Here is a 57,003-nt window from a genome sequence, read left to right as displayed (position 1 = left end):
GACCCGCGCCAGCCTGCAGCAGAGCAACCTGCGCCTGGCCGACCTGAGCCATGGCCGGCTCGTGGCCATTCAGGGCTGGGGCCTGTTTGCCCAGGGTGCGCAATTTGCCAATGCCGACCTCAGCGCGGCCTACCTGCAGTTCGCCAGGTTGTCAGGGGCGAAGATGCACCAGGCCAACCTGCGGGCGGCGGACCTGGAAATGGCCTGGCTGAGCAAGGCTGACCTGCAAGATGCCGACCTCGGCGATGCCAATCTGCAGGAGGCCAAGTTTGGCCAGAGCAACCTGGCCCGCGCCGACTTGCGCGGGGCGCGCCAGCATTATGGGAATTTTCAGGAGGCCTATATGGAAGGGTGCAAGGGGTGCCCCGAGACCTGGGACAATTGAGCAACGCGTGCTTGGGCACATTGTTCCCCTGTGGGAGCGGGTTCACCCGCGAACACCGGCAAAGCCGGTGCCATATACCGAGTCGCCTCATTCGCGGGTGAACCCGCTCCCACATAGTCCCTGCTAAATCCATCAGTCACATGATGGTCTTCGAAGAAAGAAACTTCACCCCGCCACCCGCACCACCCCCAGATCAATCCCCAGATGCACCAGCTCGGCATGTGAACTGACCTGCAACTTGCTCTTGAGCAAGGTCAGGTGGTTGGACACGGTCTTGGCGCTGATGCACAGCTGCTCGGCAATCCCCCGCACCGGTGTGCCCTTGGCCAGCATCACGAAAATCTCCAGCTCACGCTGGGTCATGCGTTGCAGGCGCGGGTCGCTGGCATTCTGCTGTGAGGTGCAGGCCAGCTGGGTGGCCAGGGGCTGTTCGATATAGGCATGCCCGGCCAACACGCGCTGCACCGCCTCGATCAGCACCTCGGGCGCAGAGTTCTTGGTCAGGTAGCCCGAGGCCCCGGCATCCAGCGCCTGGCGCACCAACGGCAGTTCGTCATGCATGCTGAAGAACAGCACCCGCAATTGCGGCAGGCGCTGGCGCAGGCGCCGGGTGGTTTCCAGGCCGCTGATACCTGGCAGGCCGAAGTCCATGATCACCAGGTTGGGCACTTGCTCCTGAACCCGGGCCAGCGCCTCTTCGCCACTGGCAGCCTCACGCACCTGTACTGTCGGCAGCACTGCCCGCAGCAGGCTGGCATAGCCCTGGCGGACCACGGCGTGGTCATCGACCAACACGATATTCATCACACCTCCATGGGAATATTCAAGTCCAGCGCCCAGCCGGCACCCGGGCGGCTGAGGATGCGCAGTTCACCGCCCAGGCTGCGGGCGCGCTCGGCCATCGAGTGCAGGCCTACCCCGGGCCGCTGGGGCTGGCTGGCACCGCAGCCGTTGTCACGAACCAGCAGGCGCAAGCCCTTGGCGCTGCGTTGCAGGCGTACCCGCACCTGGCTGGCTCCAGCGTGCCGGGCGACGTTGGTCAATGCCTCCTGCAGCAAGCGATACAAATGCGTCCGGCTTGCCCCGGGCAGCGCCGGCAGCTGCTCGCCGACCCGCAGGCGACAATCGATACCCTGACTGGCCTGCCATTGGCTCACCAGCAGGCCGAAGGCTTCAGCCAGCGGCATGTGCTGCAACGCTAGCGGGTACAGGTCATGTACCAGGGCGCGGAAACCTTGCTGCAGGCGTTCGCAATCGAGCTCCAGGGTGCGCGTCGTCTGCGCCACCACGTTTGGCTGGTCGGCGAACATGCGCAGCAGGCAGAGCTGGGCGCGAATTCCCGCCAGGTATTGCCCAAGGTCGTCGTGCAGGGTCTGCGCCAGCTGGGTGCGCTCTCGCTCCTGCACCGCCAGCAGGGCTTGGGTGAGTTGAGTATTGTCGGCCCGGGCCTGCTGCAGAGACGCGGTCATGCGGTTGAAGTGCTCGGCCAGCTGGCGCGCCTCCGGCAGGCCGGCCTCGCGCAGGCGCGCGGTCAATTGCCCCCCCGAGACCTGGCGCAAGGCCTGCAGCAAATCGTCCAGCAAGCCCATGCCCCGCCGCACCGCCCAGCGGATGGTCAACAAGCTCAGCAACAACGCCAGGCCGCACAAGACCAACAGCTGCTGCAGGGAGTCACGGACCTCGTCGATCTCATCGCGCGCATCCACGGCAATCATTACCCGGCGCCCGTCACCCAGCTCCAGCAGCCGACTGCTGCCGTGGCGCTGGCCAAGCAGTTGGCGGCCCAGCCAGGCATCCAGGCCGGTCTCTTGCGGCAGCTGCGCGGCTTCGCCCGCCGCCAGCCAGTGCACCCGCACATGGCGCAGGCTTTGCGTGAGCCGGGGTTGCAGGCTCTGTGGGGCACGTTCGGCGGTGTCGCCAAGGTAGGCCACCACGGCTTCTGCAGATTGCAACTCTCGCTCCACATCGGCTACTGCCTGGTGCAATAGCACGCCGGCACAGGCCAGCGTCACCATCGCAAAGCAGCACGTGACCCACAGGTTGATGCGCCACAGGGCCGACAGGTTGACAAGGCACATGGGCAGTTCTCCTCTGGGGGGCTGCGGCTCATCGTAAAACCCGGGCACAGGTGGTGAATTACTACCTTGGTACCGGGCGAGCGCTACTTTCTGCATATTTCCCCCTCTCGGCGGGCTTCCTATGCTGGCGCCATCTGCCGTGGAGTTGCCTTATGCGCCAGCCTGCCCACCTTGCCCTGACCTGCCTGCTGGCCCTGGCCGCGACGCTTTCTGCGAGCCCGTCATCCGCCGCGCAGGCCCAGGGCGCGGAACCGTTGCAGGTGCGCATCGGCTACCTCGGCTATCGCCCCGATCCCGGCCCGCTGCTGTCCAACATCATTCCCGAGCCCACCGATGCCGGGCTGCAGGGCGCCGAACTGGCGATTGTCGACAGCAACAGCAGCGGGCGCTTTCTCAAGCAGGAGTTCCACCTGGCCAACGCCAGCCTCGACAGCCCCGAAGCCCTGCTGCAAGCCGCCAAGGCCCAGCATGATCAGGGCCTGCGGCTGTTCGTGGTAAATGCCCCCGCCGGCAGCCTGCGCGCGCTGTCTGCCGCCCTGCCAGACAGCCTGCTGTTCAACGCCGGCAGCCCGGACGACAGCCTGCGCAGCAGCCAGTGCCTGGGTAATGTGCTGCACAGCCTGCCCAGCCGCGCCATGCTGGCCGATGCCCTGGCGCAGTTCCTGGTGCTGCGCAAATGGCAGCGGGCGCTGTTGATCGTCGGCCAGACCGACGACGACCGGGCCTATGCGGCGGCCCTGCGCCGCGCCATGAAGCGCTTCGGCGTGCAGCTGGTCGCGGAAAAAGCCTGGACATTCGACAACGACCAGCGCCGCAGCGCCCAGGCCGACATGCCGCTGTTCACCCAAACCGCCGAGTACGACGTGGTGCTGGTGGCCGACGAGCGCGGCGACTTCGGCGAGTACCTGCCCTACCAGACCTGGTACCCGCGCCCGGTGGCCGGTACCCAGGGCCTGACCCCCACCGGCTGGCACAAGACCGTGGAAACCTTCGGCGCGGCGCAGCTGCAAAAGCGCTTCGAAGCCCAGGCCGGGCGCTGGATGAACGACCGCGACTTCGCCGCCTGGATGGCCGTGCGCAGCGTTGCCAGCGCGGTGAGCAAACTTCGCCAGGCCGAGCCCCGCGCCCTGCAGCAACTGCTGCTCAGCGAGCAGTTGCCGCTGGACGGTTTCAAAGGCCGCAAGCTCAGCTACCGCCCATGGAACGGCGAGCTGCGCCAACCAATCCCGCTGGTGCAGCCGCGAGCCCTGGTCAGCACCTCGCCGCAAGAGGGCTTCCTGCACCCGTTCAACGAAATGGACAGCCTGGGCTTCGACAAGCCCGAAGTGACCTGCGGCTACCCCTGACCCGATAACCACAAAAAAAAGGATTTCGCCATGCGCCGTTCCCCTTTTCACCGGGCACTGCTCTACCCCAGCCTGCTGTCGGGCGCCCTGGCGCTTGCTTGCGGGCACGCCATGGCAGCCACCGCCTGGGTGTCGAACGAGAAGGACAACAGCCTCAGCCTGATCGACATGCAGACCCTGCAAGTCACCGAGACCCTGCCGGTGGGCCAGCGCCCGCGCGGCCTGCTGCTGTCCCACGACAACACGCTGCTGTACATCTGCGCCAGCGATTCGGACCGGGTGCAGGTGATGGACGTGGCCACCCGCAAGATCATCAAGGAGCTGCCCTCCGGCAAGGACCCCGAGCAGTTCGCCCTGCACCCCAACGACCGCTGGCTGTACGTGTCCAACGAGGACGACGCGCTGGTGACGGTGATCGATACCCAGACCGACAAGGTGCTCGGGCAGATCGACGTCGGCATCGAGCCTGAAGGCATGGCGGTAAGCCCGGATGGCAAGTGGGCGGTGAACACCAGCGAAACCACCAACATGCTGCACTGGATCGACACCAGCACCCAGACCTTGGCAGAGAGCACCCCGGTGGACCAGCGGCCGCGCTTCGTCGAGTTCAGCCAGGACGGTTCGCGGTTGTGGGCTTCGGCGGAAATCGGCGGCACGGTAACCATCCTCGACGTGGCCAGCCGCCAGGTACTGAAAACCCTGAACTTCCAGATCAAGGGCGTGCACCCGGACAAGGTCCAGCCGGTAGGCATCAAGCTCAGCGCCGATGGCAAGTACGCGTTCGTCGCCCTGGGCCCGGCCAACCATGTGGCGGTGGTCGATGCCAAGACTTATGAAGTACTCGACTACCTGCTGGTGGGCCGGCGCGTCTGGCAACTGGCGTTCACCCCGGACCAGAGCCAGTTGCTGGCCACCAATGGGGTCAGCGGCGACGTTTCGGTGATCGATGCAAAAGACCTCAAGGTGCTCAAGTCGGTGAAGGTCGGCCGCTACCCCTGGGGCGTGGTGGTGACGCCATGAATACCCTCGAAGTCAGTGACGTGAGCTTTTCCTATGGCCAGCGCGAGGCGCTCAGGCAGGTCGGTTTCAGCCTGGCGCCCGGGCGCTTCGCCGCCTTGCTGGGCCCCAACGGTGCCGGCAAGTCGACCTTGATCGCCCTGCTTACCCGGCTGTACGACCTGCAGCACGGCGACATCCGCGTGTGCGGTTGCTCGCTGCGCAACGCCACACACCCGGCCTTGCGCCAGCTGGGCGTGGTGTTCCAGCAAAGCACCCTGGACCTGGACCTGAGCGTGGAGCAGAACCTGCGCTACCACGCCTCGCTGCATGGCCTGTCGCGGCGCCAGGGCAGTATTCGGGTAGATGCCGAGTTGGCCCGCCAGGGCCTCGAAGAACGGCGCCGTGAACCCGTCCGCGCGCTGAACACCGGCCATCGGCGCCGAGTGGAGATTGCCCGCGCGCTGCTGCATGAACCGCGTTTGCTGTTGCTCGACGAAGCCAGCGTCGGCCTTGACCCGGCCAGCCGCCTGGCGCTCAACCAGCACCTGCGGCTGCTGTGCCGCGAGCAGCACCTGAGTGTGCTGTGGACCACCCATCTGCTGGACGAAGTGCAGCCCAGCGATGACCTGCTGATCCTGCATCAAGGGCGCCTGGTGGCCAGCGGCACGGCCGACGCCCTGAGCCTGGAGCACGGCGGTAACCTCGACCATGCCTTTGCCCGCCTGACCCGCGCCCCCACAGGAGCCAATGCCCGATGAACGCTTACTGGCAGTGCTTCAACGGCATTCTCCTGCGCGAATGCCTGCGTTTCGTCCTGCAACGCACCCGTTTTCTCAGCGCCCTGGTGCGCCCGCTGCTGTGGCTTCTGGTGTTCGCCGCCGGCTTTCGTGCGGCCCTGGGCATTGCGATCATCGAGCCCTACGACACCTACATCCCCTACGAGGTGTACATCATTCCCGGCCTTGCCTGCATGATCCTGCTGTTCAACGGCATGCAGGGCTCGCTGTCGATGGTCTATGACCGGGAGATGGGCAGCATGCGGGTGCTGTTGACCAGCCCATTGCCGCGGCCATTCCTGCTCGGCAGCAAGCTGCTGGCGACCTCGTTGATTTCCTTGCTGCAGGTATACGCCTTCCTTGCCATCGCCTGGCTGTATGGCGTGCAGCCGCCGGCTGCGGGCCTGTTGCTGGCGCTGCCGGCGTTGTTGCTGGTGGCGCTGATGCTCAGCGCCCTGGGGCTGTTGCTGTCGAATGCGATTCGCCAGCTGGAGAACTTTGCCGGGGTGATGAACTTCGTGATCTTCCCGCTGTTCTTCCTGTCCTCGGCGCTATACCCGTTGTGGAAGATGCGCGAGGCCAGCCAGTGGCTGTACTGGTTGTGCGCCATTAACCCGTTCACCCATGCCGTGGAGCTGGTGCGCTTTGCCTTGTATGAGCGCTTCAACCTTCTGGCGCTGGCGGTATGCCTGGGGCTGACCGTGCTGTTCACCCTGCTGGCGATCCTCACCTTCAACCCCCAGCATGCCGCGCTGCGCAAGCCGCGCTGACTGATGTGAACAAGGTCCGTGTGGGAGCGGGTTCACCCGCGAAGGAGGCGACGCGGTGCATGGCACCGGCTACGCCGGTGTTCGCGGGTGAACCCGCTCCCACAGGGATCGCGCACGCAGTCAGATGAGCAGAATCAGGCCAGAGGCGCCGTCCAGCCGTCTACTACTTTAGTACTGCCTTTGCTGTCTGATCGTCGCATTCACAATGCACCGCCACTGGCATGTAATGGGCCTATAACAAAAAGGACAAACCCCATGCCACGTGCCCTGCCCCGGCTGCCATGCCCATTGCTGGCAGCGCTTTCCCTGAGCCTGTCGCTGGGCATCGCCCAGGCCGACACCACGCCGCTGTTCTCCGCCGAGGGCTATCGCACCACCCTCTACCGCAGCCCGACCCCACAACAGGTCGCGGGCGGCCAGGTCATCGATACCGCCGAGCTGCAAGGCCTGCTGGGGCACACCCCCAAGCCGGTGCTGATCGACGTCTACCGCCGCCAGTGGCTGCAAGGCCGCTTCATCGAAGATGAACCCCACGCCAACATCCCCGGCAGCCGCTGGCTGGCCAACACCGGCGACGGCGAGCTGAGCCCGGCGTGGCACGATTACTTCGTGCGCAACCTGCAACAAGCCACCGCCGGGCGCATGGGGCAACCGCTGGTCTTTTACTGCCGCTCCGATTGCTGGTTAAGCTGGAACGCGGTAAAACGCGCCAAAGCCCTGGGCTATAAGAATCTGTATTGGTATCGCGATGGCCTGGACGCCTGGCAGCAGGCCAACCTGCCGCTGCAGCCGGCGCAGCCAGAACCCTTCCCCTGAATTCATCGCCTGCGAACGCGTGCCCGCTACATCCAATAAAAACGAGGTGAAAAGGCCATGTACAAAATTCTGATTGCCGACGATCACCCCCTGTTTCGCGAAGCCATCCACAACGTTATCAGCGATGGCTTCCAGGGCAGCGAAGTCATGGAAACTGCCGACCTGGACAGCGCCCTGGCGCTGACCCATGAGCATGACGACCTCGACCTGATCCTGCTCGACCTGAACATGCCTGGCATGCATGGCCTCAATGGCCTGATCACCCTGCGCAACGAGGCACCGACCACGCCAGTGGTGATCGTCTCGGCCGAGCAGGAAAAGCAGATCGTGCTGCAGGCCATCACTTATGGCGCGGTGGGCTTCATCACCAAGTCCTCGCCACGCTCGCAGATGATCGAAGCGATCGAGCAGATCCTCAACGGCAATGTCTACCTGCCGCCCGACATCATCCGTGCCCAGAAAAGCAGCACCAGCCGGCGCCTGAACGATGCCCCGAGCTTCCCGCCGGAAATGCTCCAGGCCCTGACCCGCAAGCAGCTGCTGGTACTCGAGCGCATGACCAAGGGCGAGTCGAACAAGCAGATCGCCTACACCCTGGATATCGCCGAAACCACGGTCAAGGCCCACGTTTCGGCGATCCTGCGCAAACTCAACGTGCACAACCGGGTGCAGGCCATCCTCAGTGCCGGTGATATCGATTTCGGTGATTACCTGCGGCGTTGACCTGTACCGGCCTCTTCGCGGGCTTGCCCGCTCCCACAGGTATTGCGCAACACTGAAACCTGCGGGAATCCTGTGGGAGCGGGCAAGCCCGCGAAGAGGCCGGCGGCTAGGCCACACTGCTGCCCAGCAAATGGCTCATCGCCGCCTTCAGCTTCATCGGCCGCACCGGCTTGTGCATCAGGGTGTGGCCCAGCTGGCGAATCTGTTGCTTGAGCTCGTTGCTGTAGTTGGCGGTGATCATCATCGCCGGCAAGGGCTGAGTGCGACGGGCATTGATCCGCGCCACGGCGTCAACGCCATTGCAGTCATTGTCCAGGTGGTAGTCGGCGATCAGCAGGTCAGCCTCGGCATGGTAGTTGTCCACCTGGCGCGCCAGATCCTCCTCCGACAGCGCGGTGACCACCCGGCAACCCCACCCCTCCAGCAGAGTGCGCATGCCGGCGCAAATCGCCGCATCGTTATCCAGCACCCACACCCGCGCCCCGCGCAGGCGCTCGAGCATCGGCTCGCTGATCGCCAGGCTCGGCTGGGCCTTGGGCGCGGTGGCGCTCAGCGGCACTTCGACCGCAAATACCGAGCCTTTGCCAAGCCATGAACGCACCCGGATCCGGTGGCCGAGGATGCCGGCTATCTTTTCCACGATCGCCAGGCCCAGGCCCAACCCGCGGTCCTGGTCCGGGCGTTGCACATCGCCGCGCCTGAACTCCTGGAACATTTCGTCCAGGTGCTCTTCGGCGATACCGATTCCGCTGTCCCATACTTCGATCCGCAGGCCGCCACGCTGGCGCCGGCAACCCAGCACCACGCGGCCGCTGCGAGTGTAGCGAATGGCATTGCTGAGCAGGTTGCGCAGGATCCGCGCCAACAGCTGGATGTCACTGCGCACCACGGCGGAACAGCCCACGAAATGCAATTCAAGCCCTTCGCTGCGCGCCACCTGGGCGTATTCGGCAGCGAGGTTGTCCATCAGCTCGCGCAAGGCGAACGGGGCGACATCGGCCTTGATCACACCGGCATCGAGTTTGGATATGTCGACCAGGGTACCTAGCAGGTTCTCCACATCCTCCAGCGAGTTGCTGACATTACGCACCAGATGAGCACTGTTGTGCGGCTCGCGGTGCTCCAGCAAGGCACTGGTGAACAGCCGCGCCGCGTTCAGTGGCTGCAGCAGGTCATGGCTGACGGCGGCAAGGAACTTGGTTTTCGACAGGTTGGCCTGCTCGGCCTCGCGCTTGGCCTCGCGCAAGCGCGATTCCACCCGGCTGCGCTCCTCGATTTCGCGCAGCAGCTGCTCGTTGAGGCTGGTCAGCTCGGCGGTGCGCTCGCGCACCCGTTGCTCCAGGTGCTGATACGCCTGGTGCAGCGCCTGTGCGGTATTGCGCCGCTCGGTGATATCACGGATCAACACGAAGATGCCCACCACTTCACCATTGGCCAGGCGGTTCGGCACGTAGGAGCGCAGCATGTAGCGTTCCTGGCCGTTGATGTTGGTTTCGGCAAACTCGAAGGTGACGCTCTCACCTGCCAGGGCCCGCGCCACGTAGGCCTCCAGGCGCTGGTAATGCTGCTCGCTGTGGGCCTCGCGCAGGCTCTGGCCCAGCATTACGCCGCGAGGCCAGCAGTACCATTCTTCATAGACCTTGTTGGTGAATTCGTAGACCAGGTCGGCATTCAGGTAGGCGATCAGCGCCGGCACATGGTCGGTGATCAGGCGAATCTGGTGCTGGTGGGCAGTCTCGGCCCGCTGCCGGGCCTCGCTGAGCAGGTGGTTGACGGCCTTGAGCTCGGCCATGGCCTGGTTCAGCGCTTCGGTACGCTCGCGCACCTGCTCGGCCAGCACCACCGAATGCTGGAACGCGGCATAAGGGTCGTTGCCCCGCGTTACGCCAGACTCGATACGCTCGATCAACGCGCCGTTGATACGCTGCAGCTTGTGGTTCTGATGCTGCAGCCGGGCGACCTCGGCCTGCAGTTCAGCGGCCGACAGGAGGCCGGTTGCGGGCAATGGCGACCCCGGTGAAGGTCTGGTTGATGTGCATGCCATTGAACTGTTCTCCGTAGGTGTTGAAGCCAATCACCCGCTGCTCGCGCAGGAACGCGCCGATCGGTTCCAGGCCTTGCCGGGCTTCCAGCTCCAGCCGCCGCAGGAAGCAATCGCAACCGATGGTCAGCAGCAGCGGGCCGAGGCGCTGCTGCAAGCCGTCGAACAACTGGTGCAGGTTCGGCAACAGCGGGCCCGGGGTCATGGCGGTGAGCACGATGCCGTTTTCCACCGCGCAGTAGAAGCTCAGGCTAAGGTCCGGGTGCACTTGCTGGATCGCCCGCACGTAATACTGGTCGTGGATGCGCACGGCCAGTGGATGGGCGGCGAATACCCGATGATCGAGCTCGGCCACCGGCACGCCGATGTGCCGGGCGTATTCCTCGGCAGCAGGCTCGGCATTCAGCTCGAAGACCCGGCGCTGGGCACTGTCGGCGCCGGTGACCACCAGCTTTTCCTGGCGCGGCAGGATGTGGTGGGTGGTGAACACTTCGAAGTCGAGCCAGGTATTGACCAGCACCACTACCGCCGCGCCATGGTGGAACGCGCCGCCGAAATACACGTGGGTGCGGGTCAGGTAGTTGTCGTCGCCGGCCGAACCACCAAAATGCGGGATGTCGCCCAGGGCCGCACCGAGGGCGGCGAGCACCATCTCCTCGCGGCTGGACAAACCGTCGAGCAGGGTCAGGGCAAAGCTGCGGCCCTTGATCGGCGCCAGGGCATTGCTGCGGCAAGTGCCGACCAGGCGCTCGACCATCTGCTGGGCGTCGATCAGGCTGAAACACTCCATTTCATCGATCAGCTCGGTGGCGATGGAAAAGTGCCGATGATCGAACCCGACCGCCGTTATGCAATTGCGGCCGTAGCCCAGCGGGGTGATTTCCCCGGCGCTGGTGCAACCGACCAGGCGGATGCCACCAAAACCCTGCTCCAGCGCTTCGCCCAAGGCCTGCAGGTCGTATTCGGCGGAGCAGAAGAACAGCACGAAGCCCAGATGCGGGTGCAGCAACTGCGCCGCCAGCTCCTGGGCTGCCTGCCGGGCATCGGTTGCCTGCGACATGGCGCTGACCACACCGTCGTTGTGAGCCTGCTGCATGGTCGTCTCCGGCGCGGGTGGCTGAGGGTTCAGTGTACGAAGGTGGGTACCGGGGACGAATGCTACTTGGGTAGCGGGTGGGCGGTTCCATGGGCGGAAATGCAGGGAACCAACCTCAGGCCAGCCGCTCCCACAGGGGCCTCAGCCACGGTGCGATGCGCACACCGTGGCTGGAGGCAAGGTCATTACCAGGTCAACACCGCCCCCACCGCAAAGGTATCGGTGTCTTCGTTCTGGTCACTGGTTTCATGCCCGTCTATGGAAAACTGGTTGTACTCGGCAACCAGCTTGAGGTTGTCGTTGACGTCATGGAACAGCGCGACGCCACGGGTTTCATAATCCGCACCACTGCCCACCGCACCGTTGCCGTCGTCCTTGGTCTTGCCATAGGACAGCGCCACGCGGTTCTTGCCGACCTTGTAGGAGCCCTGCAGCAGGTAGCCATCGCTGTCGACATTGCGCAAGGTCGGTTCACCAGCGTTGTTGGTGAAGAACGGGTTGATGCCCTTGGCCTGGAACCCCGAGCCGGTCAGCGACAGCCCGCCCATCTTCGCCTGTACACCGTAGCCGACACCTTTGGAGGTGACCGACTGCACCGCCGGGTCGGTGTTGTCGGAGGTCTGGTAGCTGCCGTTGACCCAGCTGTAGATCTGCGCCCCGCCCAGGTCGAACTGGTAGGTGATCTCGCTTTCGGTACGCGGGTTCTCCTGGTAGGCCTTGCCGGTCGGGCTGCTGTCGTTGGTGTCCACCGGGTCCATGATGCCCACCGCCACCCGCAGGCCGTCCATCACCGGCGTGCGGTAGGTGATCTGCGACGTAGGGAACGGGTATGGGTAGCCACTGCCGATATTGCCGAACGATACACCGCCACCGTCCACCAGCCCGAGGGTGTCACTGACCTGGCCGTAGCCGGCCAGCAGTTCGTCGAGCAGGATGTTGGAACGGGCGAACAGCCCGAAGTCCTTGCCGATCAGTACCTCGCCCCACTCGGGGTTGGCCACGGTACCGTAGAACTGGCGCACGTCGATGGCGGTGTCGGTGCCGTTGGTTTCGCTGTCGTTGATGGTGACCCAGAACGAGGCGCGTGCGCCGAGCTTCAGGTCGTCCACCTGCTTGCCCATGTTGAAACCCAGGTAGTTGGGCAGAAAGCCCATCTTCACCCGCGACTGGCGGCGGTCGAATTGCTCGCCTTCGCGATCAACATCGCTGTTCACGTAAAAGGCGTTGATGTAGCCATCGGTGGAGAAAGTCGTCTGGTCCTTGTCGTACAGCATGATCTCGGCCTGGGCGACGCTGCTCAGGCAGAAGGTCGACAGGCTGACGGCAGCAGCCGCAAGCAAACGTGGGGATAGATTCTTATTGTTGTACATGGCGCGCTCCGAAACGGGGACGGGATGTCGGAGGCGATTATCAGAAGCGGGCAAACAGCCAGAAACGCTGCCTTGGAGGGGGCTGCCAGGTGCTTTGGGCCGGCGCGCAGGGCGTGATGATTCCGGCCCAGGACCGGATTACGCCCAGAGGCAAGACTTCTGGTGTAACCCTTAGTAGGCGTCGGGTCTACTACCGCCCTTCAGCTGAACACCCAGAGCACGCGGGTGGGCTTGTCAGTGAGGTTGGCGTAACGAAAACTGGCGTGGGGTTGCAGCTGAAAACTGTCACTGGCGCGCAGCGTTACCGGCTCGCCGCCATCCAGCCAGACGGTCAGTTCGCCTTCGAGCACGAAGCAGCCCTGCTCCGAGCTGTCGTCCAGGTACTCCTCGCCACTGCTGGCCCCCGGCTCCAGATGGCTGTCGAGCATGGAGAACGCGCCCGTTATCGTCGGGGATGCCAGCACATCGGTGATGCCACCGGCCAGGTGAAGGGTACGACGCTCGTGCGGGCGGGTGACCCAGTCGAGCTCGCGGGGCTTGTCCAGCTTGTAGAAATAGGCGGTGGAGACGCCGAGCTCTTCGCTGATTGCCGTGAGGTCGGCCACGGTCGGGCGCGACACGCCTCGTTCGACCTGGGACAGAAAACCCACCGAACGGCCGATGCGCTGGGCCAGTTCGCCCAGTGTCAGGCCCTTGAACTTGCGCAGGTCGCGAATCAGTACGGCCAGGCCTTCGATTTCTTCGTGCACTTTCATGGTTGAATCGCGACTTTCGGATGGGAAAAATAGATGCCCTGAAAAGTACATGATTCATTTCACAAAGCAAGATGCTTCGCGGCATTGCACGAGCCGGCGAAGATATGCCTGGTCGGTTGACGCGGGCCCTTGTAGGAGCGGCCTTGTGTCGCGATGGGCTGCAAAGCAGCCCCAGGGTTTCAGTGCAGATGCACAAATTGCCGGGGCTGCTTTGCAGCCCATCGCGACACAAGGCCGCTCCTACACCTGACCGCGCAACCGGTCAGGTGGGGGCAACTGTCTCGCCCAGACGCTCAACGAACAGCCTCGTACGTCAGGTCCAGGCACTTGCGGGCTTTTTCCACCAGTTCGTCGATCTCCTCGATGCTGATCACCAGCGGCGGCGCGATGATCATGGTGTCGCCCACGGCACGCATGATCAGGCCGTTGTCGAAGCAGTGCTGACGGCAGATCATGCCGACACCTTTGCCTTCATAACGCGCGCGGGTGGCCTTGTCCTTCACCAACTCGATCGCGCCGAGCATGCCCAGGCCGCGTACCTCGCCCACCAGCGGGTGGTCGGCCAGCTCGCGCAGGCGTTGTTGCAGGTAAGGAGCGGTCTTGTCGTGCACCTGCTCGATGATCTGTTCGTCACGCAGGATCCGCAGGTTCTCCAGGCCCACCGCAGCCGCTACCGGGTGGCCGGAATAGGTGAACCCGTGGTTGAAATCACCGCCTTCGCTGATGACACTGGCCACTTCGTCACGCACGATCACGCCGCCCATGGGGATATAGCCGGAGGTAAGGCCTTTGGCGATGGTCATCAGGTCGGGCTTGAGGTCGTAGTAATCGCTACCGAACCACTCGCCTGTACGGCCGAAGCCGCAGATCACTTCGTCGGCGACAAAGAGGATGTCGTACCTGGCCAGGATCTCCTTGACCTTAGGCCAGTAGGTCTGCGGTGGAATGATCACCCCGCCAGCGCCCTGGATCGGTTCGGCGATGAAGGCGGCAACGTTGTCCACGCCGACTTCGAGGATCTTCTTCTCCAGCTGTTCGGCCGCCCACACGCCGAAGTCGGCCTCGGTCATGTCGCCGCCTTCGCCATACCAGTACGGCTGCGGGATGTGCACGATATCCGGGATCAGCCCGCCCTGCTGGTGCATGCCGCTCATGCCGCCCAGGCCCGCGCCGGCCACGGTGGAGCCGTGGTAGCCGTTGATGCGGCCGATGATCACCTTCTTGTTCTTCTGGCCCTTGAGCGCCCAGTAATGGCGGACCATGCGCAGCACGGTGTCGTTGCCTTCGGATCCGGAGCCAGTGAAGAACACATGGTTCATGCCTTGCGGGGCCACATCGGCGATCGCCTTGGCCAGTTCCAGCGCGGGCGGGTGCGCGGTCTGGAAGAACAGGTTGTAGTACGGCAGCTGCCTCATCTGCCGGCTGGCGACGTCGGCCAGCTCATCGCGTCCATAGCCCACCGCCACGCACCACAGCCCCGCCATGCCATCGAGAATCTTGTGCCCTTCGCTGTCCCAGAGGTACACGCCCTTGGCCGAGGTGATGATGCGCGGGCCTTTCTCGGCCAGTTGCCGAACATCGCTGAACGGGGCCAGATGGTGGTCGCGGCTCATGGCTTGCCAGGCGAGGGTCTGGGAATTCTGCTCACTCATTGACTTCACTCCATCAGGTTGCGCAGCCGTGCTGCGCAGGTACTTTTTTGTAATTGGTAAGATCGCTGTCAGGCTGACTTCAACAGCATCTGGCGCAGTACCGAGCGATGCCGGCAGGCCTTGCCAAAGGACTGGAAGATGGTCAGGTAATGCGGGTTGTCCATGACCTGGTACTCGGGGTGCCATTGCACGGCCAGGGCAAAACCCTTGCTGTTCTCGACCGAAATCGCTTCCACCAGGCCATCGGGCGCCAGCGCCTCCACCCTCAGCCCGGGGGCCAGTACATCGATGCCCTGGCCGTGGATGGAATTGACATCGATGATCGCCGGCAAGCCCATGCGGTCGAGCATGCCGCCTGGCTCTATATGCAGGGCGTGACGCGGGCCGTATTGCTTTTCGATGGGCTCACCCTTGCTTTCGCGGTGGTCCATGAACATGCCGGTCTCGTGCACCTTCTGGTGCAGGGTGCCGCCCAGCGCCACGTTCATTTCCTGAAAGCCACGGCAGATGCCGAGCACCGGCACGCCGGCGGCGATGGCCGCACGCATCAGCGGCAATGTGCTGGCATCCCGCAGCGGGTCGTGATGGGTACCTGCTGCACTGGCCGGGCCGTTGTAGTGGAATGGTTCGATGTTGGACGGCGAACCGGTGAAGATCAGCCCATCCACCACATCGAGAATATCGGCGCTGTCCATCAGGTCGGCGAGGCTGGGTATCACGATGGGCAGCCCACACGCTGCCTTGGCCGCCGCGCGCGCGTACTTCTCGCTGATGGTCTGGGTTGCATGCAGCTCGATCATGCTGGTGCATGCGGTAATGCCGATAACGGGCACACGTGGCATATCTTCCTCCGGCAAATCCCTATTGCGCGTTGTGTTGAACGGTAGAAACGGAGGGTGCAGCGGCGCTGCCCCAACCTCGGCACCTACAGGAACCAGCGGTATTCGCGGGCATCGATGTGGCGCATGAAGTCCAGTTGCTCCTGGTATTTGTTTTCGCAGTAGACCATCACGAACTCACTGCCCAGGCCTTTGTTCACGTCCGGGTGGTGACGCATGGCCGCCAGCGCACTGAAGGCATCCTTGGGGAACTCGATGCCGCTCTGGCGGTTGTCGTTCAGCGGGGCGATGGGCTCGACGCCACGCTCCAGGCCATGCTCCATCCCGGTCAGGATGGCCGCCAGCACCAGGTACGGGTTGGCATCGGCACCGGCGAGGCGGTGTTCGATGCGCAGGTTGCGCGGGTCGGACTCGGGGATGCGAATACACGCATCGCGATCTTCGAAACCCCAGCTGGCCTTGCTCGCCGCGTTGACCATGGCGCCGTAACGGCGGTAGGCATTGTGGTTGGGGGCGAAGATCGGCATGCAGTGGGGAAGCAACTCCAGGCACCCTGCCACCGCATGGCGCAGCTTGCGCTGGTCATCGCCGGCCAGGATGTTGTTGCCGGCGTTGTCGTACAGGCTGACGTGCACATGCATGCCGCTGCCCGGCGCGTCGAGGTACGGCTTGCTCATGAAGCTGGCTCGGTAGCCGTGCTTCATCGCGATACCGCGGGTACTGCGGCAGAACAGCGCCGACCAGTCCGCAGCACTCATCGCATCGTCGCTGTGCGAGAAGTTGATCTCGAACTGGCCTGGGCCCAGCTCCGCGGTGATGACGTTTGCCGGCACGCCCTGCTCGTTGGCGCCATCGACCATCTCGTGCAGCACCGGTGCGAAGCGCGACAGCCGCTCGATGTGCATGTTCGGCTGATCGTCGTGATCGTCGGTCGCCTTGTCGCGTGGGTACTGTGGCAGGCCGTTATCGAGCTTGCGGTCGAACAGGTAGAACTCCAGTTCGAAGGCTACCACCGGGCGAATGCCACGGCTGGCCAGGCGCTGGATCACCCGGGCCAGCACTTCACGGGGCTCGAACTCGATGGGCTTGGCGGTGCCGTCGGAGGTGATGAGCATCTGCGCGATCGCTTCCTTTTCCCAGCGCACCGGCTTGAGGGTACCCGGCACCAGGCGGCGGGCGGCATCCGGGTCGCCGTCGGCGAAGCAGTAGTCACCGATCGGGTAGAGGCCACCCTGGGTGCCCAGCAGCACGCAGTTCTGCGGCAACTTCAGCGGCGCGCCGGCTGCGACTTTTTCCAGCATGTCCATGGGGTAGCGCTTGCCGTAGAAGTGCCCGGGAATATCCAGGGCAATCAGGTCGACATAACGTATTTCTGGGTATTGCGCTCGGAACGAGCGCACTTCAGTCAGCAGATCCGGAAAGACGACACTCATCTTCTTGTCCTTGTGAGGTGTACGAATTCAATTGAAGACCCAGAGCACGCGGGTGGTTTTTTCCGTCAGGTTGGCGTAACGGAACTGCGCGTGGGGGTGCAGCTGGAAGCAGTCGTTGGCCTGCAGGGTCACGGCGTCGCCGTGGTCCAGCCAGACCGTAAGTTCGCCTTCGAGCACGAAACAGCCCTGCTCGGAACGGTCGGTCAGGTACAGCTCGCCACTGCTGGCGCCTGGCTCGAGATGGCTGTCGAGCATGGAGAACGCGCCGCCAATGGTGGGCGAAGCCAGCACATCGGTGATACCCGACTCAAGGTACAGCGTGCGCCGCTCGTGGGGGCGCGTGACCCAGCTGACGCTACGGGGCTTGCTCAGGTTGTAGAAATACGCGGTGGATACGCCGAGCGCTTCACTGATGGCGGTAAGGTCCGCCACGGTCGGGCGCGAAACCCCGCGCTCCACCTGGGACAGGAAGCCGACCGAGCGGTTGATGCGCTCGGCCAGTTCGCCCAGGGTCAGGTTCTTGAATTTGCGCAGGTCGTGAATAAGGATCGCGAGGGCTTCAACCTCTTCGTGCATCTTCATCGATTGAGACTGCCGTGAAATTTTTAGAGTTATTTTTCATGAAAAATTACATGAAAAATTTCACGAGTCAAGCCGAAGCTGAAAATGGGAAGCCGCGAATGGAGATGTGGGGGGCAACAAGTAGCGAAGAGGCGTAACGAGAAAAGTACCTTGAAGCCCTCAGGACGCGAGGGCCTGCGGACGCTGCCGTACCGGCATTTCATAGCGGTGCGGTTGCTGCCAGGCCAGCTGTGCCTGGACATCGGCCGCGGCATCCATCACCTTCTGCGCCCAGTTCTCGTCCTTGGGGCACACCACCACTACGCGAAAACCGTGGTCGACGCCTTCCAGCCGCACGCCTTCGGAATCATCGACATGCAGGTCGATATCGAAGGCCGAGGGCAGCTTCGAGGGGGCATTCTCAAGCCCGTTCACGGCCAGGATATGCTGGTGCCGGTCACTGTTGACCACGCCATCGACACGGATACCGTAGAGCATCAGCCAACGGCGGATGTAGGACGGCGTGCGCCCCGACGAGGTGTAGATCCAGATGCTGCAGCCCTGGCGGCGCAGGTCGCGGATCAGCGAGCGCGTGCCACTGCGCAGGGGTTCACCCAACCAGCGGTGGATGAACGCCGGCAGCTTGCTGTCCTCGGCGGCGGCGTGGTCGGCCTGGCAGGCGAGCGTGTCGTCGATATCGAACGAAATGCGTACCTGCGGGCGATTGAACGTGCGCTCGAGGGCTTGCCGCCCGCGCTGGAACAGAGAAGTGCTTTGCATCAGCGGCACCTCTCGCGCACAGGCATGGATGTGCCGCCCAAGAAGAACTTGCCGGGCTCGGGCGCGTGCGCTTCAAGGAAAGCTGCATACTTTTTCTTGATCTTGGGTAGTTCGTACAAAGCCTTGACACCATGCTTGGCAGAGTTGCGTATGACCGAGGACGGGTTGAAGTAACCCTCGGCGTTGTCCAGCGACAGCACGAATGGTGGTAGCCCCGCGCGCATCAGCAAGTAGCTGACAATGAGCGAACCCGTGCGGTTGTTGCCCTCGATGAACAGCTGCGGCTTGCTGAGAATTCGAACGTAGACACCCGCCGCGCGCTTCCAGATCGAGTCGCTGCCATACGAGCAATACCAGTTGTAGAGGTCCTTGATGCCACCCTCCACATTGTTGAAAAAGTGCGCCTCGGTCGCCGCCAGGTGCGGGGCAAACTCCCGCCGGCGTGCCGGGTCGTTGCCGCACAGCACGGTGGCATTGATCTCCAGCATCAGGTTCAACTGCTGAAGGTCGAAAAGGTCGACACCCCGGGCGACATAGTCGTCAATCAGGGCATAGCCTTCAACCACATTCAGCAGCACCTCGTCGGTAAACGGATCCCGCGGTTCGGTGAAATGCTGGCTGAGTTCGGCAAAGCGGGCCTGCACCTCACGCAGTGCGCGCTCTACCGCTGGCAGATCAAGACGACGCGTCGCTGGCATTGGAAATCCCTGGTAACACTTACGGAAGGTAATGCGGCCGGGTGTTGCTGCCTTCCTGACGGCAACACCCGGCCACCCTGGCACGAACGGCCTCAGCTGAACTTGCCGCTGATGTAGTCGGCGGTCAGCTGCTCACGCGGGTTCTGGAAAATCTGCGTGGTCGGGCCCATCTCGACCAGGTAGCCGGTACGGGTGCCCTTGGAGATGTCGACCGAGAAGAACGCGGTGGTGTCGGCCACACGAATAGCCTGCTGCATGTTGTGGGTCACCAGGGCGATGGTGTAGTCCTTCTTCAGCTCGACCATCAGCTCTTCCACCCGGCGGGTGGCAATCGGGTCGAGTGCCGAGCAGGGTTCGTCCAGCAGCAGCACTTCCGGCTCGGTGGCGATGGCGCGGGCAATGCACAGGCGCTGTTGTTGGCCGCCGGACAGGGCCAGGCCGCTGACCTTGAGCTTGTCCTTCACTTCGTCCCACAGCGCGGCGCCCTGCAGGGCGTGCTTGACGCGGTCGCCGATGTCGCCCTTGTAGCGGTTCAGGCGCAGGCCGAAGGCGACGTTGTCGAAGATGCTCATCGAGAACGGGTTGGGCTGCTGGAACACCATGCCGATGTAGCGGCGCACCACCACAGGGTCGACGCCCTTGCCGTAGACATCCTGGCCCAGGAAGTGCACGTGGCCTTCGAAGCGGAAGCCCTTCACCAGGTCGTTCATGCGGTTGAGGCTACGCAGCACGGTACTCTTGCCGCAGCCCGACGGCCCGATGAAACCGGTGATCTCGTTCTTCCTGATCGGTACATGGCTGTCGCGAACGGCCATGAAATTGCCGTAGAAGATCTTGTCCAGCTTGCAGTCCATGACGATGGGGGCTTCGCTGACCACGGGAGCGGCTTTTGGCGCAGTGGATACGTTCAAGGTCGGATGCTCCCTTTCTCAATACTTGGGCTTGCCGAATACTCGGCTCAGAATGTTGATTACCAGCACGATCATCACCAGTACCAGCGAGGCCGCCCAGGCGAGCTCGAGCTGGTTGTCGAATGGCATGCCGGAGAAGTTGTAGATCAGTACGGCGAGCGAGGCCGTCGGGTTCATGACCGCCAGGTCGCCGTCATGCAGGATCCAGTAGTTGCTGAACAGCGCGGTGAACAGCAGCGGCGCGGTCTCGCCGGCGGCACGGGCCACGGCCAGCATGACCCCGGTCAGGATGGCTGGCAGGCCGGTGGGCAGGACGATTTTCCAGATCACCTGGGCACGGGTGCAGCCCATGCCGTAGGCGGCATCCTTCATGATCTTGGGCACCATCTTCATCGACTCTTCAGCGGTCAGCACGACGATGGGCAGCATGAGTACCGCCAGGGCCACACCACCTGCCGGTGCGGAGTAGGTGCCGGTGGTCATCACCACCAGGGCGTAGGCGAATACGCCGGCCAGGATCGACGGCAGGCCGGTGAGCATCTTGGCGGCGAAGCGTGCGGCGTTGGCCAGCTTGCTATCCGGGCCGAGCTCGGCCAGGAACACCGCAGCCAGGATACCGACCGGCACGGCGATGGCAGCCGCGATGCCGACCATGACGAAGGTACCGGCCATGGCGTTGCCAAAGCCCCCGCCCATCTCGAAGCCGGTGGGTGGCAGCTCGGTGAACACTTCCAGGTTGAGGCGTGCACCGCCACGGGTGATCAGCATGTACAGCACGGAAATCAGCGGCACGCTGGCCACCAGAGCCGCGAACCATGCCAGCGTGGTCAACACCAGGCTGCGCAGGGAACGCCCTTCCAGCTTGCGCTGCAGGCTGGGCAACGCATTTGCAGGGGTAGTGAGGTTGGTCATTATTTGTTACCCCGCTGGGCGTAGAGCATGATCATCGAGCCGAGCACGTTCACCAGCAGGGTGATGAACATCAGTACCAATGCGGCATACATCAGCACCTCGATCTCGTTCGGGCCGGCCTCCGGGAAGTTCAGGGCCAGCAAGGCCGCCAGCGTGTTGGCCGGGGCGAACAGGGACAGCGAAATGTTGTTGGCATTGCCCACCAGCATGGCCAGCGCCATGGTTTCACCCAGCGCACGGCCCAGGCCGAGCACCAGCGAACCGAAGATGCCGGTGGCTGCCGATGGCACCATTACTTTGAGGATGGCCTCCCAGTGGGTGGCGCCCAGGCCGTAGGCGGCCTGCTTGGTCTTCATCGGCACGCTGGTCAGGGCATCCTGCGAAACGGCGGCGATGGTCGGCAGAATCATGATCGCCAGCACCAACGCGGCAGGCAGCAGCCCGGGCCCGCTCAGCGAGGTGCCGAAAAAGGGAATCCAGCCCAGCTCGCTGTTCAGCCAAGTGGTCAGCGGGCGAATGGCCGGGATGACCACATAGATCCCCCACAGGCCGTAAACGACGCTGGGGATGGCAGCCAGCAGCTCGACGATGGTGCGGAACACCGCCGCCAGCCTGGCCGGGAGGAAGTCCTGGGTGAGGAAAATGGCCATGCTGACGCCGAAGAAACCGGCGATCAGCAAGGCGATCAGGGCGCTGTAGAGCGTGCCCCAGATCGCTGGCAGAATACCGTACTTGCCTTGGTTGACGTCCCAGACACTGCCGAACAGCACGTCAAAGCCATGCTTCTCGATGCCAGGCAGTGCCTTGCGGCCCACTTCGTAGACCAGCGCGAAGACCAGCGCCAGCACCAGTACCACACCGATGCGTGCAAGCGCACGGAAGGTGCGATCAACCAGGAAGTCTTTCGCAGACGGTGGCTGGCACGCGGAGTCGGGGTTAGCCGGGATGGCAAAAGGAGTGTTCATTGGCAAGTTCCGGGACAGAGGGCAAACCCACCCGGCATGGTCGCCAGACCACACCGGGAGCGCCTGGGTGTGTTACTGGATGTTGGCGGACGCTTTGCGTACCTGTTCGACAACCGACGGTGGCAGCGGGATGTAGCCCATCGAGTCGGCGATCTTCTGGCCTTCGGTCAGGCTGTACTCGACCATTTCGCGCATGGCCTTGGCCTTGGCCGGGTTACCGTTGTCCTTGCGGAAGATCATCCAGGTGTAGGAGGTGATCGGGTAGGACTTGGCACCATCCGGGTCAGGCAGCCAGGCCACCAGGTTTTCCGGCATGTTCACCGCTGCCAGCGCCTCGGCACCGCTCTCGGCGTTCGGCACGACGTATTGGCCGGCCTTGTTCTGCAGCTGGGCGAAGTCGACCTTGGCCAGCTTGGCGAAGCCGTATTCGATGTAGCCGATGGCGCCTGGAGTCTGGCGGACCGTGGCGGTTACGCCATCGTTCTTCGGCGACTTGATGAACTTGTCGCTGGCCGGCCAGTTTACGGTGTTGCCTTCACCCAGCGCTTGCTTGAAGTCAGCGTTGATGGCCGACAGGTGCTTGGTGAACACCGCGGTGGTACCGCTGGAGTCGGCACGCACGACCACGGTGATCGGGGTAGCTGGCAGTTTCAGCTCGGGGTTGGCAGCGGCGATCTGCGGGTCGTTCCACTGGGTGATCTTGCCGAGGAAGATGTTGGAGTACACATCGCGCGGCAGCTTCAGCCCTTTAGGGTTGCCTGGCAGGTTGTAAGCCAGGACGATTTCACCGGCGGTCATTGGCAGCAACTGCACGCCCTCGCCAACCTTGGCGATTTCTTCGGCTTTCATTGCCGAGTCGCTGGCGGCGAAGTCGACGGTCTTGTTCAGAAAGTCCTGAACACCCGCCCCGCTCCCCTTGGACTGGTAGTCAACGGTGACACCGTCGGTTTCCTTGCTGAAGGCCTTGAACCAGGTCAGGTAGATCGGTGCCGGGAAACTTGCGCCGGAACCGGTCAGGCGGACGTTCTCTGCGGCAAAGGTTGCCGAAGTGGCGCAAAGAGAAACGGCAACGGCGAGTGCAGCGGACTTCATCAGGCGTATCATCGAAAAGCGCTCCGTGTGATGGCCGGCACACTTTGCAGCAGCAATGTTACAGCTTTGTGACCAATGAATGGCAGGCCGCACGGTAGAGCCGTCTGGCGGCGCCATCACGGCAACATCAGGAGCCAGAGCCCTGGAGCGGTTCCTGTCTCAACCCTAGGGCCTCGATGTGTCGGTTGAATGACAGTTTCCAGCGGCAGCGGGTTTCCTGACACCGCTCGTCCATTACCGGGCACTCTGGCGTTGCCCCGGCATTCAACCGCTCATGCAAACCAGACGGGAGAGAATGCCATGCCACGCGGCGACAAGGACAAATACACCGACAAGCAGAAGCGCAAGGCCGAACATATCGAGGAAAGCTACGAAGAAAAAGGCGTGCCGAAAGACCAGGCCGAAGCGCGCGCCTGGGCCACCGTCAACAAACAGTCCGGGGGTGGCGAGAAGAAAGGAGGTTCGGGTAAGGCCACATCTTCCAGCGAGAAGAAAACCGCCCGCTCGGACTCGGCCAAACGGGCTGCCAAGTCACGCCAGGGCCATTCCCGCACCTCGGGCAGTTCCCTGGAAACCCAGACTAAGCAAAGCCTGATGAAAGAAGCGCGCAGCAAAGACATCAAGGGGCGCTCCACCATGACCAAGGCACAATTGGTGGAAGCGCTCAAGCACGCATGATGCGAGCCTCAACCACCCGCAGAGTCGCGCCAGCCCCGGGCCAGGCGCGATCCCTGTGGGAGCGGGTTAACCCGCGAAGAATGCAACACAGTGCCTGGCACCGGCTGCGCCGGTGTTCGCGGGCATGCCCGCTCCCACACCGACCGTGCAAGCTTCAAGATCCTTGACCGAAGCCATGGCCTTTACAGGAATGGCACCAACCCCGGGCCAGGCGCAATCCCTGTGGGAGCGGGTTAACCCGCGAAGAATGCAACGCAGTGCCTGGCACCGGCTGCGCCGGTGTTCGCGGGCATGCCCGCTCCCACACCGACCGTGCAAGCTTCAAGATCCTTGTCCGAAGCCATGGCCTTTACAGGAATGGCACCAACCCCTGGGCCAGGCGCAATCCCTGTGGGAGCGGGTTAACCCGCGAAGAATGCAACGCAGTGCCTGGCACCGGCTGCGCCGGTGTTCGCGGGCATGCCCGCTCCCACACCGACCGTGCAAGCTTCAAGATCCTGGCCGAAGCCATGGCCTTTACAGGAATGGCACCAACCCCGGGCCAGGCACAATCCCTGTGGGAGCGGGTTAACCCGCGAAGAATGCAACGCAGTGCCTGGCACCGGCTGCGCCGGTGTTCGCGGGCATGCCCGCTCCCACACCGACCGTGCAAGCTTCAAGATCCTGGCCGAAGCCATGGCCTTTACAGGAATGGCACCAACCCCGGGCCAGGCACAATCCCTGTGGGAGCGGGTTCACCCGCGAAGAATGCAACACAGTGCCTGGCACCGGCTGTGCCGGTGTTCGCGGGTAAACCCGCTCCCACACCGACCGTGCCGGCTTCAAGATCCTTGGCCATGGCCATGGCCTTTACAGAAATGGCACCAACCCTAGGCCAGGCACAATCCCTGTGGGAGCGGGTTCACCCGCGAAGAATGCAACACAGTGCCTGGCACCGGCTATGCCGGTGTTCGCGGGTAAACCCGCTCCCACACCGACCGTGCCGGCTTCAAGATCCTTGGCCAAGGCCATGGCCTTTACAGAAATGGCACCAACCCTAGGCCAGGCACAATCCCTGTGGGAGCGGGCGCGCCCGCGAAGAATGCAACACGGTGCATGGCACCGGCCGTGCCGGTGTTCGCGGGCATGCCCGCTCCCACACCGACCGTGCAAGCTTCAAGATCCTTGGCCGAAGCCATGGCCTTTACAGGAATGGCACCAACCCCTGGGCCAGGCGCAATCCCTGTGGGAGCGGGTTCACCCGCGAAGAATGCAACGCAGTGCCTGGCACCGGCTGCGCCGGTGTTCGCGGGCATGCCCGCTCCCACACCGACCGTGCAAGCTTCAAGATCCTTGGCCGAAGCCATGGCCTTTACAGGAATGGCCCCCCCTGGGCCAGGCGCAATCCCTGTGGGAGCGGGTTCACCCGCGAAGAATGCAACACAGTGCATGGCACCGGCTGTGCCGATGTTCGCGGTTCAAACCCCATACACACAAATGGTGCATGCCTTGAAAATTGAGCAAAGTCAGTTGCGCCCACATACAAACACAATGCCACTGCGAGACTAGCAGCCAGACTGCGTCACCAGGCAAAAGAACTCACCACCTTCACTGCGATAACTACGCAAAAGCCCAGCAAGCAAACAACCCCTATGCCATAAAACACCGTGCGCCACGGCTGCACACCTGCCAAATAAGCCCATGTGTGCAGGACCCTGGCAAAGGTGAACAAGATGCTCAGCCAGACGATCGGCCCCGCCGCTGTGTCGAGGGCAATGGCGAGCCCGCAGAGAGCGAAGAATGCTGGGATATTTTCCAGGTCGTTGGCCCAGACCCTGGCGGCACGAGCTACCTCCGGCCGCTCCGCTTCCTGCGCGTTTCGCTTGAAAACAGCGGCATCCTCCACGTTTGTGAAAGCCACGAATCGCAAGCGGTAATAGCCCTGATAACACGAGACTACAAACATCTTGAAGAACAGCACCACAACGCACAGCGCGTATACAGCCAAGGCACTGTTCACGGATGACGCTCCCCGGCAACGCCGCTGGCCACCAGATGGAGCAGATGACCCAGCGAAACGACTACGGCTTTCAGCCGCACTGCATCGAGTAGAAACGGTTCCAGCAACACCAACGCACAGATACGCAAGCCCATCGTCCTCTCCTGAGTAGGGTTTCCCGGCAAGGTAGTGATAGGGTTGTCTGCGCTCAATGACCTGTGAGGTCATGGACACTTTACTCACGGACGATCAGGGTCAACGCATGAGCCATCAACTGTTCCACCGGAAAAGCCCTGCGCCGCTGACCTCGGCAGGCCAACATGTGCGCCTTCTGCGCCAGCAAGCCGGGCTCAGCCAGCTTGAGCTTTCGCTGCTGGCAGGCCTGTCGCAGCGTCATCTGAGCTGCGTGGAGACAGGGCGGGCCAAAGCCAGCCCCAGCACACTGCATGCCCTGCTTTCAGCCCTTGGCGCGCCACTGGAACACTGCAACGAAGTGTTCGTCGCGGCCGGGTACGCCCCCCGGTACGCAGCCTCGCCGCTCGATGCTCCTGAATTGGCCTTGGTGCATGGCGCCATCGAGCACATCCTGCAGGCAAACAACCCCGCACCTGCGATCGTCATCGACAGCGACTGGAACGTCATCACCGCAAATGCGAGCACCGGCTTGCTGTTGGCGATGGTGGGCATTCCCACACACGCGGCGTCAGGCCTCAATCTGTTGGAAACCCTGCTTCACCCCGGCGGCCTGGGGGACCATCTGGCCAACGCAGCGCAGATCCGCGCCGTTGCCTGGCAACGCGCATCCAGGGAAGCCGCCAGCAACCCTGCGCTGGCAAGGCGCTTGCGCGACCTGCCCACCCCATCCACCTCCACGCAGGCGACAAGTGCCACGCCGGTGCTGCTGACACGTGTGAACACCCCGGAAGGTGAACTGAGGTTTCTGTCCACCTTCACCACCTTTGGCATGCCGCTGGACATCACCGTGGAATCGCTGCGCATCGAGCATCTGATTCCTGCCGACCCGCAGACTCGGCAAAGAATGCTGGCGGCGTTCGAACAGGGCTATCCGCCGGGTTCGCCTCTGCGCGGGTAAACCTGCTCTACCAAAAGGCAGCCGCCGGCCTTGAGGTGCGCAAAAGTGGTCAGCTCGAGCTCGGAGCCTCACTTCATTGACGCACATCAAGCCGCCGGGCCGGGTTCGCGCGAGGATGGTTGTCAGCAAGGAACGTCTCGACAACCGCCATGCGCCGTGCTCAAGGCTATCGCCATCGATCACCGTGCGCGGCTTTGGACAAGGAGCCCCACATGAGCCAACTCAACCACGTACTGGTAGCCACCGACCTGTCCACCTCCGCCCGCAATGCGGCAGAGCGCGCTGCGTACCTGAGCAAGGCGCAACAGGCATCACTGGACCTGCTGTACGTTGCCAACCCGGCCCCCTTCGAGCGCCTGAAGCAACTGATCGCACCCGGTGACGATCTGCTGAAGCGCGTACTGGATACCGCTGGCGAAAAAATTCGCGCACTGGCTGCAATGCTGTTCCAGCGCCATGACATCGCCGCTGGCGTACAGGTCGCGCACGGCTCGGTGACCACGGAGATCACCCGTGTGGTGCAGGATAAACGCAGCGATCTGCTGGTATGCGGGGCGAAGGGCCAGAGCGTGGCGCGGCGCCTGCTGCTGGGCTCAACCGTGCAGAAAATGCTGAACCACATGCCCTGCCCTTTGCTGGTGGTCAAACAGGCGCCACGCGATGCGTACCGGACCTTGCTGGTTGCAGTCGATTTTTCGCCTTCGTCACTGCGCTCGATCGAACTGGCAAAAGCCATCGCCCCACAGGCCGAGATCATTCTGTTGCATGTGTACGAAGCGCCATTCGAAGGCAGCATGCGCTTTGCTCATATCGACCACGACACCCTTGCACACTATCGCAATGTCATCCGCAAGGAGGCGGTGAAGCAACTCGCGGCCTTGAGCGAAACCGCCGGAGTGGCAGATGCTCGGCAAATCGTGGTGCATGGCGACCCTGGCTGGCGGATTGCCGAGCAGGAACAAGAGCTGGAATGCGACCTGATCGTAGTCGGCAAGCAAGGGGAAAGCGCGCTTGAAGAGCTGCTGATAGGCAGCGTCACCAAGCATGTGCTGAACGAATCCCAGTGCGATGTGCTGGTGTCGCCATAGGATGCAAGTGATGTGGAGGACGCCTGCGTGTCCTTCGCGGACAAGCCCGCGTTCATAGAAACACATGACTCATTGGTTAAGTGAGGTTTTGTAGGAGCAGCCTTGTGCTGCGAAGAGGCCGAGACAAGCAATACAAAGGCTTTGTCAGTACCGGCCTCTTCGCAGCACAAGGCTGCTCCTACAATGGACGCTTCAAACGAGCAATATTTGTTCTCTGCGCTCCCATCCAACAGCGGGCGCTCTGCGCAAGGCGTTTCATCGATTGCGCTGATGATTACTATCGAGCGACCCGCATGTTGGCCTGGCAAAACCGTCCCCTATAATCGCCAGCACATTTCCCCCGCTCCTTGCGCCTGCTTCAGGCGCCATCCCTCTCTTGGAATCCAATATCATGCCAAGTGCCAGCCAGGCCCCTCGCGGCCTTCCCGAACATGATCAACAAAGCGTCAGCCAGCAGTGGCTGGCAATCCTTTCGGTCGCCGTCGGCGCCTTCGCCCTGGTGACCAGCGAGTTCCTGCCGGTAGGCGTACTCAACGATGTCGCCAGCGACCTCGGCATCAGTGCAGGCCACGCCGGCCTGATGGTCACCCTGCCCGGCATCATGGCCGCCCTCGCCGCCCCATTGCTGTCGGTGGGCATTGGCGCCCTGGACCGTCGCTACCTGCTGATCGGCCTGACGCTGATCATGATCATCGCCAACGCGGTGGTGGCCTACGCCAGTGACTTCAATCTGCTGCTGTTCGGCCGCGTGCTGCTGGGCGTGAGCATTGGCGGCTTCTGGGCGACGGCCATTGCCCTCAGCGGCCGCCTGGCGCCCAAGGGCGTGGGCGTAGCCCAGGCCACCTCGATCATCATGGTCGGTGTAACCCTGGCCACCGTGCTGGGCGTGCCGGTAGGCACCTGGTTGAGCGGCCTGATGGGCTGGCGCATGACCTTCCTGGTAACTGCGCTACTGGGCGTACCGGTGCTGCTGGCGCAGATCCTGTTGCTCCCGCGGCTCAACCCGGACAAGGCCATTCGCATCAGCGACCTGCCGGCCCTGTTCATCAACCCACAGGCGCGGGTTGGCCTGATCGCCGTGTTGCTGATCGGCCTGGCCCATTTTGCTGCATACACCTATGTAGCCCCCTTCTTCAAGCAAAGCTCCGGCTTCGATGGGCCTACCATTGGCTCGTTGCTGCTGCTTTATGGCGTGGCCGGGGTATTCGGCAATATCTTCGCCGGTTTCGCCGCCAATCGCAGCGTACGTCACACCCTGCTGCTGGTAGCGCTGATGATCGGCACCAGCACGGCCCTGTTCCCCCATTTCGCCACCGGCATGACCGGTGCCGCGATGCTGATCGGGTTGTGGGGCTTCGCCTTCGGCGCGTTCCCCGCCTGCGCCAGTATCTGGATGTTCGTCGTCGCGCCCAAGGATGTCGAACGTGGCATGCCGCTGTTCGTTGCCATGTTCCAGGTGATCATTGCGCTGGGCTCGTTCTTCGGCGGGCGGATCGTCGACCAACTGGGCAGCTCGGTGCTGCTGAGCCTGGCCACGGCCCTGGTGGGCTGCGGTTTCGCTACGGTGCTGGTGTTGGGCCGTAATGTCAGCAACAGCCTGGCGGCGCAACCTGGCTGAGCAGCCCATCGCCGGCCAGCCAGCGCCTACAGGGACCGCGTAACTCTTGAAGTCTGCGCTGTACCTGTAGGAGCTGGCTTGGCGAGGACCGCAAAGCGGCCCCAGGGGTAATGAGAGGCATTGGGACGCACACTGATTTTTTACGCTCTTTTTACGGCTGAGCCGACACACAGAAGGAATACTGGGCGCGCGATGCTCAGGGATGGCATGCATATCTAACCGCCAGTCCAGAGAAGCCTTTCGTGAGCCAGTCCACCGTCATCGCAAATCAATCCGTTCCCGGCAAGTCCAACCCTATCGGCATGCTCGTCGCCGCTGTTGGCGTTGTGTATGGCGACATCGGCACCAGCCCGCTGTACACCCTCAAGGAAGTGTTCGCCGGGCACTATGGCGTGCAAGCCAACACCGCCGGTGTACTCGGTGTTCTGTCACTGGTGTTCTGGTCGTTGCTCTGGGTGGTGTCGCTCAAATACGTACTGTTCATCCTGCGTGCCGACAATCAGGGCGAAGGTGGCATCATGGCCCTGACCGCCCTGGCACATCGGGCGGCGGCTCCCTACCAGCGCCTGGGCAGGATACTGGTATTGCTCGGCCTGTTCGGCGCCGCGCTGTTCTACGGCGACAGCATGATCACGCCGGCGATTTCCGTGCTCTCGGCCGTCGAGGGCCTGCAACTGGCCTTCGACGGCATCGAACATTGGGTCGTGCCGCTGTCGGTGGTGGTGCTGGTGGCGCTGTTCCTTATCCAGAAGCACGGCACCGCGCGCATCGGCATCCTCTTCGGGCCGATCATGGTGCTATGGTTCATCGTACTGGGTGCACTGGGCCTGCACGGCATCGTCCAGCGCCCTGAGGTGCTGCAAGCGCTCAACCCACTCTGGGCAGTGAAGTTCTTCGTGCTGCACCCGGGCATGGGGGTGGCGATTCTGGGCGCGGTGGTATTGGCGCTGACCGGCGCCGAAGCACTGTACGCCGATATGGGGCACTTCGGCCGCAAACCCATTGCCCGGGCCTGGTTCCTGCTGGTGTTGCCCGGGCTGGTGCTGAACTATTTCGGCCAGGGCGCACTGATCCTCGGCGACCCGCAGGCAGTGCGCAACCCGTTTTACCTGCTGGCACCCGAATGGGCCTTGCTGCCCATGGTCGGGCTGGCCACGCTGGCCACCATCATCGCGTCCCAGGCCGTGATCTCCGGCGCGTTCTCGTTGACGCGCCAGGCCATCCAGCTGGGTTATGTACCGCGCATGTTCATTCAGCATACCTCCAGCGAGGAACAGGGGCAGATCTACATCGGCATGGTGAACTGGGCACTGATGGTCGGCGTGGTGCTGCTGGTGGTTGGCTTCGAGTCGTCCGGGGCGCTGGCGGCAGCCTATGGCGTAGCCGTGACCGGGACCATGCTCATCACCACCCTGCTGGCTTCGGCAGTGGTGCTGTTGTTGTGGAAGGCTCCACGCTGGCTGGCCGTGCCGATGCTGCTGGCGTTGCTGTTGGTAGACAGCCTGTATTTTGCCGCCAATGCGCCGAAGATCCTCCAGGGCGGTGCATTTCCGGTGATTGCGGGCCTGGCGCTGTTCATCCTGATGACTACCTGGAAGCGCGGGCGAAGGATCATCGTCGAGCGGCTGGACGAGAGCTCACTGCCGCTGGACCTGTTCATTACCAGCCTCAAGGCCCAGCCGCCTCATCGCGTGGGCGGTACTGCCGTGTTCCTGTCCGCCAGGCCAGAGGCGGTGCCCCACGCCTTGCTGCACAACCTGCTGCATAACCAGGTACTGCATGAACAAGTGGTGCTGTTGACCGTCGTGTTCGAGGATGAGCCACGGGTCAGCGCTGGCAAGCGCTGTGAGGTCGAGGCATTTGGTGACGGCTTCTACCGCGTGAGCCTGCATTTCGGTTTCATGGAGGAGCCCGACGTGCCCTTGGCGTTAAGCCGCTGCCAACGTGCGGACCTGGAGTTCGGCCCCATGCGCACCACCTATTTTCTCAGCCGGGAGACAGCCATTGCAGGCAGGAAGATGGGCATGGCCCGCTGGCGGGAGCACCTGTTTGCCTTCCTGCTGAAGAATGCCAACAGCAACCTGAAGTACTTCCAGCTGCCGCTTAACCGGGTGATCGAGCTTGGCACTCAGGTCGAAATCTGAGCCGTCATGGATCGCGATCCTTCTGTCAGGACGATAGAACTTGCAAAGCCGCCGCGAGTCTTATCAGCACCTGAGCTCTACCTGCGCCGTTGGAGGCGAAACAACATGAGAAAATCCCTGGTGGCCGTCTTTGCGTGTGCTTTGGCATTCGGCGCAACGGCATTGTTGCCTGCCGATATCTCGCCGATCGGTTCAGCGTATGCCAAAGGTGGTGGCGGCGGTGGCGGTGGCGGTGGCGGTGGCGGTGGCGGCCACGGTGGTGGTGGCCACGGCGGCGGCAATGGCGGCGGGCGTGGCGCCGGCATGGGTGGGCACAATGGCACTGGCAATGGTGCAGGCCTCGCGGGTGATCATGCTGGCAAGGCTACGCGCGATCATGGTGTGAGCGGCAATCACTATGGAAGCTCACGTAACCAGGACAATGGCCATGGAACCACGACCTCCGGCATCGCGCAGTCCAAGGATACCCGCGGCTTGACGAAATCTACCGCTATCTCGGGGACTACGCCCGGTGATCATAATGCCAAGGGGCTGAGCGGCGCGGTACAAAACTCCTCCAAGAATGATCGATGAAGCGAAGGCTGCCAGGTCCTGAAAGGGCCTGGCAGCCGCTTCTTCGAACGGCTGCGCGCTCTGCGGAACTTAAATGACGACCTCATGTCGTATCCGCACTCAAGCTCCCCCCTGCGCCTTCTGGAGGCGAACAAACATGAAAAAAACCCTGGTAGCCGTCTTTACTTGTGCTCTGGCGCTCGGCGCAACTGCATTGTTGCCTGCCGATGTCTCGCCAATCGGTTCCGCGTATGCCAAAGGTAATGGCAATGGCGGCGGCAAAGGTGGGTTCAACGGTAATGGCGGCGGCTACGAGAGTGATCATGCCGGCAAGGCCACCCGCAACCATGGCGAGAGCGGTAACCACTATGGAAGCCTGCGCAACGATGACAACGGCCGAGGTACTACCCGGTCCGGCATTGCCCATTCCAAGGAACACGACAAGGCCGGGCGCTCCTCTTCGAAGCACGATCGATAACTGAAGGCGCGCAAGTCGTACCCTCGAACCGGACACTGCGGTGGATAGCACCGGCTACGCCGGTGTTCGCGGGTGAACCCGCTCCCACAGGTATCCGCACTCCTTCAGCTGGGGGGGGGCCGTGTGGGAGCGGGCATGCCCGCGAAGCAGGCGATGCGGTGGATGGCACCGGCTGCGCCGGTGTTCGCGGGTGAACCCGCTCCCACAGGCATGGCGCATTCCGTCAGCTGGCGGGGTCCGTGTGGGAGCGGGCATGCCCGCGAAGCAGGCGATGCGGTGGATGGCACCGGCTGCGCCGGTGTTCGCGGGTGAACCCGCTCCCACAGGCATGGCGCATTCCGTCAGCTGGTGAGGACCCTGTGGGAGCGGGCATGCCCGCGAAGCAGCCGCTGCGGTGGATGGCACCGGCTGCGCCGGTGTTCGCGGGTGAACCCGCTCCCACAGGCATGGCGCATTCCGTCAGCTGGTGAGGACCCTGTGGGAGCGGGCATGCCCGCGAAGCAGGCGATGCGGTGGATGGCACCGGCTGCGCCGGTGTTCGCGGGTGAACCCGCTCCCACAGGCATGGCGCATTCCGTCAGCTGGTGAGGACCCTGTGGGAGCGGGCATGCCCGCGAAGCAGGCGGGATGGCACCGGCTGCGCCGGTGTTCGCGGGTGAACCCGCTCCCACAGGCATGGCGCATTCCGTCAGCTGGTGAGGACCCTGTGGGAGCGGGTTTACCCGCGAAGCAGGCGATACGGTGGATGGCACCGGCTGCGCCGGTGTTCGCGGGTGAACCCGCTCCCACAGGCATGGCGCATTCCGTCAGCTGGTGAGGACCCTGTGGGAGCGGGTTTACCCGCGAAGCAGGCGATGCGGTGGATGGCACCGGCTGCGCCGGTGTTCGCGGGCGCGCCCGCTCCCGCAGCCTGCCCGACAGACCTCAAACTTTGAACCGCCCCACCAACGTCGTCATCTCCCCCACCAACCCCGACAACGCCTTGCTCGCCTCACTGGTCTGCTGCGCCCCCGCGGCCGAGAATGTCGACAGCTCGCGAATGTTCAGCAGGTTGCGGTCCACCTCTCGCGCCACCTGGGCCTGCTCTTCGGCTGCGCTGGCAATCACCAGGTTACGCTCGTTGATCTCGCCGATCGCACTGTAGATGCCTTCCAGCACCTGCCCCGAGGCCAGGGTCACGTCCAGCGTCGACTGAGCGCGGCTGGTGCTGGCCTGCATCGAGGCCACGGCCGCTTCGGTGCCGGCCTGCACGCGCCCGATCATCTGTTCGATTTCCTGGGTCGACTGCTGCGTACGGTAGGCCAGCGTACGCACTTCATCCGCCACCACCGCAAAGCCGCGCCCGGCCTCGCCCGCACGGGCCGCCTCGATGGCGGCATTGAGTGCCAGCAGGTTGGTTTGCTCGGACACCGAGCGAATCACTTCCAGCACCTTGCCAATGTCCCGCACCTGCCCGACCAGTTGCTCCAGGTGCGCGCTGCTGGCCTGGATCTCCCGGGTCATGGCCTCGGTACCGTCGATGTTGTCGTTGACCTGCCGGCGGCTTTGCGCTGCCAGCTGGTTGGATTCGCTGGTGGTCTGCGAGGTGGTGATGGCATTGCGCGCAACCTCCTCCACGGCCGTCGTCATTTCGGTGACAGCGGTGGCGGCCTGCTCCAGTTCCTGGCCCTGTTGGCGCAGGTTGTTGGCACCTTCCTCGGTGACCGTATTCAGCGCCGTGGCCGCTGCGTCCAGTTGCCTGGCACAGCTGCTGATCTGCCCCAGGGTATCGCGCTGGCTCTGCTGCATGCGCTCAAGTTCATGGAACAGCTGACCAATCTCGTTACTGCCCTGCCCCTGCACCGGCACGCTCAGGTCGCCGCCAGCAATGCGCTGGAAGTGCCGCCCGGCTTCGCGCAGCGGGTGCAGCAGACGCTGGGCAACAAAAGCCCAGCACAGCGCCGCCAATAACAGCGTCACGCCCAGCAGCCCCATGCTCAGCAATTGGGCGCGCGCCAGGCGCCGGTCGGATTCCAGCATGATCTGCTGACCGCGCTCACTCAATGCTGCGACCAGTTGCTGGCGCAGCGCCTGCAGCCGGCCCATGGCGTTGCCGGCGTCGGTATTGACCTTGAAATACTGCTCGAGCGAACGTTGACGGGTTGCCTCACGCTGCCCTGCGACCGCCTTGGCGTACTCGCCATAGGTGGCCTGCAGCGCGGATGCCAGTGCATGCAACGCAGGCTCACGGGCGTTCTCGACAAACTCGTCCACCAGCTTCTGGCTCTTGTCGTTCAACTCGACAGACAGCGCCATGCGCTTGCTGGCGCTTTCCTCATGACCACCCAGCTGTTCGATGAAGCCCGAGGACACATTGGCGCTGGCGCGAATCGCCATCAGCAATGCATTGTTCAACCGGTCCGACTGGTGCGCGGTCTGGTCCAGTTCGGTGATCTGCTGGTCACTGCCCACCGCAGCCCGCCAGGCACTGACGGTGGAAAACAGCAGAGTCACGCTGAACAGCGATAGCACCCAGAACATTCCGGTGCGGATCTTCAGGTTGGCAAGCATGCGGGCAGTACTCCTTGTTGGCACCACTTCTGGTCGATGATTCGACGGTGGGTGTGCTGCTATCGGAGGTACGGGCACAGGCTTGAGACGCCAGGATGCGGTTATGGGCGGTAATCGAACAGATGTCGCCGGGGGCAGGCCGTGGCGTGTTCAAGCGGGAACTTCGGCTGGTACTCCCGGTCGATAGCATCCCCTCGCCAAGCGGGGGCCTGCCCAACACCTGTCGAGCCCTCTGCCGATGCCCAGCACACCTGTTCTGTCAGCCTTGTTCCTGTTGTTCAGCGCATTCACGGCACCGAGCGCACTGGCCGGTGAACGCTCCGCGCCCACACGCAGCAATAATGCTTCGACCGTGCTGATCGAAACCGCCTCGCAACAATATGCCGACGGCCAGCTGGACCAGGCGGCGGCCACCCTGGAGCGCGCGCTGCACATTCAACCGAACAACCCGGCAACGTTGCATTACCTTGGTGTTCTGCGCCTTCAACAAGGGCAGTATGAGCAGGCCGAGACCCTGGCGCTGCGCTCCAACCTGCGGGTCGGCAACAACCACGCCCTGCGCAGCCGCAACCTGCAGTTGATAGAGGCCGCGCACAAGGCCCAAGGCTCCGGCATGCTGCCCACGGCTGCGCACTGACGACGCTCAGCGAGCAAGGCGAAGTGTGGCAGCGCAAATAGCCCGCTCAAGCCTGATCAGCCAACGCGGTGGATGGCACCGCCGTTGCCGGTGTTCGCGGGCATGCCCGCTCCCACAGGAACCGAGGGTACCTGAAACCAGCGCCATACCTGTCGGAGCGGGTTCACCCGCGAAGCAGTGCTGCAACGAAACATAATTCATTGGATTTAGCAGGGGCCCTGTAGGAGCAGCCTTGTGCTGCGAAGAGGCCGGTACAGGCAACAGATATGCATTGTCAGTACCGGCCTCTTCGCAGCACAAGGCTGCTCCTACAAAGGGCGCGCCAAACGAGCGTCCTCAAGCGCCGAGCGAAGCCAGCACGCTTTGCAGCTTGCCCCGGGTCGTTTCCGTGCAGGCTTGCATGGGCTCGCGCAGTTCGTCGGTCATCAGCCCCTCCACCTGCAATGCCGCCTTGATCACAGCCGGGTTGGGCTCGGCAAAGGCCATTTTCATCCACGGCAGCAACTGATAGAACGTTCCGCGCGCGGCTACCCAGTCGCCATTGTCGACCTGCTGCAGCATGCGCACGTACAGGTCGGCGCGCACATGCGCCGAAGCCGAAATGGCTCCCGAGCCACCCAGGCACAGGTTGTTGAAGATCTGCACGTCCTCACCGGCCAGCACCTGGGCGTGGCCGTCCTGGATCAGGGCCATGGTGGTCTCGCTGTCGCCGCTGCAGTCCTTCACCGCCGCAATGCGCGGATGGCGCACGATGCGGCGCAGGGTTTCACGCTCGATGCGTACCCCGGTGCGGTAGGGAATGTCGTAGACGATCACCGGCACGCTGGCGGCATCCGCCACCCTGGTGAAGAACGCCTCGATGCCGGCCTGCGAAGGCCGGATGTAGCACGGAGCAGGGACCAGAAGCCCGCCAATGTCACGCCGCTGGATTTCAACCTGGAAGGCCAACAGTTCGCACAGGTTGTAACCCGACAGCCCCATCACCACACTGCCCGGTTCCACCCAGGCCAGCACAGCATCCAGCACGGCCAGTTGTTCGGCCTTGGACAGCGCCGCCGCCTCGCCCGTGGTACCGCACACCACAAAACCGGCCACTCCCTCTTCGAGCAGCTTCTTCACCAGTTTTTCCAGGGCGGCGAAGTCGATTTCATTGGCGCGCAATGGCGTGACGAGGGCGATCCAGATACCACGGAAATTCGACATGCAAAAACTCCTGATGTTGACCGAAAGTCAGCGTCAGCAGGGCGAAGAGTCGAAGTGGTCTGGCAGGGATACCTGGCGCCTTCTGTCTCGTCAGCCCACCTGACGAGACAGCGCGCCTCGGTCAGATGAGCGGCTGTTTCTTGGATTTCTTGGCAACGGCAACGCACGCGTCTGCCTGGGCGATGAAGCCCGAAGCGGAAATGGCGTGGTTGAAAATGGACATGCCGGCAAGCCCGTTGCGTGGATATGGCTGGATAATGGTGGCGCGGCGTACCCGGTGTCAACACCGAGATCGCAAACCCATTGGGCTGCGCTTTTGCCCAGGGAAGTGAACTCACAAGCGGTGCACGTACCCTGCAGGCCCGATCTTGCACAAGAGGCATTTGATCAATCCAGCAGCCACCCGGCATCGCCCTCGTCCAGCACACCCCCGTGATCCGTCCTGTCACCTTTACGCGCCACGGCCGCGCCTTCGATCAGGAAATGCTCAGCCCCACTTTCGATCACAGCGCCGCACGTGGTCCGATCCCCCACCCTGGCAACCGCCCTGCCATTGAAGGTGTACGTGGCACTGCCGCTTTCCACCTGGTTGGTGCCATGTAGCGGGCAGACATGTCGATGACCTACAAGTACGACAGGGTTCATTGAGCTTCTCCTTCTGATGGCCCAGTACGCGATTCACGGTCCATTTCCTCAGGCCAATCAACCTTCGGCGCCAGGCAGTGCATGTGGCTGAGGCCATCGTCATCGTTCCAGTCGCGCGGTGGGTGCACGAATTTCGGCAGGGCTTCGGGGCCTTGCTGCATGAATAGCCGGGCGATAGCCCAGTAGGCTTCGCCTTGGTAGAGGTTGTGGGTGAAGAATACACGGTCGATGACTTCGTTGGTTTCCGGGTTGCGGATCGACAGCATGACGTTCTCGATCAGGCCACCGTGGCCGGGGGCGTAGACTCGGTAGACTTCGGCGGTCACGTCGTCCCAGTTGTAGGCGATCGGTTTGACGCCCCAGCGTTTGCGGCTGAAGATGAATATGCGGTCATATCGAAACTCATAAATATATATCTTTTGGCGAAGTCGATTGAAGCGAATTGGTTCATCTCTAGGCGTAACCAGATCAAGTCTGACATAGGGAATCAAAGCCCATAATGCTACCGGAAGAAGAGCTATTGATATGTTTGTAAGCCAGTCGCGCGGCCAACTGCCATGCAAAAGGATCCAGTATAAGTAAAGCGTAATTCCCAGAGCAAATAGCAAACCCGGAACTCCAATCAAAAATATAACACCTCGAAGGAGGGTGCTGCTCCGTGGTAATTCGAGATATACATCATCGAAATAATTGGGTGCAGGCTTGACACTCGCCCACACGTTACGCCATTTTGGTACCTCATTTACTTTCGGAAGGTCATGGCTCCAGCCTAAAGCGTGCTCCCACAAAACTTTACCATCACGTTTCACTCGTTAACCTCCCTGGCACAAACCTCAACGTACCCACTTGGCAGGCTCCGATCCGGCCAGTACATGACCAACAGCGTAGCTGCCTCAATTGTGTGTTTTCCTATAGTCGCCATGAGCGCTATCGAGCCCGAAATCTCTAACTGGCTGAGTTCAGTAGAATAAGGTTTTCGCTTCTCGCTAATTGAATAATTGCAGTCGTGGTCGGGTATTCGTGGAGGCGCGAAGCTCGAAAATGAAGAGGACGGCGAGAGGAATTCTTCAGAGCTCGCAAAAAAATTGCCCGAAGCAATAGTTTCCCCGCCAATGTAATCAGGGTGATTACCGTCACCGTGACGATGCGCAATCAACTTCCAGCGATATCCCGAAGAACGTTCGTCGTATATAGGCAAAGCGATCAAGAATTTCAGTTCCTTAATTATTTCCGTGCTAATCAAGCCACCGATTTTCGGAAGCCCTGGATCAGTTGCCAAGCGCGACTCAAAATTCAACTTCGCCTGAACGCCTAGCGTGGCAGCATTGAGTTCGGCAAAAGCGATATCCGCTTGTTCTGGAACATTCCAATGAATGGTCGGCTTTTCGTCTGCTTTTCCAAAGCAGCACCGCCTTACCCAGCGCTCCAGATCAGTTGATTCATTTTCCTGAGCGCGTTTGCTTAGTTGATAAGCAGCAAGCGTGAGGGCGATCGCCAATCCCAGCGGGCCGATAACCAAGGGATTGAGTACTGCGAATCCGAAAGCGACAGTGCCAATAACATACAAACCGGCCGAAATTAGATGTCGCTGGTATGCGGCATCATCACCCGCAGCGGCAGTTCGCCTGGCCGCATTGATTGCTTGAGCCGCGTCAAAGACTCCTGCAACCGAACTCACCAAAGCACCAAGCCTTATCAAGACTTCCCCAGTGGCTGCGACACTCTTTGCCCGAGTCAAATTCAGTGGACCAGCACTTGATCTCAAAATGAGCCCAACCAGTTCGGTATGCCCTCCCAACACTCCCAAGTACGATCCTTGCAACGCCAACTTGGCCTCATACGCCTTGGGCCCAATCTCCGTTTCCGCCTTTTCCTGATTCCTGCCCAGGCTGTCCTGTTGCAAATACAACCCGCCTATCGCCAGCAGAACCTCCCAGCTGCCAGCAATCCCGCGCAACCCGGAAAAACCGGTTCTAACCAATCGGGCCGCCTGCTGCGACGTGATCTTCATTCCCTGCATTAATTTGCGCGCATCGGCTTCCAACGTCCCCGCTGCCACCGAGATATCCACCAAGGCAAGCTGCGCCGCACTGCTCGCCTGCGTTACGCCAATGTTGGCTTCCTGGAACAACCGCCCATGCACCTCCTCAGCCTTCCCTTCGACCCACACCGTCACAGTGATCATGGTGTTGGTGAACCGCGGGTCGAGCACAGCCAGGCTCATCAGCCCGTGCTGGATGATCGGCCGCACCTTGCGCATGGCCTTCATCGAGCCAAACTCGAAGTCATCGATATTGCGGCGCATCCGGTCCCGCGCCTCGGCGATCGACGCATTGGCCTTGTGCTGCAACTCCCGAAGGTGCGCACTCTGTAAGGCGTAGTACTCGCCCAGCTTCATCTTCACTTCCAGTTCGATCAGGTGCACGCCGTTGTAGAGAAACTGCGTGGCACTGTTCAGATGCCGCACGGCCTTCTGAATGCCAGGCGACAGACAGGGCGCCAGCCGCTGACTGGCCGCATTGAGCGCGCTCTGCGTTTCAGCAATGGCCTGCTTGAGGGTATTGCGCATGCGCAAGCCGGCGTCATCGCTGGCGATGATCTTGCTCAGCATGCCGTAGAGCTTGTCACTGTCGTTCCAGTTGATCGCTTCTGTGGCGGAGAAACTGGGCAGCAGCCCGGCCAGGAGAGAGCGATCCCGCATCAACAACGCGCGGTAGGGCGGGCTGTCCGGGTCCTGCAGCCATTTCAACCAGAGCAGTTCGCTGGTGCCGGAAGCGGGAACATGCGGTTCAAGGCGGGGGACGACAGCTTCGGTAACGCCACCACCCAGGCACAGGGCCATGGTCTTGGCGTAGGCCACCCCGGACTCACGATCGTTACCGTCGTAGTCGTACGCCTCGGCCAGCTTGAACATGGGCGTATCGAACAAGGCTACGTACGCCTGCGCATCCTTGTCGATGTAGCGCTGAAACTCACGTTCCTGCTGGTCGTATTCAGCCTGGAACGCGGCCCGCTGCGGCTCGTGGTAGCGTTGTTCAAGCCGCTCGTCACTCTCCTGCTGCGCACGCTCGACCAACCGCTGCCGCTCGACTGTCGGCTCGACGAACGCTGGCGGCCCATCGCCAGTCATTGGCTCCAGCGACGGCACCTCCTGCGCCGCCCACTCCCTGTGCGTGACACGAATGATCTGCAGGATCTGCGAGGTCTGCAGCTGATAGGCGCGCATGGGGTCTTCCCGCCACACCTGGCGTTTCACCACCCAGTTCAGCCGCTGATGGTTGTACTCCTGAATCAGCCCGACGGTGTCGTCGAGCACCACTGCCAGCACGCCGTTTTCCAGCTGGTGCCGGTTGATCGCATTGACCAGATAGCCGCGCAGGGCGAACCGGCGCAGCCAGCGGCTGTGGAAACCATGCGCACTGTCGAAGGGGGCGCAGCCATGCTGGGCGTACTCGAATACCTGCTGGTCGACCCCAAGCTTATCGGGCGTCATGGCAATGCCCAGCAGCTCGGGATTGCTGCGCGCCTGGATCAGGTCCAGGCCCTCGAAGCGATGCGCAGGCGATGCGCCGCTCTTGTAGGCGTTCAGCACACTGACCGGCCAAGGATCGCTGGAGAAGGCCAGCCAGGCACTGGTGTACCTGCTGGTATCGATGTTGAGAAAGGCCGAAGGAATGTCGTGGTCTGCGTTCACGCATTTTTCGGGCAGCGGCGATGGCGGGCCGTCTGGCGGCTCGTAAGGGTTGAAGCGGCGCAGGTGACCCTGCTCGCTGACGGCATAGGCATGCCAGACCTGCTGGTCGAGCAGCACATACAGGTAGCCCATGCGCAAGGTGCGCACACCTATCTTCGTCGAGATATGCCGGTTATCCGCGACGGTGGAGACACACTCGGGGCGGGTATCCGGCACCAGGGCGCGACGCAGCGGCAGGATCGGCAGGCCCTGGCGCTCGCAGGACATGCACTGGTCGTGCGGCAGCGCGGCTTCGGCGACTGCAATGGCAATACGTTGGCTGATGGTCATAAGCGACTCTCGGACTTCGGCAGGCATTCGATCAGTTGGCGCCATTGCGCCTCGGAGTAGCGCGCAAGCAACGCGGCAAGCGGGGCCCTGCCTCTGGCTGCTGCGTCGACCATTTCGCTTACCGCAGGTACGGTATGCAGCCTGGGGTGAATGCACAGGTGATGGAGAGCGAAAGCCACGATGTCCTCCCTCTCGCTCAGGCCCAACCTGCGTGCATCATCGACATGGTTCGAAGCACGCACCGCAGCAAACGCTGGAATCTGACACTGATCGACATGGTGCGAACCCACCCGCAACACTCTCCAGGTAGCCAGCACACGTTCGATCAGCCCCACGTCATCCTGAATTCGCCGCGCAGGTGCCGGCAAAGGGTGTCGCCGCCCGCTCTGCCCTTTCAGGCTTGCCAACCGTCCACCGCTACTCAGGAACAACCAGTCACTGATCGGCCACCATGGGCCTTGTTCGAGCCGCTCGAACATCGCTGCAAGCAACTCCAGGCGCACGGGTTCGTAGACCGGGTAGCTGCCGAACTCCCGATTGGAATCGGGTAGCCGGCACAAGGCTGTGAGATGGGATGCGACAGTGGCCGAAGACGCCTCGCTGAACAGCCAGCCACACAGGTAACGCCGTTGCTGAAACAGCGCCCTCTGCGCTGCCCGGGCGGTCAGTTCCAGCAGACCGCGACTGGGGAGCGTTCCGGGCGAAGCCAGGCAGGCCAGTACAGGATGCAGTTGAGGGGCGTGGGCCAGGTCGGCCCGGTGCACACGGGTCAATGCCTGCTCACCCAGGGCATTGCGCAGCGGGGCAAGTACGGCGTGATCGCCTTTGTGAGCAGTGGCAAGCGGATCTATCAGCACGTGGCAGTACAAGTGCTCCCCATGGTGGCTTTCGATGAGCCTGGCCAGGTTATCAGTGCGCATCAGACCTTGGCCTCGCACTTGTTGCTGGCGTCAGGCGCAAGCTCGAGTGGCTGGCTGCCTCCAGCCCCTGACGCAGCCGCGCTGGTTTGCCCCAGCAGGTCGAGTTTCAGCCCATTGATGGTGATGCCCTGCCCATCCAGTACAATGCTGCCGCCCGCGGTCATGAACTCGATGCGCTCACTGGCGCGCACCTGATAGATCGTCGTATGTTGCTCCATGCCCTGCCCGACCGTGACCTTTTGTGCACCTTTGACGACAAGTTCGGCGTCCTTTCCGACAAAGGCCTGGTGATTGGCCCCTGTTGATTCGCTACGATCGTTGCCTATCTTCTCGATCAGGTCATGCTTGATATCCACGCGGCAGGTTTGCCCGATGAGCTGGGTATGGTCACGCCCGGTTTCCTGGTGGAAGTCATGGCCGATATTCAAGTGCTCATCGTTGCCAACCTGTTCGACACGATTACGCCCCACACGCGTGGTCTCATCATTACCGACTACATTGTTCTGGTCCCGCTGGGCATGGATGAACACTTCTTCCTTGCCGAGTTCGTCCTCGAAGCGCAGCTCGTTGAAGCCATCGCCCTTGTGGGTCTGGCTCTTGATGGTCATGCGGGTCTTGTGTTCGGGCAGGTCGTACGGCGGCAGCTGGTTTCCGCAATAGGTACGCCCGGTGATCATCGGCTGGTCGGGGTCGGCGTTGACGTACTGGATGATCACGTCCTGGCCGATGCGTGGGATAGCCATCGAGCCCCAGCTACCGCCGGCCCAGCCCTGTGACACGCGCACCCAGCAAGAGCTGAACTCGTTGTTCTCGCTCTCCCGGTCCCAGGGGAAGCTCACCTTGACCCGGCCCCACTCGTCGCAGTAGATCTCTTCCCCGGGCGGCCCGACGACCGTGGCCATGTGCGGGCCGTCGATGCGTGGTTTGGGCAATGGCGCCGGTCGCCATTCGATCCGACCGGGCACCAGCACGGCTTCCTGCGAGTAGCGCGTTCCTTGTTCGGCCCCGGCAGCTTCTTCTTGCAGGCTGGTGAACTGGCTGCCCTCGTGACGTACACGCATTACGCGCCAATGGGCGTTGAGGTCTTTGCGCGGATGCTCGATGAGGGTAAAGCTCAGCCCCGGTTGCAGGCGTATATCGTCACCCTCGACTTCGGCAATACGGGCGTCATGGCGCAGGGCCGTCAGGCGGGTAGCGGTGAAGGGCACACCGACCGCATCGCGCTTGTAGCGGCCGGGGTAGTCGAAGCGCTCATAGTCCCGGGACTGATGGGTGATGCCACTGTCACTTGCGCGGTGTTCCTGCCGGTATTGCGGGTTGGTGAAGGTGTAGTCCCGCTGCACCTGGCGTGCGGTGCGCACCTGTTCGCTGTAACGCAGGCGGCGCAGGCAAGGCCTGGCCTGGTCACCACCGCTGTTGGCGCGGTACAGCACCTGGTCGGGGCCGATGTCGTCTTCATCGAAGAAGTCTTCATCCTCGTCGTCGGCCTTGATCGCGCCTCGGCTGATCTGCCCCAGCGCCAGCAGCCGGTCGGTGATGACCAGCAGGTGGTGTTTCGGTGTGTGCTCGAAGCGATAGACAAAACCCTCTTCACCCGCCAGGCGGGCGATGAAGTCGAGGTCCGTTTCACCGGCCTGTACGCAGAACTCGCGCACCTGGTGCTCGCCCATGCTCTTGATTTCGAAACGGGCAATGCCCTGGCGCCTGAGCATCAGTTCGAGAATCTGCGGTACGGTTTTCTGCTGGAAGATGCGCCAGTTCGAGCGCAAGCCGGCACGGGCCAGCACGGGCTCGACCAGGGCGCGGTAACGGGTGCGATAGAACCCCGTCTCGCCCTGGCTGAAGCTGCTGACCAGGCCATGCACGTAGCGCAGGGGGCGCTCACCGCGCCAGATCGTGAACAGCACCGGTTTGTCGAGCAACTGGCCGAAGTCGACCTCGTCTTCAAAACTGATCAATTCCAGCTTCAGCTGGAACGGTGAGCTGATCATTTCGTCGAGTTCGAACGAAACCACTTCGAAGTCACTCTGGCCAGCCAGCGGCTGGAAGGTGAAGCGCAAATCGGATTGGCCAGGCATGCGGATCCCCCCCTGCTACTGCTGCAAAATGCCGTTGAGCGACTCCAGCACTTCGGCGGTAATCAAGCTCAGGCGGTAGCTGTAGTAGCAGTAGGCGCAGACCATGGCGATGGCGGAGATCACCAACGGGCTCCACCAGGGCCATTCCCGGCGCAGCATGCGGTGGGGACGGTGGACCACGTTGGTATACGGATCGCCCGCGAATTGCGGCGTGGGGCCGCGCAGTTCACGAATGACCTTGTGCATTCGCGAGATCAGGGCATTGATGATTTCATCGCACTTCGGGTCCAGGGCGTACTTGCCCTTCAGGCCCAGGCAAAAGCAGAAGTACAGGAACTCCAGCACATCCTGGAACTCCTTGGGCGACTGCATCAAGCGCTCCAGCAACACGAAGATCTTCTCGCCACCCTGGGTTTCGTCATGGAAGATGCTGAGCAGCGGTTCGTGGCTCCAGCATGAATTGTTCCCCCAGGGGCGGCTCATCACGGTCTCGTCCAGATAAAGACACAAGGCATAGGAATAAGCTTCGAGGTGCACAGTGGAGTAACCGTGCTGCTGTATTTCGTCGCGGATGGCGCTGACCTGGATCTGCAGGGCCTTGTGCACCTGTTCGATGTTGGGTAGGTCATCCAGCGTTTGCAGGCGAATGGCCAGGCCGAACAGCGGGTTGGCCGCGTCAAGCATCAGGTTGGCGAAGCCGCCGCGAAGCTGGAAGTCCGGGTCGGCTGGATAACCCTCACTATCTGCGCACCTGCCCTAACCGGGCGGATAGGGTGAATCGGTGCCCTCCTGGACATCGAGGATGGCATGCAGGCTGCTTTCGGTTACGTCATGGGCAGCGTTGGCGGTCTGGAATTTTCCAGGACGAACAGCAGATGGGCCGGGCATGAAGAGGTCCTTGTCTTCCAGTAGGCTGAAGACATGAACACTATCGGGGAATCGATTCTTCGAGGAGCTTGGGGCTTCCCAAAACGTTGTAGGAATTTTCGCCTTTTGGCTTGTCTGGACGCTGCAATGCCGGAATCTGCGCCAGCCCATGTGTGGGCGGCGCAGCGCCGCAACCGATCAATCAGCCAAACAACCTGGCCAGGCAACCCAGCTTCTTCTTGTACGAGCGCCGAGCCTCCAGTGCGTCCTCCAGGCTGACCTCCAGGAACCGCGCCTGCTGGTTGGGCTGCATCTGCCCGATCAGGTCCAGGTCGGCGCTGATCACCGTGCCGATCATGGCGTAGCCACCACCCGACACCGCATCACGGTGCAGGATGATCGGCTCCAGCCCCGCGGGTACCTGGATCGAACCGATCGGGTAGCAGCTGTCAACGATGTTCGACGGGTCCGAGCCGGCTCCGAACGGCTGCTCCCGTGGCTGGAAGCTCAAGGCACTGCCGCCCTTGTAGCGATAGCCGATACGGTCTGCCTCGGAACCGACCGTCCAGGCTTCGGTGAAAAAGTTTTGCGCTGCAGCTTTCGTAAGGCGATGAAAATACAGCCCCGGCACCACCCGCAGTACCACCTCGCCGCCCAAGGCCTGGCGCAAGGCCATTGGCAGGCTCGCGCCGGCGCGGGTCTTGCCGCTGGGCATGCCGACCGGCAACAGGTCACCCGCCATCAGCTTGCGCCCATGGAAGCCACCCAATGCACCCAACGCATAGGTGGAGCGGCTACCGAGCACCTCGGGTACATCGATACCGCCGGCCACCGCCAGGTAGGCCCGGGCACCTGCAGTAGGGAAGCCGAAACGCAACACCTGCCCGGCACGTACGGCAAACGCCGTGTCCGGGCGTTGCTCGCGGCCATCGAGCAAGGCCGGCATCTGCGCACCGCAAACCGCCACCAGTGCATCCTGCTGGAACTCCAGCTCCGGCCCCACCAGCGCACACTCAAGGCCGGCGCTGCCGGCCGGGTTGCCCACCAGGTGGTTGGCCGCCCTCAGCGCGTACTGGTCGAGGGCGCCGGATGGCGGGATGCCCAGATGGTAGTAGCCTTCGCGACCCAGGTCCTGCACCGAGGTGGCCAGGCCGGGTTTGAGTACCTTGATCATGCCAGCACCTCCTGCAGAGCCCGTGGATAACCGACCGGGTCGGCGAGAAACGCATCCAGGGAAAATTCCACCGGGCGAATGCGCAGGTCGAAACGGCCGTCTTCGACATCCGCCACCGCCTGGTCGTAGGTGTGGCGGTCGATGGGCTTGAACTGCACGATGTCTCCCGGGCGGAAGAACACCATGTGCTCCTTCAGGTAGTTCAATGTCTGCTGCGGGTCGTAGATCGGCGCCGGGGTGACGCCGAACATCTGGTAGCCGCCTGCCCCGCGCACCGAATAGATGCAGCCGAAGCAGCCGCCATGGCCAAGGGTGAGCTTTGGCGTGTCGGTACGCGGGCGCAGGTACTTGGGCACCTGCAGTTGCCGCTCGCGCTCGACCATCTGGAACATGAACGGCAGGCCGGCAACGAACCCGACCATCGACACGAACCACGGCGCGCCGCTGTGCGCGGCAATGAACTCCTCGACATCGGCCAGGCCGTTGACCCGCGCGGCGTACTCCAGGTCGGTGCTGCCCGGGTCCTGGTGGCGGTCACGAAAACGCATCAGCGTTTCATGGGTCCAGGGGTCGTTGTACAGCACTGGTATCTCGATGATCCGAGTCTGCAACGAGCGCTCGGCCACCGCCTGCGCTTCGGCACCGCGCACCGCCGCCAGCAGCGCCTGCGGCGCGATACGGTCCGGGTCGAAGCGAATCTGGAATGAGGCGTTGGCCAGGCATACATCCAGCACGCCATCCAGGGCCAGCCGCTCCACCGCGCGGGTGACGGCCATGCCCTTGAAAAAGGCCTCCAGCGACATGCTCTCGCTGACTTCGGCAAACAGGTGCTCGTCGGCGCCAAAGCTGTAGCGGATAGGGGTTGAAGCGAGCGGTTCGGCCATGACTGTTCCTTTTTTTGGAGTCTTTACAGAAAGGCAGGCGAAAGCAAATTGCACGGGCCCCGGCGTATACCTGCCAGAGGCCCCACGGATTCAGCGTGGTGCTCGCACCACGATACCGGCAGCATCCAGCGCCATGCGCGTGGCCTCGACCAGGTCGAGCGCCCCTGGTGTATCGCTGTGCAGGCAGATGGAGTCGAATTCGATGGCCAGGTCCTGCCCCTCGACCGTGCGCACCACGCCTTGCTGGCAAGCGCGCAACACCCGTTCAGCGACCGCCTTGGGCTCATGGCCCCGCACATTTCGGGTGAACACGATCGAACCGCTCAGGTCGTATTCGCGGTCGGCGTAGAACTCGCGAATTACCGGCTGGCCAAGGTCCTGGGCAATGCGGCAGATCACCGAACCCGGCATGCAGTACAACAGCAGCTCAGGCTCGATCACCCGCAGGTTTTCCACCAGCAACCGTGCAGCCTCTTCGTCACGCGCCAGATGCATGTACAGGGCACCGTGCGGTTTGATGTGCTGCAGGCGCACACCCTGGGCGCGGGCAATTTCACGCAGCGCGCCGAGCTGGTAGAGCATGTCGTCGACCAGTTCCTGGGCCGGGGCATTGATGTGCCGGCGGCCGAAGCCGACCAGGTCGCGGAACCCAGGGTGCGCCCCCACGGCGACGCCCAGGGCCTTGGCCCGCTCGACGGTGCGGCGCATGGTGCCGGGGTCACCAGCGTGAAAGCCGGTGGCGATGTTGGCCGTGCTGATATAGCCCATCAGCTCGTTGTCGACGCCGTCGCCAATGGTCCACGGGCCGAACCCCTCACCCATGTCCGAGTTGAAATCCACCACCTGCATGACTGTCTCTCCTGGCGCTTGTGACCACATGCAAGCCACGTTAGATTCTGCGCACCCCCCTTGGGAAGATTTATAAACAGATAGGGTGTCTTCTGAAAATCAGATACCCCGGGAGCCTACCGTGTCACTGACTTTGCGCCAGGTCCGCTATTTCGTCGCCACCGCCGAGATCGGCCAGATTTCCCAGGCGGCGATTCATCTGAACATTTCCCAATCTGCGGTCACCACGGCGATCAAGGAGCTGGAGGCGATGCTCGGCATGTTGCTGTTCCAGCGCTCGGCCCAGGGCATGAGCCTGACCGAGGCCGGCCGGCACTTCCTGAACCGCGCCTACGTGATCCTGCGCAGCGTGGACGACGCACTGAACAGCCCGCTGCCGGATGTGCGCGCCAGTGGCCTGTTGCGCCTGGCGGCAAGCTATACGGTGATCGGCTACTTCTTGCCCCATCACCTGCAGCGGCTGGAACACTGGCACCCGGACGTGACCCTGGAGCTGTTCGAGCAGGAGCGCAGCGCCATCGAACAAGGCTTGCTGGAGGGGCGTTTCGATATGGCTGTGGTGCTCACCGCCAACCTCACCCACCCGGACATCGTCTCGGAAACCCTGTTCAACTCTGAACGGCGCCTATGGCTGCCCGGCCACCATCCGCTGTGCGAGCGCTCGGCGGTAAGCCTGGCTGATGTGGCCTGCGAGCCGTTCATCCTGCTGACCGTGGATGAGGCGGAGCAAAGCGCCATGCGCTATTGGGAACAGGCCGGGCAGCGGCCGAAAGTGCGGGTGCGGACCAGTTCGGTGGAGGCAGTGCGCAGCATGGTCGCCAATGGCAGCGGTGTGGCGATCCTGTCGGACCTGGTGCACCGGCCCTGGTCGCTGGAGGGCAAGCGCATCGAAACGGTGACCATCAGCGACCCGGTGACGCCGATGAGCGTTGGCTTGGCCTGGCATCGGGAACGGGCGTTCAGCCCGGCGATGCAGGCTGTGCGCAATTACTTCCATGATGCATTCCTGGCGCCGCAGCAGTTGTCGGCACGGCGCTGACCGTCCGCCTGCAGGCGCGACTCTTCGCGGGTGAATCCGCACACAGCGCCTGCATTCGGAGTCAACGCCACTCGCTATAGGGCTCCAGCGGTGTCACCGGCAACGCCAGGTTGCCCCGCCACGGCTCGAACAGATAGCGCAGGTAGAGCATGCCATGGCTAGGCGCATAGTCATCACTGTGCTGCCAGTCGAAGCCGCCGCCCAACACCCAATGGTCGCTCAAGCGCCGCTCGAACAGCCCGCGCAGGCGGTAGCCCAGCCCGCTGCTGTCGCTGGCTTCGCCCACCGCATCGATGTTCGAATCTTCAACATCAAATCGATCCATCAACTTGCGGTTGAGGTGCGTGTCTGGATACAGCCGGCTGCGGCCGCTATGGGCCTGGGACCAGCTGACGGAGCCTTCCAGCAGCACCGACCAGTCGTAGTTGCGCCAGGCATAACTGACCGGCACGCCAACCGATGCGTAGCGCTGCGGGCTGTAGTAGCCGCCCTGCCCCAGGCTGTAGCCGCCCAGGTCCTTGTCATGACGCCAGTGCATCAGCGTCAGGCCCACGCGCACACGCTCGTCGGCTTTTTCCACCACGCGGTGGTACCAGCCAGCCATGGCCCGGGTGCGCTGGTTGTCGGCGACATTCTCGCCATACAACCAGTGGTGCCCGAGGCTGGCCCAGACGCCATTGTCACCGCCCTGGTCCCAGCTCAGGCCGAGCGTGGCGCCATTGGCCGTGACCCCGCCCCAGCGCACGCCCGTCCGCGGGTCACGTGCTCCGGCAAAGGATAACAGCGAGTTGCTCATCGACCGCCGCGAAGCAGTCAGCGACCAGCCAACCTGGCCAAGGTCACCGTTTACCGTGGCGCCACCCAACCAGTTGTTGATCGCGTAGCCCTGTGTAGTGCCCAGGTCGAAGGCCCAGCGGCTGCCCTGCCAGCCCAGCGCCAGCACGCTACCGTCCGCCGTTTGCGAACCGCCCTCACACGCGGGGAGCGACTTTCCGTCAGCGGTGCTGCCAACAAACTGGCAGCTGCCGAAATCCGGGGTATAGCGCCCCTGGTCGTTCTGCTCGAACGACCCCGCATCCATGCCGAGGCGCTCCACCCGCGCAAAGGCGGTACCGTCCTGCCAAGGGGTATCGACATGCAGCAAGGTCGATTGGGTACTCAGTTCGGATGTGCCCGGCGTACCGTCGTCCTCACGCCAACCGTAGTCGTGCATCAGCGTCACATGGGTATTGCGCTGGCGATACAGTGCATCGACATCGCTGCGCAGGCTGCGTGCCAGCCAGTCGTCATCATCCTGCTCACGGCTGGCCAGCGTCAGTGCACGGTCGTCCCGTGGCGACACGGCAGCACGCTCGAGCAACTGCGCATCGGCCATCGCTGCGGCGTAAAGGTCCAGTGCCCGTTGCGGTTCATCCTGCGCCACCAGGCGGGCAGCATCGCGCCGCAATAACGGATCGGGGCGAGGCTGCTGCGCGGCGATCTGGTCGAGCATTCTGGCCGCCTGGTCGTGTTCGCCCAAGGCGACCCAGACAGCCGCCAGGCGCCGCTGGGCGTTGCTGTCATCGGCAGCCAGTTGCGGTACCTGCACAGCCAGCATGTGCCGAGCCTGTGCCAGGTTGCCTTCGGCCACCGCGCTTTCGATCACGCCAAGGCGCGCCTGGGGTTGCCCAGGTTGCACGGCAAGCACGCGCTGGTAATAACCGCGCGCCTTGCCAGGCTCACCATTGGCCGCCGCCCAGTCAGCCAGCAGCATCAGGTCGTCGGTGCTGCCTTCGCCACGCGCCAGGCTGGCCTCGAGCAGGCGGGTCGCTTCAGCCGTGCGGCCTTGTGCCTGCAGCTGCTGCGCCGAGGCCAGGGTCATGCGACGGCGGATACGTTGCTCCAATGCATGCATGTCAGCGCTCCAGGTGCGCTGCGGCACCGCGCCCAGGCTGTCCAGGGCCAGTGCATCGCGGTCGCTGGACTCCAGGAACAGGCCATGGGCATAGCGGGTAGATGGGTCGCCCGGCTGGCGCTGCACGATCCTGGCGAATGCCGCGTCAGCCTCGGCGCTGCGCCCCAGGTGGCGCAGGCTGTTGGCCAACTGGTAGACCAGCCAGGGCTCATCGGGGGCCAAGGCCGTGGCCTGGCCCAGCGCCTGGCTGGCCGCCGCCCAGTCCGCGCGCTGCACGGCCTGGTCACCTTGCTGACGCAGGCGTGCGAGTTCCAGGCTACGGCGCAGGCTGGCGAACTGCGCTTGCTGGCGAGGCGACAGGCTGTCCAGGTACGCCCGCGCCTTGTCGGGCGATTGCGCCTGGTACACACGCACCAGGCCGCGCACGGCACTTTCGTTTTCCGGTGCCATGCGCCGAACCTGCAGGAATTGCCGCTCGGCGGCCGCTGTATCACCCTCGGCCAGCGAGACATCCGCCAGGCCCAGCAAAGCGTATTCCTCCTTCGGGCGCTGCTGGCGTGCCTGCTGGTAGAAGGCGCGGGCCGCGCGCATGTCTTTCGCCTGCAGTGCCCGCTCCCCTTTGCTGAGCAGGGCCCAATACTGGCTGGACGACTCCAGGTCCTTCCACTGGCTGATCCAGTAGGTGTCCTGCTCCGTGGCGCTCGCCGCCCGGAACGCTGCATTGGCGTCTTCGTAGCGGCTCTGGCGCATCAGCGCGTAGCCCAGTGCACCCTGCAGGCTGGCATCATCCGGATACTGGCGCAGCGCCCGGCGCAGTTGTGCTTCGGCTTCAGCGTTGCGGCCCTTGTCGAGCAATGCCAAGCCCCGCTGGCCAGCCTGCCAGGACGGGTCGGCCAGCAATTTGCGCTGTTGTTGCAGGGTCTCGCTGGCCTGTGCCAGCAACGGTGAGGCCGGGTAACGCTGGAGAAACGCTTGCCAGGCCGCCGCGCTGGCAGCGCTCACCGCTTGCCCGGACAGATAGTCGAACTCGCGCTGGGCTGCGGCATCCCGTGCGCCAGGGTCGCGCGACAGCTGGTCGAGCAAGGCCAAGGCTTCGCGGTCGCGATTTTCGGCGAACAGCCAGCCGGCCAAGGTCTGGCGCAGCCCGGCACTGCCCGGGTACTGCCGGTCCAGTTGCTGCAACTGCCTGATTGCCTCGGGGCGCTGGCCTGGGAGGTTGCCGCGCACACGCCAGTAGTCCAGGGCCAATTCCAGGCTTGGCGGTTCGCCAGCGAACAACTGTTCATAGGCTGCCAGCGCCTCTTCATTGCGCCCGGTTACCGCCAGCAGGCGGGCCTGCTGCAACTGCCGAGCGCGCTCCGGATGCTGCAGCTCGAGCAGGCGCCTGGCCTGGCGGGCCTGCAAACTGCCAGGCGCGATGGCACTGATCCGCGCACTCAACTGCTCGGCCTCGGTGCTGTTCTTTTCGCGCAATGCCAGGCTCAGGGCCGCCAGCAACACATCCGGGTTGCGCGGCTCGAGCAATTGCAGCCGCCCCAGTGCATCGCGCACCAGGTCGTCACGATGCAGCGCCTCGCCGCGACGCACCTGGTCCAGCAGCCATTGGCGCTGTTCGCCGGCATCCTTGGGTTGCGCCGTGGCCTGGCAGGTCACGGCCGCCAGCATCAGCATGCCGATCATTCGCTGCATGGCGCACTCCAGGCCGGCAACAGGCGGCCATGCGGGTCAAAACGGTAACGGCCCTGGTCCCAGCCTTGGCCGAACAGTGCCAGCACCTGGCTGTAATAGGCCTTGGCTTCGACGGGCTGCTCGCGCAAGCGCTGACGCTGGGCCGCCAGGCCCGCGACATGCTCCGGCGACGCCGCCAGCAACGGCAGCAATGCCGCAGAAAAACCTGCCGGGCCATGGCCGCTGGCGACACCACTGTGCGCATCCACCTGTTCTGGCGGCAGCCCCTGGCGAGCGGTCAATGCCGCCATCGGGGCATAGTGGGCCACCAGCTCGGCACGCCCCGCCGCGTCCTTGGCCAGCATGCCGACCCACAGGTAGACGCGGATGGCGTCGTAGTCACCTTCGCTGCCATGTTGCGGGTCCGCTGCCAGCTCACCGGCTGGCGTCCACAGCAGCCAGTCCGGGGCAAAGCCCTTTGGCGACGAAGCCAGCCACAAACGCCGCGTGTTGGCCGCCAGTTCGCCCCAGAGCGGGTCGACCAGGCTGAAGCGATCGAACAACTGCAGCGGCAAATAGCTGGGGTTCAAGCGGGCGCCGCGGGCATCCTCGAAGCCGTAGTCCCCAGGCAGCAGCATCACCCCCAGGCCCGGCAGCTTGCGCACGGTCTGCGCGGCGATACGCCACAACAGGCGCTGGCCCAGCTGCGTGTAGGCCGGCTCGTCCCACAGCCGCCCGGCTTCGAGCAGGCTGTAGGCAATCCACAGGTCGGCATCGCTGGCGTTGTTGGCATCCAGCACCTGCCACTGCTGCTGGCCGTTACGGCCCCACAGCCAGGCGGGCAGATGCCGGGCCAGGTCGCCCTGCGCCAGGTTGTTGCCGGTCCAGCGCAGCAACTGCGCAAAGGCTTGCCGGTCATTGCCCACCAGGGCGAAGAACAGCGCATAGCTCTGCCCTTCCGAGGTGGTGATCAGGCGCTCGTCGCTCGGGTCGATGACCCGACCGTCGACACTCACCAGTTCGGCCTTGAAGCTGTCCCAGGCCGGCCATTTGCAAGCCGGTGCGGCACTCGTGATAACGGGCAGGCCCAAGGCCACCAGCCCTGCCAGCAATTGACGCTTCATCACCCCGCCTCACCCAGGCGGCGCTTGCCTGCCCAGCGCAGTGCCCGCCACAACAGGAAGGCGAACAGCACCACGCAAATGGCCGCGATCGCCGCCAGCAGCACCGGGTGCTCGGACAGGTGGAACCACAGCAGCAGCCACCACGGCAGCGCGCCAACAAAATAGTGCTCGCCCACGAACTGGCTGGTGACACCGCTGCTGCGCACCAGCGTCACCGAACCGGCCACCGCATCGAGCTTGCCCACATCGCCGAGCACATCACGCAGCAACGCGTAGTCATTGTCGCTGTTGGCCACCAGGGCGACGACGCTGCGCTGCTCGTGGAATGGCGACTTCAGCCCGGTGATGGCGGCAATCGGTGCCTGCGCGCTGACTGCCACACGGCTGCTGGCGGCCACCGGCTCGGTATCGAAACGCTGGCTGCCCGGCAGCCCGGTACTACGGCCCTGCAGCAGCCAGTCCCGCTGGGCACTGAGCAGCAGGCCAAGGTCGGGTGCGTCCCCCAACGCCTCGGGCAGGTTGCCGAGCAGCAGCAAGTCGGCATCGGCCGCTGCGGCCTGCTTCCAGTCATCGATCAGCCGCAGGCCAAGCGCCGGGTAGCCGATCTGCCCGGCCAGCCCGCCTACCGCATCGAGCAAGGTGCCCACCTGCATCGCCGTGGGCTTGGCCGGCATGACTACCAGGGTTTCGGAAAGGTCGGCCATGCGGCTGAACGGGAAGCCGCTGCGGGCGAATGCGCGCAGGTCGGGCATGGCGATGTAGTGATGGTAACCGGACAGGTCGATGGTCGAGTTGTCATCGATCGCCGCGCGCACATCCACTGGCAACGAGGTCTGGCAACGGTCGCGCTGGCCGCTGCCCAGGGTGCTGGCAAAGCTGAAATCGAAGCGCAAGCGGTTGCGGTCACCGATCTTCAACGCCGGTACCAGCGACTTCTCGGTCAATGCGCTGTTGTCACCGGACAGCACCGCCAGGCGCATTTCCTCGAGCGTACCACCGCGCCGGTCGTTGCCCACCAGCGGCATGCTGGTGATGTACTGATCGTTGACGCTGATGCTCAGGCGCGATTCGTCGGTTACTGCCGGGGCCGTGTAGCGGTACAGCGTACGCAGCGGAATGCCCTGGTTGCGCCAGACGAACAGGTCAGGCGGCAGGTTCAGCTCCAGCGTCACCGGCCGCGGTTGCAGGCCACTGACCTGCAGCTGCTCGGGGTAATCGAGCAGCTCGGCGAAACGGACCGGCCGGTCGGTGCGTGTCCAGTTCGGCGCATCGTAAGGCTGGCGCGGCTGCAGTGCCGTCATCTGCTCGACCTTCACCCGGGCACCGCGGAACAGGTTGTTGCCAACCGCCAGCGCCGAGGCGGCCTTGACCAGGTCATCGTCGTTGCGGCCCAGCACCAGCAGTACCTTGCTGAAGCGGTCGTCCGGGTGGTCGATCATTTGCAGTACAGGGCCGTCGACCGGCGGAAATTGCTGAAGGTCGGCAAGGAAGGCCGGGCGACGGTCGTTGCTGGCAAACACGATGCTCGGCGTGGGTTGGTCGCCACGCGCCGGCAGGCTGCCGTACAGCACCGGGAACGTCGCCTTGCGCCAACCGGCCTGGCTGCCGAAGTAGGACGCCAGGATCGCTGCCGCACGCTGCTCGCCCAGGCTCGGCACGCCGCTGAACACCACCGGCAGCGTTACCTTGCCGGTATCGCGCACATCAAAGAACGGCAGCGGGAAGTACGCCAGGTCGTTGTCCAGGGCCAGGGCCTGTTCGTGCAGCTGCACCTGGCTCTTGCGGTTCAGGTTCAGCCACAGGCCGCTGTGCGCAGGGTCTTCGCAGATGTCGGTGTAATGCCCGACGAACTCCAGGCGTACCCGGTTGAAATCGCTGAGCAGCTTCGGGTCCAGCGGCAGTTGGCGGCGCACGCGCTGGCCAAGCTGGTCCTTTTCCACCGGTACCACGCCCATCAGTTCGTCATTGAGGTACACGCGCAGGTGCGACAGGTTCGGCAACAGCGCGGGCGATGGCGTGTAGTCCAGCTGCAGGCTGGCTTCGGTGGCCAGGCGGTCACGCCGCAGGCCGAATTCGACATGCTCGCTGTTGCGCACGCCCAGCAGCAGGCTGTCGGACGCATGCCCGAGCTGCTCGAAGGTTTTCGCAACCGGCCAGTTCGGTACCGTTGGTACGGCTGGCTCGGCAAGCGGGGCTACAGAGGCGGCAGCGGCGCTCTGCGAAAAGGCAGCAAGCAGCGCCATCGCCAGGCCCCAGGTACGCGCGGGATAACCAGTCATCATGCGTCTCGATCAACAAGGTTCAAGGAAGGGACAGGCCGCGGTGTGCGGGGCCTGTAGCTGGCCAGCCAGTTCGCCAGTGCGTGCAGTGGGCGCAGCCACGCACCCACCCATGGCGGCAAGTGCTCGACCAGCCGCAGGTAACCGACACCGCCCAGCTTCAGCACGTCGATCAGGCTGCGCAGCGGGCGATCGACCTCGTGCTGCTCGTTCCAGCCAAGCCAGGCATCGGCGCGGGCAAAGGTGCAGTGGACCAGGTCGATACGCTGTTGCTGGCTGAGGTCGTGGAACACCAGGCCAACGTGTTGGCCTACGGTGCGGGTGACGCAGGCCTGGAAGGCGAACTCGCGCTGGCCGCGGTCGAGCAGCAGGCGCACCCGCTCCCCCGCTTGCAACTCGAGGCCCCGGTGCAATTGCAAGCCGACACCGCCGTCGGAGTAGTCAACCAGGGTGCAGGGGAAGGCATGACCGCTGGCCAGCACCAGCCCCGCCGGCAAGCGCATCTGCACCCGGTGGGCCCGGCGCACCTGGCGCACTTCGG

The 57,003-nt window shown here is 63.3% G+C and carries 49 protein-coding genes and 1 pseudogene (2 of these 50 only partly in view); 16 read left to right on the top strand and 34 right to left on the bottom strand.

The features are described from left to right. Nucleotides 1-385, top strand: the 3' portion of a protein-coding gene (locus RIN61_RS22675) for a pentapeptide repeat-containing protein (RefSeq protein WP_112253866.1). 275 nt of this gene lie to the left of the window's left edge; only the last 385 of its 660 coding nucleotides appear in the window; its start codon lies beyond the left edge, outside the window; it ends in the stop codon at nt 383-385. Between the two features lie 165 nt (nt 386-550). Here RIN61_RS22675 and RIN61_RS22670 read toward each other — a convergent pair whose 3' ends face one another. Together RIN61_RS22670 and RIN61_RS22665 are read right to left on the bottom strand one after the other, a co-directional pair. Next, entirely contained in the window at nt 551-1,189 is a 639-nt protein-coding gene (locus tag RIN61_RS22670; protein WP_075045529.1) for a response regulator, read from the bottom strand. After that, nucleotides 1,189-2,463 carry a HAMP domain-containing sensor histidine kinase gene (locus RIN61_RS22665; RefSeq protein WP_207878061.1) on the bottom strand — a complete coding sequence of 425 codons (1,275 nt, stop codon included), beginning with the start codon at nt 2,461-2,463 and terminating at the stop codon, nt 1,189-1,191. Before RIN61_RS22665 ends, RIN61_RS22670 begins: the two co-directional genes overlap by 1 nt. A gap of 152 nt (nt 2,464-2,615) precedes the next feature. Between RIN61_RS22665 and RIN61_RS22660 the strand changes: the two genes are divergently transcribed. The 6 genes from RIN61_RS22660 (at nt 2,616) to RIN61_RS22635 (ending at nt 7,893) form a co-directional block, all read left to right on the top strand. Next, nucleotides 2,616-3,809: an ABC transporter substrate-binding protein gene (locus tag RIN61_RS22660; RefSeq protein WP_313854240.1), complete on the top strand. Its 1,194-nt coding sequence runs from the start codon at nt 2,616-2,618 to the stop codon at nt 3,807-3,809. A 30-nt stretch (nt 3,810-3,839) separates the two neighbouring features. Continuing rightward, nucleotides 3,840-4,829, top strand: coding sequence for a YVTN family beta-propeller repeat protein (locus tag RIN61_RS22655; protein ID WP_112253870.1), 990 nt, complete (start codon nt 3,840-3,842; stop codon nt 4,827-4,829). Then, entirely contained in the window at nt 4,826-5,566 is a 741-nt protein-coding gene (locus tag RIN61_RS22650) for an ABC transporter ATP-binding protein (protein WP_207878063.1), read from the top strand. Before RIN61_RS22655 ends, RIN61_RS22650 begins: the two co-directional genes overlap by 4 nt. Beyond that, entirely contained in the window at nt 5,563-6,354 is a 792-nt protein-coding gene (locus RIN61_RS22645; RefSeq protein ID WP_112253872.1) for an ABC transporter permease, read from the top strand. Before RIN61_RS22650 ends, RIN61_RS22645 begins: the two co-directional genes overlap by 4 nt. Before the next feature lie 255 nt (nt 6,355-6,609). After that, nucleotides 6,610-7,170: a PQQ-dependent catabolism-associated CXXCW motif protein gene (locus RIN61_RS22640; protein ID WP_112253874.1), complete on the top strand. Its 561-nt coding sequence runs from the start codon at nt 6,610-6,612 to the stop codon at nt 7,168-7,170. A 57-nt stretch (nt 7,171-7,227) separates the two neighbouring features. Continuing rightward, nucleotides 7,228-7,893 (top strand): response regulator transcription factor, encoded by a 666-nt coding sequence (locus tag RIN61_RS22635; protein ID WP_013972165.1) that lies wholly within the window; start codon nt 7,228-7,230, stop codon nt 7,891-7,893. Nucleotides 7,894-7,999: 106 nt separating this feature from the next. Here the strand turns inward: RIN61_RS22635 and RIN61_RS22630 are convergent, their stop codons facing one another. The 14 genes from RIN61_RS22630 to pstS all read right to left on the bottom strand — a co-directional run bounded on the left by RIN61_RS22630 (nt 8,000) and on the right by pstS (nt 23,010). Then, nucleotides 8,000-9,898 carry a PAS domain-containing hybrid sensor histidine kinase/response regulator gene (locus tag RIN61_RS22630; RefSeq protein ID WP_112253876.1) on the bottom strand — a complete coding sequence of 633 codons (1,899 nt, stop codon included), beginning with the start codon at nt 9,896-9,898 and terminating at the stop codon, nt 8,000-8,002. Further along, on the bottom strand, nt 9,867-11,030 hold the full coding sequence (nosP, locus tag RIN61_RS22625; protein ID WP_112253877.1) for a nitric oxide-sensing protein NosP: 1,164 nt from the start codon (nt 11,028-11,030) through the stop codon (nt 9,867-9,869). The genes RIN61_RS22630 and nosP overlap by 32 nt, the downstream gene beginning before the upstream one ends. A 185-nt stretch (nt 11,031-11,215) precedes the next feature. Then, entirely contained in the window at nt 11,216-12,400 is a 1,185-nt protein-coding gene (locus tag RIN61_RS22620) for a porin (RefSeq protein WP_207878065.1), read from the bottom strand. Nucleotides 12,401-12,600: 200 nt separating this feature from the next. Continuing rightward, nucleotides 12,601-13,155, bottom strand: coding sequence for a helix-turn-helix domain-containing protein (locus RIN61_RS22615; protein WP_063913578.1), 555 nt, complete (start codon nt 13,153-13,155; stop codon nt 12,601-12,603). A gap of 293 nt (nt 13,156-13,448) precedes the next feature. Then, nucleotides 13,449-14,807, bottom strand: coding sequence for an aspartate aminotransferase family protein (locus RIN61_RS22610; RefSeq protein ID WP_252379424.1), 1,359 nt, complete (start codon nt 14,805-14,807; stop codon nt 13,449-13,451). A 68-nt stretch (nt 14,808-14,875) separates the two neighbouring features. Then, nucleotides 14,876-15,649: a gamma-glutamyl-gamma-aminobutyrate hydrolase family protein gene (locus RIN61_RS22605; RefSeq protein WP_133973501.1), complete on the bottom strand. Its 774-nt coding sequence runs from the start codon at nt 15,647-15,649 to the stop codon at nt 14,876-14,878. An 83-nt stretch (nt 15,650-15,732) separates the two neighbouring features. After that, entirely contained in the window at nt 15,733-17,079 is a 1,347-nt protein-coding gene (locus tag RIN61_RS22600; RefSeq protein ID WP_112253882.1) for a glutamine synthetase family protein, read from the bottom strand. A gap of 27 nt (nt 17,080-17,106) precedes the next feature. Further along, nucleotides 17,107-17,661 (bottom strand): helix-turn-helix domain-containing protein, encoded by a 555-nt coding sequence (locus tag RIN61_RS22595; protein ID WP_013972148.1) that lies wholly within the window; start codon nt 17,659-17,661, stop codon nt 17,107-17,109. Nucleotides 17,662-17,820: 159 nt separating this feature from the next. Next, the gene (locus RIN61_RS22590) at nt 17,821-18,420 is read right to left on the bottom strand and encodes a trehalose-phosphatase (RefSeq protein ID WP_112253883.1); all 600 of its coding nucleotides are present in this window, start codon (nt 18,418-18,420) and stop codon (nt 17,821-17,823) included. Further along, nucleotides 18,420-19,118, bottom strand: a complete 699-nt coding sequence (locus RIN61_RS22585) for a hypothetical protein (protein WP_112253884.1) — start codon at nt 19,116-19,118, stop codon at nt 18,420-18,422. The genes RIN61_RS22590 and RIN61_RS22585 overlap by 1 nt, the downstream gene beginning before the upstream one ends. A gap of 92 nt (nt 19,119-19,210) precedes the next feature. Next, entirely contained in the window at nt 19,211-19,972 is a 762-nt protein-coding gene (gene pstB, locus RIN61_RS22580; protein ID WP_031324478.1) for a phosphate ABC transporter ATP-binding protein PstB, read from the bottom strand. Nucleotides 19,973-20,047: 75 nt separating this feature from the next. Beyond that, entirely contained in the window at nt 20,048-20,941 is an 894-nt protein-coding gene (gene pstA, locus RIN61_RS22575; RefSeq protein WP_024086822.1) for a phosphate ABC transporter permease PstA, read from the bottom strand. Continuing rightward, a complete protein-coding gene (pstC, locus tag RIN61_RS22570; protein WP_061302441.1) occupies nt 20,941-21,906 on the bottom strand; it encodes a phosphate ABC transporter permease subunit PstC in 966 nt (321 codons plus the stop codon). Before pstC ends, pstA begins: the two co-directional genes overlap by 1 nt. Nucleotides 21,907-21,978: 72 nt before the next feature. After that, nucleotides 21,979-23,010, bottom strand: coding sequence for a phosphate ABC transporter substrate-binding protein PstS (pstS, locus tag RIN61_RS22565; protein WP_112253885.1), 1,032 nt, complete (start codon nt 23,008-23,010; stop codon nt 21,979-21,981). A gap of 288 nt (nt 23,011-23,298) precedes the next feature. On the opposite strand from pstS, the gene RIN61_RS22560 reads away from it, so the two are divergent. Continuing rightward, on the top strand, nt 23,299-23,676 hold the full coding sequence (locus RIN61_RS22560) for a termination factor Rho (protein ID WP_112253886.1): 378 nt from the start codon (nt 23,299-23,301) through the stop codon (nt 23,674-23,676). A 1,561-nt stretch (nt 23,677-25,237) separates the two neighbouring features. On the opposite strand, the gene RIN61_RS22555 is transcribed toward RIN61_RS22560, so the two are convergent. Further along, nucleotides 25,238-25,675, bottom strand: coding sequence for an MAPEG family protein (locus tag RIN61_RS22555; RefSeq protein ID WP_207878067.1), 438 nt, complete (start codon nt 25,673-25,675; stop codon nt 25,238-25,240). After that, a complete protein-coding gene (locus RIN61_RS22550; RefSeq protein ID WP_181457404.1) occupies nt 25,672-25,809 on the bottom strand; it encodes a hypothetical protein in 138 nt (45 codons plus the stop codon). Before RIN61_RS22550 ends, RIN61_RS22555 begins: the two co-directional genes overlap by 4 nt. A gap of 107 nt (nt 25,810-25,916) precedes the next feature. Between RIN61_RS22550 and RIN61_RS22545 the strand changes: the two genes are divergently transcribed. The 6 genes from RIN61_RS22545 to RIN61_RS22520 all read left to right on the top strand — a co-directional run bounded on the left by RIN61_RS22545 (nt 25,917) and on the right by RIN61_RS22520 (nt 32,627). Continuing rightward, nucleotides 25,917-26,747: a helix-turn-helix domain-containing protein gene (locus RIN61_RS22545; protein ID WP_112253888.1), complete on the top strand. Its 831-nt coding sequence runs from the start codon at nt 25,917-25,919 to the stop codon at nt 26,745-26,747. A gap of 212 nt (nt 26,748-26,959) precedes the next feature. After that, complete coding sequence (locus RIN61_RS22540; RefSeq protein ID WP_112253889.1) at nt 26,960-27,835, top strand: universal stress protein; 876 nt, start codon at nt 26,960-26,962, stop codon at nt 27,833-27,835. Nucleotides 27,836-28,226: 391 nt separating this feature from the next. Further along, nucleotides 28,227-29,453 (top strand): MFS transporter, encoded by a 1,227-nt coding sequence (locus RIN61_RS22535; RefSeq protein WP_133973523.1) that lies wholly within the window; start codon nt 28,227-28,229, stop codon nt 29,451-29,453. A gap of 302 nt (nt 29,454-29,755) precedes the next feature. Then, the gene (locus RIN61_RS22530; protein ID WP_243432288.1) at nt 29,756-31,597 is read left to right on the top strand and encodes a potassium transporter Kup; all 1,842 of its coding nucleotides are present in this window, start codon (nt 29,756-29,758) and stop codon (nt 31,595-31,597) included. Between the two features lie 105 nt (nt 31,598-31,702). Next, nucleotides 31,703-32,170, top strand: coding sequence for a hypothetical protein (locus RIN61_RS22525; RefSeq protein ID WP_313854213.1), 468 nt, complete (start codon nt 31,703-31,705; stop codon nt 32,168-32,170). 136 nt (nt 32,171-32,306) lie between these two features. After that, complete coding sequence (locus RIN61_RS22520; protein WP_112253892.1) at nt 32,307-32,627, top strand: hypothetical protein; 321 nt, start codon at nt 32,307-32,309, stop codon at nt 32,625-32,627. Between the two features lie 924 nt (nt 32,628-33,551). Here RIN61_RS22520 and RIN61_RS22515 read toward each other — a convergent pair. Then, nucleotides 33,552-35,177: a methyl-accepting chemotaxis protein gene (locus tag RIN61_RS22515; RefSeq protein WP_207880043.1), complete on the bottom strand. Its 1,626-nt coding sequence runs from the start codon at nt 35,175-35,177 to the stop codon at nt 33,552-33,554. 238 nt (nt 35,178-35,415) lie between these two features. Here RIN61_RS22515 and RIN61_RS22510 point away from each other — a divergent pair, with 238 nt between their 5' ends. Beyond that, nucleotides 35,416-35,814 (top strand): tetratricopeptide repeat protein, encoded by a 399-nt coding sequence (locus RIN61_RS22510; RefSeq protein WP_112254254.1) that lies wholly within the window; start codon nt 35,416-35,418, stop codon nt 35,812-35,814. Between the two features lie 336 nt (nt 35,815-36,150). Here RIN61_RS22510 and dapA read toward each other — a convergent pair whose 3' ends face one another. The 11 genes and pseudogenes from dapA to RIN61_RS22455 all read right to left on the bottom strand — a co-directional run bounded on the left by dapA (nt 36,151) and on the right by RIN61_RS22455 (nt 48,458). Beyond that, nucleotides 36,151-37,017 (bottom strand): 4-hydroxy-tetrahydrodipicolinate synthase, encoded by an 867-nt coding sequence (dapA, locus tag RIN61_RS22505; RefSeq protein ID WP_112254256.1) that lies wholly within the window; start codon nt 37,015-37,017, stop codon nt 36,151-36,153. Between the two features lie 387 nt (nt 37,018-37,404). After that, the gene (locus RIN61_RS22500; protein WP_046613925.1) at nt 37,405-37,662 is read right to left on the bottom strand and encodes a PAAR domain-containing protein; all 258 of its coding nucleotides are present in this window, start codon (nt 37,660-37,662) and stop codon (nt 37,405-37,407) included. Beyond that, nucleotides 37,659-38,471: a DUF6708 domain-containing protein gene (locus RIN61_RS22495; protein WP_313854207.1), complete on the bottom strand. Its 813-nt coding sequence runs from the start codon at nt 38,469-38,471 to the stop codon at nt 37,659-37,661. Before RIN61_RS22495 ends, RIN61_RS22500 begins: the two co-directional genes overlap by 4 nt. After that, a complete protein-coding gene (locus RIN61_RS22490; protein WP_313854205.1) occupies nt 38,468-41,686 on the bottom strand; it encodes a T6SS effector BTH_I2691 family protein in 3,219 nt (1,072 codons plus the stop codon). Before RIN61_RS22490 ends, RIN61_RS22495 begins: the two co-directional genes overlap by 4 nt. Then, the gene (locus tag RIN61_RS22485) at nt 41,683-42,606 is read right to left on the bottom strand and encodes a hypothetical protein (protein WP_252379472.1); all 924 of its coding nucleotides are present in this window, start codon (nt 42,604-42,606) and stop codon (nt 41,683-41,685) included. Before RIN61_RS22485 ends, RIN61_RS22490 begins: the two co-directional genes overlap by 4 nt. Then, a complete protein-coding gene (locus RIN61_RS22480; RefSeq protein WP_313854202.1) occupies nt 42,606-44,684 on the bottom strand; it encodes a type VI secretion system Vgr family protein in 2,079 nt (692 codons plus the stop codon). Before RIN61_RS22480 ends, RIN61_RS22485 begins: the two co-directional genes overlap by 1 nt. Before the next feature lie 15 nt (nt 44,685-44,699). Beyond that, nucleotides 44,700-45,428 (bottom strand): annotated as a pseudogene (gene icmH / locus RIN61_RS22475) (type IVB secretion system protein IcmH/DotU); the annotation flags it as partial. Nucleotides 45,429-45,440: 12 nt separating this feature from the next. Then, nucleotides 45,441-45,572 (bottom strand): hypothetical protein, encoded by a 132-nt coding sequence (locus RIN61_RS22470; protein WP_313854200.1) that lies wholly within the window; start codon nt 45,570-45,572, stop codon nt 45,441-45,443. Between the two features lie 181 nt (nt 45,573-45,753). After that, the gene (locus RIN61_RS22465) at nt 45,754-46,725 is read right to left on the bottom strand and encodes a 5-oxoprolinase subunit C family protein (protein ID WP_112254261.1); all 972 of its coding nucleotides are present in this window, start codon (nt 46,723-46,725) and stop codon (nt 45,754-45,756) included. After that, on the bottom strand, nt 46,722-47,609 hold the full coding sequence (locus RIN61_RS22460; RefSeq protein WP_112254262.1) for a 5-oxoprolinase subunit B family protein: 888 nt from the start codon (nt 47,607-47,609) through the stop codon (nt 46,722-46,724). Before RIN61_RS22460 ends, RIN61_RS22465 begins: the two co-directional genes overlap by 4 nt. A gap of 90 nt (nt 47,610-47,699) precedes the next feature. Beyond that, nucleotides 47,700-48,458 (bottom strand): 5-oxoprolinase subunit PxpA, encoded by a 759-nt coding sequence (locus tag RIN61_RS22455; protein WP_112254263.1) that lies wholly within the window; start codon nt 48,456-48,458, stop codon nt 47,700-47,702. 121 nt (nt 48,459-48,579) lie between these two features. Here RIN61_RS22455 and RIN61_RS22450 point away from each other — a divergent pair, with 121 nt between their 5' ends. Further along, complete coding sequence (locus tag RIN61_RS22450; protein ID WP_112254264.1) at nt 48,580-49,497, top strand: LysR family transcriptional regulator; 918 nt, start codon at nt 48,580-48,582, stop codon at nt 49,495-49,497. 61 nt (nt 49,498-49,558) lie between these two features. On the opposite strand, the gene bcsC is transcribed toward RIN61_RS22450, so the two are convergent. The 4 genes in view from bcsC to bcsA are tightly spaced (each overlapping or abutting the next) and all read right to left on the bottom strand, a layout consistent with a single transcriptional unit that may run on beyond the window. Then, nucleotides 49,559-53,080 carry a cellulose synthase complex outer membrane protein BcsC gene (bcsC, locus tag RIN61_RS22445; RefSeq protein WP_313854194.1) on the bottom strand — a complete coding sequence of 1,174 codons (3,522 nt, stop codon included), beginning with the start codon at nt 53,078-53,080 and terminating at the stop codon, nt 49,559-49,561. After that, the gene (bcsZ, locus tag RIN61_RS22440; protein WP_112254266.1) at nt 53,068-54,183 is read right to left on the bottom strand and encodes a cellulose synthase complex periplasmic endoglucanase BcsZ; all 1,116 of its coding nucleotides are present in this window, start codon (nt 54,181-54,183) and stop codon (nt 53,068-53,070) included. The genes bcsC and bcsZ overlap by 13 nt, the downstream gene beginning before the upstream one ends. Then, nucleotides 54,183-56,465 (bottom strand): cellulose biosynthesis cyclic di-GMP-binding regulatory protein BcsB, encoded by a 2,283-nt coding sequence (bcsB, locus tag RIN61_RS22435; protein ID WP_207879967.1) that lies wholly within the window; start codon nt 56,463-56,465, stop codon nt 54,183-54,185. Before bcsB ends, bcsZ begins: the two co-directional genes overlap by 1 nt. Continuing rightward, nucleotides 56,462-57,003, bottom strand: partial view of a UDP-forming cellulose synthase catalytic subunit gene (gene bcsA, locus RIN61_RS22430; RefSeq protein WP_313854191.1) — the end only. Its footprint extends 2,068 nt past the window's final position; 542 of the gene's 2,610 nt are visible here — the last part of the coding sequence; its start codon lies off the right edge, out of view; the stop codon is at nt 56,462-56,464. The genes bcsB and bcsA overlap by 4 nt, the downstream gene beginning before the upstream one ends.

The sequence above is a fragment of the Pseudomonas inefficax genome (assembly GCF_032164165.1).
Lineage (GTDB): Bacteria > Pseudomonadota > Gammaproteobacteria > Pseudomonadales > Pseudomonadaceae > Aquipseudomonas > Aquipseudomonas inefficax.
The sequence above is the reverse complement of the archived record's forward strand: the minus strand, read 5'-3'. Positions and strand labels throughout refer to the sequence as shown.

Coding starts and splice junctions, on each gene's coding strand:
- RIN61_RS22620 (WP_207878065.1), bottom strand. CDS start 12,400: ATGTACAACAATAAGAATCTATCCCCACGTTTGCTTGCGGCTGCTGCC.
- RIN61_RS22585 (WP_112253884.1), bottom strand. CDS start 19,118: ATGCCAGCGACGCGTCGTCTTGATCTGCCAGCGGTAGAGCGCGCACTG.
- RIN61_RS22590 (WP_112253883.1), bottom strand. CDS start 18,420: ATGCAAAGCACTTCTCTGTTCCAGCGCGGGCGGCAAGCCCTCGAGCGC.
- RIN61_RS22670 (WP_075045529.1), bottom strand. CDS start 1,189: ATGAATATCGTGTTGGTCGATGACCACGCCGTGGTCCGCCAGGGCTAT.
- RIN61_RS22460 (WP_112254262.1), bottom strand. CDS start 47,609: ATGGCCGAACCGCTCGCTTCAACCCCTATCCGCTACAGCTTTGGCGCC.
- RIN61_RS22665 (WP_207878061.1), bottom strand. CDS start 2,463: ATGTGCCTTGTCAACCTGTCGGCCCTGTGGCGCATCAACCTGTGGGTC.
- RIN61_RS22455 (WP_112254263.1), bottom strand. CDS start 48,458: ATGCAGGTGGTGGATTTCAACTCGGACATGGGTGAGGGGTTCGGCCCG.
- RIN61_RS22610 (WP_252379424.1), bottom strand. CDS start 14,807: ATGAGTGAGCAGAATTCCCAGACCCTCGCCTGGCAAGCCATGAGCCGC.
- RIN61_RS22595 (WP_013972148.1), bottom strand. CDS start 17,661: ATGAAGATGCACGAAGAGGTTGAAGCCCTCGCGATCCTTATTCACGAC.
- pstS (WP_112253885.1), bottom strand. CDS start 23,010: ATGATACGCCTGATGAAGTCCGCTGCACTCGCCGTTGCCGTTTCTCTT.
- bcsZ (WP_112254266.1), bottom strand. CDS start 54,183: ATGAAGCGTCAATTGCTGGCAGGGCTGGTGGCCTTGGGCCTGCCCGTT.
- RIN61_RS22635 (WP_013972165.1), top strand. CDS start 7,228: ATGTACAAAATTCTGATTGCCGACGATCACCCCCTGTTTCGCGAAGCC.
- RIN61_RS22645 (WP_112253872.1), top strand. CDS start 5,563: ATGAACGCTTACTGGCAGTGCTTCAACGGCATTCTCCTGCGCGAATGC.
- RIN61_RS22615 (WP_063913578.1), bottom strand. CDS start 13,155: ATGAAAGTGCACGAAGAAATCGAAGGCCTGGCCGTACTGATTCGCGAC.
- RIN61_RS22525 (WP_313854213.1), top strand. CDS start 31,703: ATGAGAAAATCCCTGGTGGCCGTCTTTGCGTGTGCTTTGGCATTCGGC.
- RIN61_RS22520 (WP_112253892.1), top strand. CDS start 32,307: ATGAAAAAAACCCTGGTAGCCGTCTTTACTTGTGCTCTGGCGCTCGGC.
- RIN61_RS22535 (WP_133973523.1), top strand. CDS start 28,227: ATGCCAAGTGCCAGCCAGGCCCCTCGCGGCCTTCCCGAACATGATCAA.
- RIN61_RS22550 (WP_181457404.1), bottom strand. CDS start 25,809: ATGGGCTTGCGTATCTGTGCGTTGGTGTTGCTGGAACCGTTTCTACTC.
- RIN61_RS22470 (WP_313854200.1), bottom strand. CDS start 45,572: ATGCCCGGCCCATCTGCTGTTCGTCCTGGAAAATTCCAGACCGCCAAC.
- RIN61_RS22560 (WP_112253886.1), top strand. CDS start 23,299: ATGCCACGCGGCGACAAGGACAAATACACCGACAAGCAGAAGCGCAAG.
- bcsC (WP_313854194.1), bottom strand. CDS start 53,080: ATGCAGCGAATGATCGGCATGCTGATGCTGGCGGCCGTGACCTGCCAG.
- RIN61_RS22600 (WP_112253882.1), bottom strand. CDS start 17,079: ATGAGTGTCGTCTTTCCGGATCTGCTGACTGAAGTGCGCTCGTTCCGA.
- RIN61_RS22655 (WP_112253870.1), top strand. CDS start 3,840: ATGCGCCGTTCCCCTTTTCACCGGGCACTGCTCTACCCCAGCCTGCTG.
- RIN61_RS22530 (WP_243432288.1), top strand. CDS start 29,756: ATGCTCGTCGCCGCTGTTGGCGTTGTGTATGGCGACATCGGCACCAGC.
- pstB (WP_031324478.1), bottom strand. CDS start 19,972: ATGGACTGCAAGCTGGACAAGATCTTCTACGGCAATTTCATGGCCGTT.
- RIN61_RS22515 (WP_207880043.1), bottom strand. CDS start 35,177: ATGCTTGCCAACCTGAAGATCCGCACCGGAATGTTCTGGGTGCTATCG.
- RIN61_RS22640 (WP_112253874.1), top strand. CDS start 6,610: ATGCCACGTGCCCTGCCCCGGCTGCCATGCCCATTGCTGGCAGCGCTT.
- RIN61_RS22465 (WP_112254261.1), bottom strand. CDS start 46,725: ATGATCAAGGTACTCAAACCCGGCCTGGCCACCTCGGTGCAGGACCTG.
- RIN61_RS22510 (WP_112254254.1), top strand. CDS start 35,416: ATGCCCAGCACACCTGTTCTGTCAGCCTTGTTCCTGTTGTTCAGCGCA.
- pstA (WP_024086822.1), bottom strand. CDS start 20,941: ATGACCAACCTCACTACCCCTGCAAATGCGTTGCCCAGCCTGCAGCGC.
- RIN61_RS22490 (WP_313854205.1), bottom strand. CDS start 41,686: ATGACCATCAGCCAACGTATTGCCATTGCAGTCGCCGAAGCCGCGCTG.
- RIN61_RS22500 (WP_046613925.1), bottom strand. CDS start 37,662: ATGAACCCTGTCGTACTTGTAGGTCATCGACATGTCTGCCCGCTACAT.
- RIN61_RS22660 (WP_313854240.1), top strand. CDS start 2,616: ATGCGCCAGCCTGCCCACCTTGCCCTGACCTGCCTGCTGGCCCTGGCC.
- dapA (WP_112254256.1), bottom strand. CDS start 37,017: ATGTCGAATTTCCGTGGTATCTGGATCGCCCTCGTCACGCCATTGCGC.
- RIN61_RS22480 (WP_313854202.1), bottom strand. CDS start 44,684: ATGCCTGGCCAATCCGATTTGCGCTTCACCTTCCAGCCGCTGGCTGGC.
- nosP (WP_112253877.1), bottom strand. CDS start 11,030: ATGCAGCAGGCTCACAACGACGGTGTGGTCAGCGCCATGTCGCAGGCA.
- RIN61_RS22650 (WP_207878063.1), top strand. CDS start 4,826: ATGAATACCCTCGAAGTCAGTGACGTGAGCTTTTCCTATGGCCAGCGC.
- RIN61_RS22545 (WP_112253888.1), top strand. CDS start 25,917: ATGAGCCATCAACTGTTCCACCGGAAAAGCCCTGCGCCGCTGACCTCG.
- RIN61_RS22605 (WP_133973501.1), bottom strand. CDS start 15,649: ATGCCACGTGTGCCCGTTATCGGCATTACCGCATGCACCAGCATGATC.
- RIN61_RS22485 (WP_252379472.1), bottom strand. CDS start 42,606: ATGCGCACTGATAACCTGGCCAGGCTCATCGAAAGCCACCATGGGGAG.
- bcsB (WP_207879967.1), bottom strand. CDS start 56,465: ATGATGACTGGTTATCCCGCGCGTACCTGGGGCCTGGCGATGGCGCTG.
- RIN61_RS22540 (WP_112253889.1), top strand. CDS start 26,960: ATGAGCCAACTCAACCACGTACTGGTAGCCACCGACCTGTCCACCTCC.
- pstC (WP_061302441.1), bottom strand. CDS start 21,906: ATGAACACTCCTTTTGCCATCCCGGCTAACCCCGACTCCGCGTGCCAG.